We start from the raw sequence: 57,671 nt of genomic DNA, 5'->3' as shown, positions 1-57,671 counted from the left end.
CACTCTTCGGCCGGCTGCTCTTCACCTTCGGCAGCCGCCTGCTCTTTCGGCAACTGGATAGGCAAGGCGATATGGTCGGAGTACTTCTTGACCACGTTTCGCAGGCGCCAGCCATCGGCGAACTCCTGCTCGTCCTTCTTCAGGTGCAGGACGATGCGGGTGCCGCGCTGGGGCTTGTCGACAGTGGCGACTTCGAACTCACCCTCGCCACGGGACGACCAATGTACGCCTTCGGCAGCCGGCTGGCCGGCGCGACGGCTGTACACGTCAACCTTGTCGGCAACGATGAACGCGGAATAGAAGCCCACGCCGAACTGGCCGATCAGGTGCGAGTCCTTCTTCTGGTCACCGGTGAGGTTCTTCATGAAGTCGGCAGTGCCGGACTTGGCGATGGTGCCCAGGTGGGTGATGACGTCTTCGCGGCTCATGCCGATACCGTTGTCCTCGAGGGTCACGGTACCCGCCTCCTTGTCGAAGCTCAGGCGAATCTTCAGGTCGGCGTCGCCTTCCAGCAACTCTGGCTTGGCCAGCGCCTCGAAGCGCAGCTTGTCGGCGGCGTCGGAGGCGTTGGAGATCAGTTCACGCAGGAAGATCTCCTTGTTCGAATACAAGGAATGGATCATGAGGTGCAGCAGTTGCTTTACCTCGGTCTGGAAGCCAAGCGTTTCTTTTTGAGTCTCCACACTCATGGTCTTCAAAACTCCGATCTGATTGCAATGGCGCCTGGCGGGCGGTACAGCCTGCGTTAACGGCGGATGTCATGCAGATGGGGGCTGCCCGGATGATTTCAAGGGCTTTTGCGGTTCGATCTTGAAATGCGCGCGGGCCGTGGCAATCGGCGACTGGCGGTCGCTCTGCCAGGCGGTAATGGCCACATTGGTCACCCGTCGCCCCTGGCGCCACAATTGGCACTGCGCGTAGGTATCGCGCAACAGCCCGGCGCGCAGGTAGTCGATGGAGAAATCGATGATCTTCGGAATGCTGGCGCTGTCGCTATAGATCAGCAGGTACAGCGCTGCAGAGAGCTCCATGAAGCCGGCAATCACCCCGCCATGGATAGCGGGCAAGAGCGGGTTGCCGACAGTGTCCGGATTGGCTGGCAGGCGGAACAGCAGGTCATCCCCCTCGCGCTCGCATTCGATGCCGATCAACCCGGCGTAGGGAATCAATGCCAGCAAGGGGCGATAGTCACCTTGCGCGTGTGCTGCATTGAGTTGCTGGCGAATGGCCGGCGGAATCATGACCCGCCCTCCTTCAGGCTGCTGCCAAAGCGGATGCCGCCCTTGACCTGCGTGCCCAACCGCATGAACGTACCCACCACTTGGCAGATCGGCCGCTCGGGGTCGTCCTGGTAGGCGCTGCCACGGGTGAAGATCACGTCGCGGGTCACCCGGTAACACTGGGCATGCCCATGGATGTCCTTGCCCGGTACCGACGGGTGCATGTAGTCGATGCGCAGATCCAGGGTCGGGCATACCTCGAAGTGCGGCAGTACGCATAGCGTGGCCATGCCGCAGGTGGTGTCCATCAGCGTTGTCAGCGCCCCACCGTGTACGGCACCGGTTTGCGGGTTGCCGACAATGGCCGGCGACCAGGGCAGGACCAGCGTCATGCCAGTTTCATCAGCCTGGGCCACACGCATCTGCAACAACTGGCAGTGTTTCAATGCCGAAAGAAAACGCTCGGCCATGGACATCAAGGTCGCATCACTCATAGGCTGTTACCACGTCCCTTCCAAACGGCATAGGTGGGTTCAAAAGTCCATGTAGAACGGGGCGTTATATATCTGAAACCTTCGTTGAACTTATTCCAAGTGGCTGCACTCGAAGGAACAAGTCACTTATCACACCAAGGAGAAACACCCCCATGCGTAAACCATTTGCTTTTGCTCTGATGCTGGCTGCTGCCATGGGCCTGGCTGCTTGCGATAAAGCGAGCGAAGACAAAGCCCAAGATGCGCAGGAACATGCCGAGCAAGCCCAGGAAAAGATGGGCGAAGCTCAGGATAAAATGAACGACGCCGCCAAGGAAAACGCCGAAGCTGCCAAAGATCAGGCTGAAGCCGAGCAAAAGGCTGCCGAAGAAGCCGCCCCGGCTACTCCGGCGCCGGCAGAACCTGCCAAGCAGTAATCAGCCCGATAAAAAAACCCGACGTTGTCGGGTTTTTTTTTGCGTTGAATTAACGGTTAATCGTTTCAGTTCACTGCTACACCACCCTCTTTCAATGGCTCGCTGTTGACACTATCCGTGGGGGTAAAGACCATCACCTCCAGCACATCGGAATGGAACTCCCGACGGTACAAGATCAATACAACGCCCACACTCATGCCCATGAACAACCACGGGCTGATGAACCAGCTCAACATGGCCATGCCGAAGTAATAGGAACGTAAACCAAGGTTGAACTGGTTGGCCGCCAGCGACAACACCCGTGCTGCCCGCGAGGCGAACGCCTTGCGCTCCAGTTCGTTGACCTGCCGTTCGCCAATCATCGGTGCCGAGCCAACCAGTACGGCAGCAAAGTTGTATTGGCGCATGCACCAGCTGAAGGTGAAGAAGGCATACACGAAGACCATGGCCAGGCACAACAACTTGATCTCCGACATGCCCTGTGAAGTCTGCTGCACCAGCGGCAGGTCGGCCAGCAGCGACAGCGCCCTGTCGGAGGCCCCCAGCACGGTGAGGATACCGGCCAGGATGATCAAGGTGCTGGAGGCGAAGAACGACGCGTTGCGCTCCAGGTTGCCGATCACGCTGGCATCGGCAATACGGTTATCGCGCAGCAACATGCGCCGCATCCAGTCTTCACGGTACAGGTGCAGCACGCTGGCCAGGCACGCGGTGTCGCGCCCTTTCCAGATCGCATACCGGGTATAGCCACCCCAGCACAGGGCGAACCAGGCGACAGCCAGCAGGTTGTTGAGGTTGCTTTGGATGAAATTCATGCAGGATTCCCGAAAAGGCCAGGTGCCTGAAGGATAGGGACCGGGTTTCGACGCTGGCAAGCGGCAAAAGGCACACATTCCTGCTGAAATTCGTACTGCCGGTTTGGGGCAGAAAAAAGCCCCGCATCGTTGCCGATACGGGGCTCTGCAGCTTGCACCTTGGGCGGGCACCCTTCGGCTTGTGGCCGGTGCCGCCCCCAAGGCTTGGCCCGGCGCGTCAGGCCAGCGCTTCGCGCGGCTTGCCCAGCATGCGGTCGCAGGCGACGGCGCCCATCAGGGTCACCACCGATGGCACCAGCCAGGCCATGCCGGCATCGCTCAACGGCAGGTGCGCCATGAAGTCCGGGAGCATGTGGGCAAGGCTGCTGCCCTTGATCGCATCGACCATGCCGAACACCAGCGACACCAGCATGACCGGCGCCAGGATACGGGTCGGCGAATGCCACAGCTCTTTCACGAAACTCAGGCCGACTACCACGATGCAGGGCGGGTAGATGGCGGTAAGTACCGGGATCGAGAACATGATCAACTTGGTCAGGCCAAGGTTGGAAATCAACAGCGAGAAGCCAGCCAGGATCACCACCAGGGCGCGGTACGACAGCGGCAGGATCTGGCTGAAGTACTCGGCGCATGCGCAGGTCAGGCCCACCGCAGTCACCAGGCAGGCCAGCGCGATCAGCACCGCAAGGAAGCCGCTGCCCAACGAACCGAAGGTGTGCTGTACGTAGGCATGCAGAACGGCCGCGCCATTGGTGGCATCCGCCGCGATATCGTGGCTGGTGGCGCCCAGACGGAACAGGCTGATGTAGACCAGGGCCAGCCCGACACCGGCGATCAGGCCGGCGATGATGGCATAACGGGTAATCAGCTTCGGCGACTCGACACCGCGCGAGCGGATGGCGTTGACGATGACGATACCGAACACCAGGGCCCCCAGGGTATCCATGGTCAGGTAGCCATCGGAGAAGCCTTTGGAGAAGGCCGCTGCCGCATAAGCCGGCTGCGCGTCACCCATGCCCCCTGCCGGCAGGGCAAAGGCGGCAATGCCCAGTATGGCCAGGGCGATGATCTTCAACGGCGCCAGGAAGCGGCCCACGGTATCGAGCAACTTGCCGGGGTACATCGACACGGCCAGCACCACAGCGAAATACACCAGGCTGTAGATGAACAGCGCCAGCGGGCTTTCCCCGGTCAGCGGAGCAACACCCACTTCGAACGAAACGGTCGCCGTACGCGGGGTAGCGAACAGTGGGCCGACCGACAGGTAGCAGACGGCCGCCAGCAAGCCGCCGAAGAATTTGCCGATCGGGCTGCTCAGGGCATCCATGCCACCACCGACCTTGGCCAGGGCGACCACGGTGATGACCGGCAGGCCTACGGCCGTAACCAGGAAGCCCAGCGCCGCCATCCACACATGGGGGCCGGACTGCAGGCCGACGATAGGCGGGAAGATGATGTTGCCTGCACCCACAAAAAGCGCAAACGTCATAAAGCCAAGCGCCAGGATATCCTGGCCTTTGAGAACTTTCATTTTAAGGTAGTACCACACTGCTGAAATCGGGATTCGAGAGGGGATTTCCCTTTGGATGAGGGGAAATGCTGCCCGGCTTGATAGGCCAGACCCGTTTAGCGTGTCGTTCCCTTTTGGGGTACGGGCACAGAGTGAGCGCGTAATGTAACCGTTTTGTCAGTCAAACGCACTGGAACAGTGCTGCTTGTCCGATGTGCGTACATGTTTGTCGTCTGTGCGACCGAAGACAGAGGGAATTATCCTCGGTTTAAACGCCGTGTCTGTGTGAAAATTCCTATCAAACCCATCGAAAAATCTACAGTGCCTGATCTGGCCTCTTCGCGGGCTTGCCCGCGAAGAGTGCGGCACAGGAATTCAGAACCCCACAAACGACAAAGGCCACCCGAAGGTGGCCTCTGTGCGCGTGGGGGGGTAGCGGTATTACTTCTTGGCTTCCCAACCGGTCAGCTCGGCCAGGGCCTTGCCGATGTCGGCCAGGGAACGCACGGTTTTCACACCCGCGTCCTGCAGGGCTGCAAACTTCTCGTCTGCAGTGCCTTTGCCGCCAGAAATGATGGCGCCAGCGTGGCCCATGCGCTTGCCCGCAGGTGCGGTAACACCAGCGATGTAGGAAACGACAGGCTTGGTCACGTGGGCCTTGATGTAGGCCGCTGCTTCTTCTTCAGCCGAACCGCCGATCTCGCCGATCATGACGATCGCTTCGGTCTTCGGGTCTTCCTGGAACAGCTTCAGGATATCGATGAAGTTGGAGCCCGGGATCGGGTCACCACCGATACCGACACAGGTCGACTGGCCGAAGCCGGCGTCGGTGGTCTGCTTCACAGCTTCGTAGGTCAGGGTGCCGGAGCGCGACACGATACCGACCTTGCCTGGCAGGTGGATGTGGCCAGGCATGATGCCGATCTTGCACTCGCCCGGGGTGATGACACCTGGGCAGTTAGGGCCGATCAGGGTCACGCCCAGCTCGTCGCACTTGACCTTGGCATCCAGCATGTCCAGGGTAGGAATGCCTTCGGTGATGCAGACGATCAGCTTGATGCCGCCGAAGGCTGCTTCCAGGATCGAGTCCTTGCAGAAAGGAGCCGGTACGTAGATGACCGAAGCATCAGCGCCGGTAGCTTCCACGGCTTCCTTGACGGTGTTGAACACCGGCAGGCCCAGGTGGGTGGTGCCACCCTTGCCTGGGGTTACGCCGCCGACCATCTTGGTGCCGTAGGCGATGGCCTGTTCGGAGTGGAAAGTACCCTGCGAGCCGGTGAAGCCCTGGCAGATGACTTTGGTGTCTTTATTGATCAGGACGCTCATTACTTGCCCTCCGCAGCTTTGACAACTTGTTGAGCAGCGTCGGTCAGGCTGGTTGCCGCAATGATGTTCAAACCGCTTTCTGCCAGTACTTTAGCGCCCAGTTCGGCGTTGTTGCCCTCAAGGCGAACGACGACCGGAACCTTGACGCCGACTTCTTTCACTGCACCGATGATGCCTTCGGCAATCATGTCGCAGCGAACGATGCCGCCGAAGATGTTGACCAGAACGGCCGCGACATTGCTGTCGGACAGAATGATCTTGAACGCTTCGGTAACGCGCTCTTTGGTAGCACCGCCGCCAACGTCGAGGAAGTTGGCCGGCTTGCCGCCGTGCAGGTTGACGATGTCCATGGTACCCATGGCCAGGCCGGCACCGTTGACCATGCAGCCGATGTTGCCTTCGAGGGCAACGTAGTTCAGTTCGAACTTGGCAGCGTGGGCTTCACGGGCGTCGTCCTGCGACGGGTCGTGGAAGGTTTTCAGCTTGGGCTGACGGTACATGGCGTTGGCGTCGATGTTGATCTTGGCATCGAGGCAGTGCAGGTCGCCATCGGCCTTGATCACCAGCGGGTTCACTTCCAGCAGCGCCAGGTCGTGATCCTTGAACAGCTTGGCCAGGCCTACGAAGATCTTGGCGAACTGTTGAACTTGCTTGCCTTCCAGGCCCAGCTGGAATGCCAGCTCGCGACCCTGGAACGGCTGTGCGCCGACCAGTGGGTCGATGGTGGCCTTGAGGATTTTCTCAGGCGTTTCGTGAGCGACTTTCTCGATGTCCACGCCACCTTCGGTGGAGGCCATGAACACGATGCGGCGGCTCGAACGATCGACTACAGCGCCCAGGTACAGCTCTTTGGCGATGTCAGTGCAGGATTCGACCAGAATCTTGGAGACGGGTTGACCGTTGGCATCGGTCTGGTAGGTAACCAGATTCTTGCCCAACCACTGTGCAGCGAACGCCTTGGCGTCTTCCTTGCTGCGAACCAGCTTGACGCCGCCCGCTTTACCGCGACCACCCGCGTGAACCTGGGCTTTGACTACCCACTCGTTCCCGCCGATCTTGTCGCAGGCTTCTGCAGCTTGCTCAGGGGTATCGACTGCGAAACCCTTGGAAACTGGCAGGCCGTACTCAGCGAACAGCTGCTTACCCTGATACTCGTGAAGATTCATGCTTTTTACCGTCTTCGTTAGGTACTGCGCTTCGGCGCTGCGCCATTACTGGCGCCGCGCCACCTGTGACCGTTGACCCCGGGTTATCCCATGTGATCCGGTCCGGCGGACGTTCCGCGGTGAGTCATGCACGCAAGACTCACGACGGGCTGCCCGCCGTGGTTTCTTATGATTAACGCTTCTTACGGTTGGCCACGTGAATGGCGCCGCCATTCACAGCCAGCGCTGCTTCATGCAGCGCTTCGGACAAGGTTGGATGGCTGAAGACCATCATGCCCAGGTCCTCGGCACTGGTGCCGAATTCCATTGCGATTGCGCCCTGCTGCACCAGTTCGGCAGCCGATGGGCCAATCACGTGTACACCCAGCACGCGGTCGGTCTTGGCGTCGGCGATGACCTTGACGAAACCACCGGTGTCGTTGGCCGCCATCGCACGGCCGCTGGCCGCGAACGGGAAGGTGCCTACGTTAACCTCAACACCCTCGGCCTTCAAGGATTGTTCGGTCTTGCCGACCCACGCGATTTCCGGGTGGGTGTAGATCACCGAAGGGATCAGGTCGTAGTTCATCTGGGCCTTGTGGCCCTTGATGCGCTCAACCACCATGATGCCCTCTTCCGAGGCCTTGTGCGCCAGCATCAGGCCACGCACCACGTCACCGATGGCATAGACGCCCGGCACGCTGGTCGCGCAGTGGTCGTCGACGTAGATGTAGCCACGCTCGTCGATGGTCACGCCGCTGTCGGAAGCCAGCAGGTCGGTGGTCACCGGACGGCGGCCGACCGCAACGATCAGCTTGTCGAAGGTGATCTTCTGCTCGCCTTCGGCGTTGGTGTAGGTGACCTCGACTTCGTCGCCGTTGACTTTCGAGCCGGTCACGCGCGCGCCCAGCTTGATGTCCAGGCCTTGTTTGGTCAGGGTCTTCTGGGCTTCTTTCGACACGGCAGTGTCGGCAGCCATCAGGAAGGTGTCCAGGGCTTCCAGCACGGTGACTTCAGCACCCAGGCGAGCCCATACCGAGCCCAGCTCCAGGCCGATGACGCCAGCACCGATCACGCCCAGGCGCTTGGGTACGGCCTGGAATTCCAGGGCGCCGGTGGAGTCGACGATGACGTTCTGGTCGACAGGCGCTGGCGGAATGTCGATCGGACGCGAGCCGGAGGCCAGGATCACGTTCTCGGCTTCGATCACTTCGGTGGTGCCGTCAGCCTTGGTGACTTCGACCTTTTTGCCCGCCAGCAGCTTGCCGTGGCCCTGGATCGAAGTAACACCGTTGGCCTTGAACAGGGTGGCCACGCCACCGGTCAGGTTCTTGACGATGCCAGCCTTGCGGCCAACCATCGCGGCAACGTCCATCTTCACTTCACCGGTGGAGATGCCATGCACGTTGAAGCTTTCTTTGGCTTCCTTGTACTTCCAGGAGCTGTCCAGCAGGGCCTTGGAAGGAATGCAACCGACGTTCAGGCAGGTGCCGCCCAGGGCCAGCTTGCCCTCGGCGTCGGTGTACTTCTCGATACAGGCAGTCTTCAGACCGAGTTGTGCGGCCTTGATGGCAGCGACATAACCGCCAGGACCTGCACCGATTACCACTACGTCGAATTTCTGGGTCATAAAAGATTCCTTTTGAGCTTCAAGCAGCAAGCTGCAAGCTGCGAGACAGGCAGGCTTCGACTTGAAGCTTGCCGCTCGCAGCTTACAGCCGCGCGATTAGATGTCCAGCAGCAGGCGAGACGGATCTTCCAGCAGGTTCTTGATGGTGACCAGGAAGGTTACCGCTTCCTTGCCATCGATCAGGCGGTGATCGTAGGACAGCGCCAGGTACATCATCGGGCGAATCACCACTTGGCCGTTAACGGCCATCGGGCGCTGGATGATGTTGTGCATGCCGAGGATCGCGGCCTGCGGCGGGTTGACGATCGGGGTCGACATCATCGAACCGAAAGTACCGCCATTGGTGATGGTGAAGGTGCCACCGGTCATCTCTTCGATCGACAGCTTGCCGTCACGGGCCTTCTTGCCGAAGGTGGCGATGCCGTTTTCGATTTCGGCCAGGCTCATCGATTCGGCGTTACGCAGTACCGGTACCACCAGGCCACGGTCGCTGGACACCGCAACGCCGACGTCGGCATAGCCGTGGTAGACGATGTCGTTGCCGTCGATCGAGGCGTTGACCGCCGGGAAACGCTTCAGCGCCTCGGTGGCAGCCTTGACGAAGAACGACATGAAGCCCAGGCGCACGCCGTTGTGGGTCTTCTCGAACAGGTCCTTGTACTTCGAGCGCAGGGCCATGACTTCGGTCATGTCCACTTCGTTGAAGGTGGTCAGCATGGCCATGCTCGACTGGGCTTCTACCAGGCGCTCGGCGATCTTGGCACGCAGGCGGGTCATCGGGACGCGCTTCTCGGTGCGGTCGCCAGCAGCGGTGACCACCGGGGCAGCAGCAGCGGCAGCAGGCTTGGCAGCCGGCGCAGCGGCAGGTGCCGACTTCTTGTTGGCAACCGCTGCAACCACGTCTTCCTTGGTGACGCGACCGCCTTTGCCGGTACCGGCAACGCTGGCCAGGTCGATGCCGTTTTCTTCGGCCAGCTTGCGCGCAGCCGGGGCGGCGACCGGGTCGTCTTCACCAGCATCGGCAGCTGCCGCAGCGGGTGCAGCGGCAGGTGCAGCGGCGGCAGCAGGTGCGGCAGCAGCGCCGCCTTCAACGATCGAACCCAGCACCTCGTCGGACAGGACGGTGTCGCCCTCGCCCTTGACGATGTCGCCCAGCACGCCGTCAGCGGTAGCCAGCACTTCCAGGACGACCTTGTCGGTCTCGATGTCGACGATCAGCTCGTCACGCTTGACGGCTTCGCCCGGCTTCTTGTGCCAGGTGGCAACGGTGCCATCGGCAACCGATTCCGGGAAGGTTGGGGCTTTGATCTCGATAGCCATTATCTGTATTTCCTTAAATTCGGTTTCAGGTGCGCGAAGGCGTTAGACAGTGAAGGCGTCTTGCAGCAGTTTTTCCTGCTGTTCGGCGTGCTTCGAAGCGTAACCACAAGCTGGCGCGGCGGAAGCGTCGCGGCCGGCGTATTCCAGGACCAGCGCCTTGTTGTGGCGGCCCAGGATACGGCGCATGTGGTGCTGGCTGCTGTACCAGGCACCCTGGTTCATCGGCTCTTCCTGACACCACACGGCATGCTTGAGGTTGGTGTACGGCGCCAGGATTTCGACCAGGTCGTCCTCCGGGAACGGATACAGCTGCTCGATACGCACGATGGCGATGTCTTCGCGGCCCTCGGCACGGCGTTTCTCCAGCAGGTCGTAGTAGACCTTGCCGCCGCACAGGACCAGGCGTTCGACCTTGGCCGGATCGAGGTTGTCGATTTCCGGGATCACGGTCTGGAACGAGCCTTCTGCCAGGTCTTCCAGGGTCGAAACGGCCAGTTTGTGACGCAGCAGCGACTTCGGTGTCAGCACGATCAGCGGCTTGCGCAGCGGGCGAATGACCTGACGACGCAGCAGGTGGTAGATCTGCGCCGGCGTGGTTGGCACGCAGACCTGGATGTTGTGCTCGGCACACAGCTGCAGGTAACGCTCCAGGCGCGCGGAGGAGTGCTCCGGGCCCTGCCCTTCATAGCCGTGCGGCAGCAGCATGGTCAGGCCGCACAGGCGACCCCACTTGTGCTCGCCGCTGGTGATGAACTGGTCGATGACCACTTGCGCACCGTTGGCGAAGTCGCCGAACTGGGCTTCCCAGATCACCAGCGCGTTCGGCGTGGTGGTCGAGTAGCCATACTCGAAGGCCAGCACGGCTTCTTCCGACAGGAAGGAGTCGTACAGCTCGAACATCGGCTGGCCCGGGAACAGGTTCTTCAGCGGTACGTAGGTGCCGGCATCCTTCTGGTTGTGCAGCACTGCATGGCGGTGCGAGAAGGTGCCACGGCCGATGTCCTGGCCGGTCATGCGGATCGGGTGACCTTCGAACTGCAGGGTGGCGTAGGCCATGGTCTCTGCATAACCCCAGTTGATCGGCAAGCCACCGGCCTGCATCTTCTGGCGGTCTTCGTAGATCTTCGCCACCTGGCGCTGGACGACGAAGCCTTCCGGGATTTCCAGCAGCTTGGCCGACAGGTCCTGCAAGGTCTTGAGGTCGAAGCGGGTGTCGTGACGCGCAGTCCAGGCATGGCCCAGGTAGGGGCGCCAGTCGACGAACAGCTCGCGGTTCGGCTCCTTGACCAGGCTTTTCACCACGTGCAGGCCGTTGTCCAGCGCGTTGCGGTACTCGTCGATCTTCGCCTGGGCACGCTCGGCATCGATACGGCCAGCCTGGATCAGCGACTCGGCGTACAGCTCGCGGGTGGTACGCTGCTTGGTGATCTGCTGGTACATCAGCGGCTGGGTGCCGCTCGGCTCGTCGGCCTCGTTGTGGCCGCGACGGCGGTAGCAGACCAGGTCGATGACCACGTCACGCTTGAACTGCATGCGGTAGTCGATGGCCAGCTGGGTGACGAACAGCACTGCTTCCGGGTCATCGCCGTTCACGTGCAGGATCGGCGCCTGGATCATCTTGGCCACGTCGGTGGCGTACTCGGTGGAGCGCGCGTCCAGCGGGTTGCTGATGGTGAAACCAACCTGGTTGTTGATCACGATGTGCACGGTGCCGCCGGTCTTGAAACCGCGGGTCTGCGACATCTGGAAGGTTTCCATGACCACACCCTGGCCGGCGAATGCAGCGTCGCCGTGGATCGAGATCGGCAGCACCTTGTCGCCAACGGTGTCGTTGCGGCGGTCCTGACGGGCGCGCACCGAACCCTCGACCACCGGCGAAACGATTTCCAGGTGGGACGGGTTGAACGCCATGGCCAGGTGCACTTCGCCACCAGAGGTCATCACGTTCGAGGAGAAGCCCTGGTGATACTTCACGTCACCGGAGCCCAGCTCGTTCATCTTCTTGCCTTCGAACTCGTCGAACAGCTCGCGCGGGCTCTTGCCGAAGGTGTTCACCAGCACGTTCAGACGGCCACGGTGGGCCATGCCGATGACCACTTCCTTGGTGCCGTAGGAGCCGGAACGCTGGATCATTTCGTCCAGCATCGGGATCAGGCTCTCGCCACCTTCCAGGCCGAAGCGCTTGGTGCCTGGGTACTTGGTGCCCAGGTATTTTTCCAGGCCTTCACCGGCGGTAACGCGCTCGAGCAGGTGGGCCTGCACGTCAGCGGAGTATTCCGGACGGCCGCGCACGCTTTCCAGGCGCTGCTGGAACCAGCTGCGCTGCTCGGAATCGACGATGTGGGTGAACTCGGCGCCAATGGTGCGACAATATGTCTTCTGGAGTGCATCCAGGATGTCGCGTAGGCTCGCCTCCTCTTTGCCGATGAACAGGTCGCCGGCACGGAAGGTCGTATCAAGATCGGCATTGGTCAAGCCGTAGTGATTGATCGACAGGTCTACGGGCGCAGGGCGCTGCCACAACCCCAACGGGTCGAGCTTGGCAGCCTGATGGCCGCGCATACGATAGGCCTGGATCAGTCGCAGAACTTCAACCTGCTTCTTCTCGTGTTCACTGCTCACGCTCCCGGCAGATACCGGTTGGGCGCGGCGCTGGTTCTTTGCCAGCAGTACGAAATGGTCGCGGATTGTCGAGTGCGATACATCAGTAGCGGTGCTGCCGTCGGCTGGCAACTTCTGGAAGTAAGTGCGCCACTCTTCTGGCACAGCGTTAGGGTCGTGCAGGTAGAGCTCGTAGAGCTCTTCCACATATGCAGCGTTACCACCTGAAAGGTGGGCGCTATCCCACATGCGCTGCATCACGCTTTCTTGCATGCTTGGTCACCCTCGATTAGGGGACTGATCGGCGAGAGCCGAAGCAAACCTGGAAAAGTCCGAAAACAGCGACTGAACCACGCCACCTGGATCCTGCTGATTTTCCGGGTACCAGCCCGGAAAGCCCCTGCTGGTCTCATATCTTCATAGGTAATGAGCGCGGGCTTTTTGGGCCCTTGCTCGGGTTTTACCTCAGTGCGGGCTCACCGCCCGCACCTCGGCTTACTGCAGGTACAACACGGTGTATCAGGTGCCGCTTTGCAGCAGCATGTTACGTACGTGGCCGATTGCCTTGGTCGGGTTGAGACCTTTCGGGCAAACGTTCACGCAGTTCATGATCCCGCGGCAGCGGAATACGCTGAACGGGTCATCCAGGGACGCCAGGCGCTCCTGAGTCTTGGTGTCGCGGCTGTCGGCCAGGAAACGGTAGGCCTGCAGCAGCGCGGCCGGGCCCAGGAACTTGTCCGGGTTCCACCAGAACGACGGGCAGGAAGTCGAGCAGCAAGCGCACAGGATGCACTCGTACAGGCCGTCCAGCTTTTCGCGGTCTTCCGGCGACTGCAGGCGCTCGATGGCCGGGGCCGGCGTGTCATTCTGCAGGAACGGCTTCACCTTCTCGTACTGCTTGTAGAAGATGCTCATGTCGACCACCAGGTCACGAATGACCGGCAGGCCTGGCAGAGGGCGCAGAACCAGCTTGTTGCCCTTGACCACCGCCGACAGCGGGGTGATGCAGGCCAGGCCGTTCTTGCCGTTCATGTTCATGCCGTCGGAACCGCACACGCCTTCACGGCAGGAACGACGGTACGAGAAACCTTCGTCCTTTTCCTTGATCAGGGCCAGTACGTCCAGCACCATCAAGTCCTTGCCGCCGGTATCGACGTCGAACGACTCCATTTTTGGCGCCGAATCGGTATCCGGGTTGTAACGATAAACTTCGACTTTCAACATAGCAGCCACCCTTAGTAAGTCCGGACTTTTGGTTCGAAGGCTGGAACAGTCTTCGGCGCAAAGTTGACGCCACGCTTGGCAACGCGCTTCTCACCCGGGTAGTACAGGGTGTGGCACAGCCAGTTTTCGTCGTCACGGTCTTCGAAGTCTTCACGGGCGTGAGCGCCACGGGACTCTTTACGGGCTTCGGCCGCGATGGCGGTAGCTTCGGCGACTTCCAGCAGGTTCTGCAGCTCCAGCGCTTCGATACGCGCGGTGTTGAAGGCCTGGGACTTGTCGTTGATCTTGACGTTGGCGATGCGCTCACGCAGGCCGGCCAGTTGTTCGATACCCTTCTGCATGTATTCGCCGGTACGGAACACACCGAAGTAGTTCTGCATGCAGCTCTGCAGCTCGCGCTTCAGGCTGGCTACATCTTCACCGGAAGTACGCTCGTTGAGCTTGTTCAGGCGGTTCAGGGCAACATCGATATCGGTGTCGCTGGCGTCGAGGTGCTCGATACCGTCGCTCAGTGCCTTCTCCAGGTGCAGGCCGGCAGCACGGCCGAATACCACCAGGTCGAGCAGCGAGTTGCCGCCCAGGCGGTTGGCACCGTGTACCGATACGCACGCAACTTCGCCTACGGCGAACAGGCCAGGGATGATGTGATCCTTGCCTTCTTCGTCCATGGTGATGGCCTGGCCATGAATGTTGGTGGCAACACCACCCATCATGTAGTGGCAGGTCGGAACAACCGGCACCGGCGCGACAACCGGGTCGACGTGGGCGAAGGTCTTGGACAGCTCGCAGATACCTGGCAGGCGGCTGTGCAGCACTTCTTCGCCCAGGTGGTCCAGCTTCAGCAGCACGTGGTCCTTGTTCGGGCCCACGCCGTTGCCGGCGATGATTTCCTTGACCATGGAACGGGCGACCACGTCGCGGCCGGCCAGGTCTTTGGCGTTCGGCGCGTAACGCTCCATGAAGCGCTCGCCGTGGGCGTTGATCAGGTAGCCACCTTCACCACGGCAACCTTCGGTGACCAGTACACCGGCGCCGGCGATGCCGGTCGGGTGGAACTGCCACATTTCGATGTCCTGCACCGGAACGCCTGCACGCAGGGCCATGCCGATACCGTCACCGGTGTTGATCAGGGCGTTGGTGGTGGAGGCGTAGATACGACCGGCACCGCCAGTGGCCAACACGGTAGCCTTGGACTTGATGTACATGGTTTCGCCGGTTTCGATGCAGATCGCGATCACACCAACGAAAGCGCCTTCCTTGTTTTTCACCAAATCAACGGCGTAGTACTCGTTGAGGAAGGTGGTGCCGGCCTTCAGGTTACCCTGGTACAGGGTGTGCAGCAGCGCATGACCGGTACGGTCGGACGCCGCGCAGGTACGGGCGGCCTGGCCACCTTTACCGAAGTCCTTGGACTGGCCACCGAACGGGCGCTGGTAGATACGGCCGGTTTCGGTACGCGAGAACGGCAGGCCCATGTGGTCCAGCTCGAACACGGCAGCCGGGCCTTCCTGACACATGTATTCGATAGCGTCCTGGTCACCGATGTAGTCGGAACCCTTGACGGTATCGTACATGTGCCAGCGCCAGTCGTCGTTCGGGTCGGCCGAAGCGATGGCGCAGGTGATGCCACCCTGGGCGGATACAGTGTGCGAACGGGTCGGGAAGACCTTGGTGACTACGGCAGTCTTGTGGCCGCCTTGAGCCAGTTGCAGCGCAGCGCGCATGCCTGCGCCGCCGCCACCGATGATGATGGCGTCGAAAGAAATGGTTGGAATGCTAGCCATGAATCAGATACCCCAGAGAATCTGCACACCCCAGACGAAGTAAGCGAACATCGCAACGCCGCATACCGCCTGGAACAGGAAACGAATCGCAGTTGCCGACTTGCCGAACGACATAGGCGTCAGGTAGTCGGTAGCAATGGTCCACATGCCGACCCAGGCGTGAGCGCCGAGGGCAACGAGGGCCAGCAAGCTGAAGATTCGCATCGCGTTGTTGGAGAACAGACCATGCCACTGGGTGTAGTCGATGCCTGGGTGGGCGACCACGTAGCCGATCAGGAAGATGAAATAAGCCGCGAGAACGACCGCAGATACGCGCTGCGCCATCCAGTCATAGAGGCCCGAACGCGACAGGTTCGTGACATTGGTTACCATACCCAAACTCCCACCAGAACGATCAGCACCACGGAGATGACGATCACGATTTTCGAGCCCAGCTTGCCGCCTTCCAGCGTCTCGCCGATGCCCATGTCCATGATCAGGTGACGAACACCTGCCACGAGGTGATAAAGCAGGGCAGACAACAGCCCCCAGGTCACGAACTTGGCCAGCGGGCTGGTCAGACACGCCTTCACCTCGCCGAAGCCTTCCTCGGAACCCAGCGATTTGCCCAGTGCATAAAGCATGATGGCAAGGCCGATGAACAGGATGACGCCGGAGATACGGTGCAGGATGGACGTGTACGCAGTGACAGGGAGCTTGATGGTCCTTAGGTCTAGGTTTACAGGTCGTTGGCTTTTCACGGCTTTTTTCACACTGAAGAGCCCCTAGCGAATCAGGGCAAAGTTGTTGGTAAGTGTACTGGTCAGGTACCCACCACCCAGGGAACGGCGACCCCCAGCAGTTCGGGCTTGCAAGCCCCTGGCGGTCGGGTGCCGAGTATAGACAGTTAGGCTGCTTATGACAACGTGACGGGGTAGCCCAAATAGCGCATTGCCTTTAATGAACAAAAGGCGTAAATGGGCGAGAATTTCGGGAAAAATCAGGCTTGAATGCCTGATTCAACAAGCCTTTAGGCAAATTGACATCTGAATTTATCCCTCTATAGTGGTGCGGGCCCTGCGTGGGGGGTCTGTCTGATGATTTCAAGCATTAATAGGAGGCCACATGGCTGACAAAAAAGCGCAGTTGGTCATCGAGGGCGCTGCCCCCGTCGAGCTGCCCATTTTAACCGGCACCGTTGGTCCTGATGTAATCGACGTCCGCGGGTTAGGGGCCACTGGTCACTTCACCTTCGACCCTGGTTTCATGGCGACCGCCTCGTGCGAGTCGAAGATCACCTACATTGACGGCGACAAAGGGATCCTGCTGCACCGCGGCTACCCGATCGAACAGCTCGCCGAGCAATCCGACTACCTCGAAACCTGCTACCTGCTGCTCAACGGCGAACTGCCGAATGCCGAGCAGAAGGCGCAGTTCGTCAGCACCGTGAAAAACCACACCATGGTTCACGAGCAGCTGAAGTCGTTCTTCAACGGTTTCCGCCGCGACGCCCACCCGATGGCGGTCATGTGCGGTGTGGTCGGCGCCCTGTCGGCGTTCTACCACGACTCCCTGGACATCAATAACCCGCAACACCGCGAAATCTCCGCGGTGCGCCTGGTCGCCAAGATGCCGACCCTGGCGGCGATGGTTTACAAGTACTCCATGGGCCAGCCGATGATGTACCCGCGCAACGACCTGTCGTACGCGGAAAACTTCCTGCACATGATGTTCAACACCCCGTGCGAGATCAAACCGATCAGCCCGGTACTGGCCAAGGCAATGGACCGGATCTTCATCCTCCATGCCGACCATGAGCAGAACGCCTCCACCTCCACCGTGCGCTTGGCCGGCTCGTCGGGTGCCAACCCGTTCGCCTGTATCGCCGCGGGCATCGCTGCCCTGTGGGGTCCGGCGCACGGCGGTGCGAACGAAGCCGTACTGACTATGCTCGATGAAATCGGCGATGTCTCGAACATCGACACCTTCATCGCCAAGGCCAAGGACAAGAACGACCCGTTCAAGCTGATGGGCTTCGGTCACCGCGTCTACAAGAACCGTGACCCGCGCGCCACCGTGATGAAACAGACCTGCGATGAAGTACTGCGCGAGCTGGGCATCAAGAACGACCCGCAGCTGGAACTGGCCATGCGCCTGGAAGAGATCGCACTGACCGATCCGTACTTCATCGAGCGCTCGCTGTACCCGAACGTCGACTTCTACTCGGGGATCATCCTCAAGGCGATCGGCATTCCAACCAGCATGTTCACCGTGATCTTCGCCCTGGCACGTACCGTGGGCTGGATTTCGCACTGGAAGGAAATGCTCTCCAGCCCGTACAAGATCGGCCGTCCGCGCCAGCTGTACACCGGCGAGCAGAAGCGCGACATCGTTGCCCTCGGCGACCGCAAGTAAGACTTGATCGGGTAACGCTCCAGCCCCCGACCAGCCCCCTGGGCCGCGCGCACGCCTGGTGCCGCGCGGCCCAGAGGCATGACTCATCCCCTCCCCCGGCGACCCGCATCAGCCACCCTGGCCAACTACCGTGCGACTTGCGCAGCACTGCCCACGATTGCCGTCGGCCCCGGTGACCAGCCACCCCCGAGCGCCTTGAACAGGTTCACCTGGTTGATCTCGCGCGCCAGCTCCAGCTCCAGCCAACGCTGCTGCGCACCGAACAGCGAGCGCTGGGCGTCCATGGTCGAGAAGTAGCTGTCCAGACCCGCCTCGAAACGAAGCCGCGACTGCCGGTAGGCTTGTTCATAGTCCTCGACCAGCTGCCGCTGGGCCGCGACCTGCGGCAGCATCTCCTGCCGCGCATTCAACGCATTGGCCGCTTCACGGAAGGCGTTGAGCACGGTCTGCTCGTAAGCAGCCACACGCTGGTCGTATTGGGCCCAAGTGGCATCCACCCCTGCCCTGCGCTGGCCGGCATCGAGCAATGTCAGCGAACCGAGCGCCGCCAGGTTCCAGAACTGTGCCGGGCTTGTCAGCAGCCGCGAAAAGTCCCCACTCAGGCTACCCAGCGCGCCTGTCAACGAAAAGCTGGGGAAATAGGCGGCCCGCGCACTGCCGATTTCTGCATTGGCAGCGCGCAGCTGAGCCTGCGCCGCCCGAATGTCGGGTCGCCGCTCAAGCAGGCTTGAAGGCACCCCGGCGGGTACATCGACTGTCGCCATCTGCGCCCCAAGCTGGCCCTCCGGCAACAGCCCGGCCGGTACCGTTTGCCCTACCAGAACCCGCAACGCATTGAGGTTCTGCGCCACTTGCATCCGGTAGGTACTGACTTGCACGGCAGCAGTGTTGGTGATGGCATCGGCTTGATGGACATCGATGCGTGCGGTCGAACCCAGGTTGAAACTGGAACGCAGCAATTGCCCGTAATGCTGCTGGGATTCGAATGTGCGCTCTGCCAGCCCAAGCAAGCTCTGATTGGCCTTGAGCGTCAGCCAGGTCCCAGCCACTTCGCCGATCAAGGCCATGCGTGCAGCCTGGTAGTCGGCCAGCGTGGCATGAAAGCGCGCCTCGGCCGCATGGGCCTGGCTTCGCGCCCGGCCGAAGAAGTCCAGCTCATAGGCCGTAAACCCCACGGTGGCCTGGAAGGTGTTGGCCACACTGCCGGCGCTGGAGCCGCCCCCAGGGGTTTGCTCCAGCGCCGGCAACTTTGCGCGCCCGGCATAGGTGTCGACGCCCAGGCTGGGGTACAGCGCTGCCGCGGCGCCCTGATAGCCTGCCCTGGCCTGCGCCACGCTGGCTGCAGCTTGCTGCAAGTCACGGTTGTCGACCAGGGCCAACTCGATCAACCGGCGCAAGCGGCTGTCACTGACGAACGCTCGCCAATCCGGGTCGAAAGCGTTTCGCGGATCACAGCAGCCCGCCTCGACGCTATCCGGCCAGCCGGTGTCCATGGGGGACGCCGGTGTCTCGTAGACAGGCTCGAGCGAACAGCCGGCCAAAGACAGTTGAGCGGCCAACATCACACAGTGCAGGGGTCTAGTCATGGGCCCTTCCCTCACCAAACGCTGTTCATCAAGGCACGCAGTTGAGTCAGCACGCCGAGAGGGCCGCTGGAAGCCTGCAGGGCGGCCGGCTGGGCGCTGCGGCGCTTCACAGCCACCCGCGCGCCGGCGATGGGCGCCTGCCGCGGCTGGCGCACCAGCCGCAGGCGCCAGTCGCCTTCGCCCAGCAGCGCCCGGCGCAGCAGGGTGAAGAACGCAGTGGCGGGTTGCGCCGTGCTGGCCACATTGGGATTGGCCTGGCTGAACAGCCTGGTGATCAGCGCGCGCCGCTGCGCCTCATGCACCGCCACGAAGCGCAGCCCCAGCCGTTGGCTGCCATCCCGGCGTACCACCTCTGCCCCCAGCCAGCCGACCTTGTCCACCCATACCTGGCCACGCCTGCCGCACGGCACCTCGCCGGCCATGGCGCCCTCGAAAGCCGCCCCGCTGATCGAGATATCGACCAGTTGCCCACCCAGCGTACCGGTGCCCAGGCGCAGCTGGGTGGGCCGAGCAAACGGAAAGCGCTCCTCGCCGTGTAGCCGCGGCCGATCAACGCAGGCCACCAGTGTCGCCAGGTTGTACAGCAGCACCAGCACCGTCCAGCTCAGGTTGAACACCATATTGCCGTCCAGTCGGCTGGCAGTGCTGATCGCCGTGATTGCGCCGACCTGCGCCAACGCACTCAAGGCCAGGAAAAACCCGAACAGCTTCCAGTGCACCTGGGTCTGGGAGCGGTCCAGGCCTTTGGCCGTCACCTTGAAAGGCCGCCCGAACGGGCGAATCGCAGCACTGATCAGGGTCGCGGTCACCGCCAATGCGCAAACGATCTGCGTCACCTCGGTGAAGATCGGCAGTGAGCGCCGCCCGGTCACCCAGGTGCTGTAACCCCAATAGGCGATCAGCGCCGGCATGCCGAAGGCCAGAAACGCTGCCGGCGTTGCATAGAAACCGGCAATGCCGAAATACCAATACAGCACCGGCGACACCAGCATCATCAGGATGAAAGGCTTGGAGCACCAATGCAGCAGGCCGTGCAGGTAATGCAGGCGATCGTTCAGGCCATAGCCGCGACCGAACAGCGGCCCCTGGCGCAGCAAGGCCACCTGGATCGTCCCCAGGCACCAGCGGCCGCGCTGGTTGATGTACTCGGTCAGGCCCTCGGCAGACAGCCCGATGGACAAACGCTCGTTCAGCCAGCGGGTGATGTAGCCCATCTGCATCAGGCGGTAGGACGTGTAGATGTCCTCACAGACCGACCCCGTGGGAAAACCACCCATGCGCTCGACCAGATCACGCCGCACCACGAACGACGTGCCCACGCAGAACGCTGCATTCCAGGCATCCTTGGCAGGCTGGAACACATCGAAAAATACCCGTTGCTCATCCACCCAGCTGTTTGCCGACCCCAGGTTATGCTGGATAGGGTCCGGGTTGTAGTAGAACTGCGGGGTCTGCACCAATCCGACCTCAGGGTCCTGGAACAGCCCCAAGGTCCGCAGCAGAATCGGCCGCTGCGGGGCGAAGTCTGCATCCAGCACCAGTATGTACGGCGCGTTGGTACTGGCTGCCGACTGGCGCAGGCCGTTGTTCAGGTTGCCCGCCTTGGCGTGCAGGTTGTCATCGCGCCGCGTGTAACGCACCCCCATGCTCGCGCAGTAGTCGCGCAGCCAGTCCCGCCGCGTGTCATCCAGCACCCAGAGGGTGAAGTTGGGGTAGTCCATGGCCTGCGCGGCAATGATGGTCTTCTCCAGAACCTCGAGCCCTTCGTTGTAGGTGCAGATGAACACATCGACCGCCGGCGCCTCGGCCCCCATCGCGCGCAAGCGCTGCTCGCCAGCGTCCGCGGCGTGGCGGTGATCGCTGCGCCGGCACATCACCACGATCGAAAACAAGGTGTAGGCAATGCCCAACAACTCGAAGAACAGGAAGCCATAAGTCCATACCGTGGCGAACCCCGCGCGGCTGTCAGGCAAGGTGTCGGCGAAGCGCCAGGCCACGTACCTGACCAGCAGTGCCGCGGTCAGCGCGCCGAACAGCAGGCGCGCCAGCCATTGCTCGCGGTGGGCCATGCAACTCAGCAGAACCACGATGGCCAGCGTCCACAGGTTGATTTGCAGCAGTTGTGTCGAGTCCAGTGCTTGCATGTCAGTGGGCCTTGTAATCGCCAGTGAAAGGGTTGACGCCGGTGGCAGCGATCGCCGCCCATGCCGTGGCGCCCAAATGGGGCAGGTGGAAGTACAGGAAATCGTCATGGGTCGAGTCCGGCCCCACGCTCAGCCCCGTGCTGACCTGTGCCTGCGGGGTGGCGTACAGCCAGCCATCGCCAGCCTGTTGCGCCAGCAACAACGGCCACAATGGCTGCGCCAGGGGCCCCAGGCCGCGAAGGCTGGCAACGGCCGCCACCTGCGCCGTGCCTTCGGTCCAGATACCGTCAGGGTCCTGCTTGAAGCCATAGCCCTGAGCGAAACCATGGGCCCGCTCCACGAACGTCAGTGCCTGCAGCCACTGCTGCGGTGCGTCGGCAATGGCAATCAGCGGCCAGATCTGCGCATCCAGGCCCGACTGCTGCGTCTGCGGTGTTCGGCCATCGGGCAAGGTACCGATCAGGAACCGGCCTTGGCCGGCATCCCAGTGGGCCTCGACGAAGCCGCGGGCGATACGCGCCTGCCGGCCAGCTTCGCTATCGTTGCCCAGCCGGGCCAACGAGGCCCAGGCTGCCGCCAGATCGACGTTATGCTCAGTGGACTTCCAGGTTTGCACCTGCGGGGCAGCGGCGAACCCGTAAATGCCCCCATTGAAGCCTGCCGGTGGCCCCTTGTCGAAGGTGGTGCGCCGGGCCCAGTCGAGCACCTTTCTGCTCGCCTGCAAATAACGCGCTTCACCGCTGTGCCGATAAGCCTCCAGCAACGCCAGCGCTGCCCACGCCTGATTACCGGTCGCACTGCCCACCTGGTACGCATCCTGGCTCCATGCAGCACGCTCATCGCTCCAGTAGCCCGGCAGCCGCACAGGTGCGGCCTGCAGCGGGCCAGCGGCGTAGGCATTGCGCACCCGGCCATCGCGGTACTCAGGGTCGTGATCGATGGCATAGGCCAAAGCGTCGGCAATTTGTCGGGCAGCTGGCGCATTGCCGCAGGCAAACAAGGCGATGCTGGCCAACGCGTTGTCGTAGGTGAATGCCACGCCTTGCAGCACGCCAGGCACGGCAGGCTGACCCGGTTGCTGCGGATAGCTGGCCAGCAGCAACGGCCCTTGGCCTTGAGCCGCCACCGCCTGCCCGATGCCTGCGCAGGTCATGTGCTGCAGGCGGGCCCGAGGCTCCAGGGCCATGGCCTGGTTGCCCAGCACCAACCCGAGCACCCCCGCAAAAAGCACCCAGCCGTTCATCGCGATACCGTCGCGGTCACCCAGTTGCCAGGGTTGCAGGTCAACAGGCGCTCATCGGCCGGCAAGTTGTTGTCGAACGTACCGACCACATAGACCGAGTTCTGCTCGGCATAAGGAAACGGCACACTGTAATTGCTGCTTTGTACATCGGTCGGGCTGGACAGCAACTGCACGACTTTGGCTTTCAGCGGTTGCGCGACACCGCGGATCGATACTTGCAGTTCGCTATCCCGGTCGATCCGGCTGGCCATTCGCTCCGGGAATACCGCAATAACATAACTTTGACTGCAATTGGTAGCGCGCAATAGCGTTGCGCCCGCCCGTACTTGCGTGCCTTGCGGGGCGATCAACTCCTGCACGGTGCCGGATGCATACGCCACCACATTATAAGCCGCCATCATCTGCACCCGGTTTTGCTCACTTTCTATCAACTGGTCGAGGTGGGAAAGTTCTTCTTCGAGGGTTACCCGGTTGCGTTCCAGATTATCCAGGCTAAGTTTCAGCGTGGTCATCTGCGACTTGAGGTCGAACATGCGCAATTGCTCGGGGTCCAGGTACACCTGGTCCTTGGCCGCATTAAGATCACCATCGTTGATGTGTACCCGCGAGCGAATGGTCTCGGCATCGGCCTGCAATGAGGCCAGTTGCGCCCGGGAACTGGCCACGACGGCCTCGCTCACCGCGCCCTGGCGAAACAGCTCAAGGTTACGTGCCAGTGTTTCCCGGGCATCGGCCAGGCGTGCGCCAGCCGCCCCGCTCTCAGCCTTCAGGGCCTTCTGCGCGTAGCGCTTGCGCACCTCATAGGCATCCTGGTACTGCTGGCTGGTGATCTCCAGTGCGTTGTAGTACTTGCGGTCGTGTTCGGCCTGGCTGGCCATGGCCGCCAATTGCTGCTGCAAGGTGAGCCGGCGTGTCTGCAAGCCCAGCAGCGTTTCCTGTTCCGCCCGGGGGTTCTCGATGGTTGCGATATCCTGGCCCGTGGTGAACGTGGTGCCTGGCTGAATATTCAAGGTCCGCACCACGCCATCGATGGGCGTGGTCAGCAGAATGACCGGTGCATTGAGAATGGCCCGGGTTGCCGATGACGACAATAACGGCATGAACAATGTCGAAAACAGCAACCAGCCCATGAAAGCCAATACACCGTACCCGGCGATCCGGGGCAATAACGAAAGTCGACTAGCATGCACGATGATATCTCCCACACACGCGGCGGATGAAAATCAATAGGCAAGTGCTCGCCCTTGCACAGACCGAGGACAAAACGGCCCGCAAGCGCAGAGGTACAAGTGGGTAAGGCGTAGGTCTTGAAGTTATAAAGCAGAAGAAAAACGCAGCACGTTTTTTATAGTTGGCGTGAGCACGAGAGGGGGCAGGAAATGGCTCACTGAGTTTGAATCTAAGCCCAAAAATTTATGCTGTCAAACTTCCAGCAACGCTCAAATAATGGCGTTCTTTTATTGACGCCGGTGCCACCTGTAGCGCCATCACCTGAAGGCGCTACAGGCAGTGCGAGCCTCAGTTTTTCTCAGCCCGCTCACGCAGCTGTTTGAGGGTATTGAACGGCGAATCCACCACGAACTTGTTGGCGACCATCGCCGGCACGCTGCCACCCGGCTCGGTATGCACCTGGTAGGTCACTTCGGTGGTGTCGCCCTTGGGCACCAGCTTCCAGAACCCTTCGACTTTAGCCACCCGCACGAAGCCCTTCTCTTCCGGCAGGTAGGTCGGCTCTTCTTTCAGGTTGCGGGTGACGCTGCCATCAGCCTCCTTGACAGTGGTGATATGCAGCACCGAATCGCGCGGCGTCACCGGCCATGGCGTATTGAACTGGGTGTAGGTCCAGCTCTGGTTACCTTCATGCTTGAGCAGCTTCTGCGATTTGCATTCGTGGATCCATGCACATGCCCCGGCCGCGTCTTCCTGCAGCGCCTCGACCTTGGCCAGCGGCGCCTTGATCACGGTCACCCCGCGATAGGCCTTGTACTTGGAACCAGGGACTTCGCTGAGGGACACCTTGATGCCCTCCTCGTCCTTGGCCACTTGCCAGTTTTCGGCCCAGGCCGCCGGCGAAAGCAGAACACCCACGCCACACAGCAGTGCAATACGCTTGAACGATCTCATCATGTTTATCCTTGTTGTCGAAGATCCAGCCTTTCACGCCGCCGTCATCTGCTCCCACCAGCCAAGAATCCTGATCGCTTCGTCACGGTCACTGCCACACACCTCGACATCTGCCTTGAACCCGCCACACACTGCTGGCCGCTCAGGCTTGCCGAACAGGTCGCAGAGGTTGGCCGCCGTCAGGTGCAGGCAGCGCTCGCCAGCTGGCTTGCCATTGGGCATGCGCGGCATGGCAGAGGTGATGGACGGGGCAATGCAGCAGGCACCGCAGCCCTCACGGCAGTTCATGGCGATTCACCAAACTCAGGACTCCCTGAAACAAGTAACGGGACGAACGCCCCTGGATAGTACCCGCCCAAACAGGTGTTTGAAATTGCTGGCACGATGAAAAATGACATGACCCGGCAGTCAGTTTGCCCCTTACTGCCGGAACTCGAAATCGATGGCCGCACCTTCCACTTCACGGCGGCTGTCATTGCGCAGTTGCAGCTGCATTTCATTGTTGATCAAGCGGCCATTGAGCTGGAACGGGCTGTCGTCGGCTTCCGGCTTGTCCCGGAACATAGGGGGCAGCAGCGGTTTGCGGCGCTGGATCGGCGAAGGTGTCCCTACGTCTGGCTCAAGGTTGTCGACCAGGTCGGTGGGCAGGCTCAAGTCCAACTTTGCTTTGGGCAAAGGCTTGGCAACTGCCTTGCTCCGCGGTTTTGCTTTCTTGGCAGGGGCTTTGCGGACTACGGGCTTCTGTGCAGGCTTGGCGGCGTTTTTTGTCTGTGCCTGCTGGGCCTGCGCCGGCTGCGCAGCGAAAGCCAGGCCCGCGGCGGTGCAGCACGGGGCCGCAAGGCACAGAATCAGAACAAAACGACGTAATGCATTCATGGCAAATGGACAGACCCGCTGTAAAGGCTCGTATGCTCCCTGTTCCGCGGGCTGCTGGCAACCCTCACAAAAGTGTGAGCGCAGGCTCGCGGCACAGCTGCTGTGCCAGCAAGCCCAAGGTCATGACCGCCCGCTCTGCCTCCTTGTTCCACGGAATACCGCAGTTGAGGCGGATGCAGTGGTTGAACTGTTCCGTGTTACTGAATATCAACCCCGGGGCAATACTGATGCCCTGCTCCAACGCACGTACATGCAGCTCTTGCGTGTTCACCCGCCCAGGCAGGCTTACCCAGAGGATGAACCCCCCGGTAGGCCGGGTCATCTGGGTACCTTCGGGGAAGTGCTGCTGCACCGCCAGCTGGTAGGCACTGAGGTTCTTGCGGTACTCCTGGCGGATATAGCGCAGCTGCCGGTCGTAGCCGCCATTTTCCAGGTACGCTGCCACGCCCATCTGGGTCACGCTGCAGGCTGAATGGGTGGTGAAAGTTTGCAGGCGCTGTATCTCGTCCTGGTAACGCCCGGCGATCATCCAGCCAACCCTCACCCCGGGAGACAAGGTTTTGGAGAAGCTCGAACAGTAGATCACCCGGTCCAGCCGATCGAAGGCTTTCAGTGCCTTGCTCTTGCCCTGCTCGAACATCAATTCGCCATAGATGTCGTCCTCGATGATCTGGATATCGAAGTCCGACGCCAGGCGCAGCAGCTGCTTTTGCCGCTCTTCCGGCACCGTACCGCCCAGCGGATTGCTCAGCCGCGCAGTCAACACCAAGGCCTTGATCGACCACTGGTTTGCCGCCAGTTGCAAGGCTTCGAGGCTGATCCCCGTGGACGGGTCGCTGGGGATCTCGATCACTTTCAAACCCAGCAGGTCCGCCAGTTGCAGCAAACCATAATAGGTCGGCGACTCGGCGGCGATCAGGTCCCCGGGGCGGGTCAGCACCCGTAACGACATCTGCAGGGCATCGACACAGCCGTGGGTCACGATCACCTCACGCGGGTCGACGATCACACCGGCATCGCGCATGCGAATGGCAATTTGCCGGCGCAGCGGCTCGAACCCTGGGCTGAACATGTAGCTGAAGGCGCGCGGGCTGTGGAAGCGTGTCACCTTGGCGATTTGCTGGTGCAGCGCGCGCACGGGCAGATAATCCACATGCGGCACGGCAGCACCGAACGGGAACACACCGTCGCGGCGGGCCTCGGTCAATACCTGCTGGATGATGCTGGCACGTGTGACCAGGCCTGGGCGCTCGACCCTGGCGATATCCGGGGTCGGGGCGGTCAGGGCCGGGGTCTGGTGCACATAGTAGCCGGACTGCGGCCGCGCCCGGATCAGGCCCTGGTCTTCGAGGTTGGCGTAGGCCTGCAGCACCGTGGCATGGCTGACGTTGAGCTGCGCGCTCATCTTGCGTACGGAGGGTACCCGCTCGCCTGGCTGGTAGACGCCGCGACGAATGTCATCGGCCAGTTGCTGGGCGATACGCTGGTAAAGCAGCAGGTTGGTCATGGCGGGATCTCGACGCGCGGACGGGCTCGTTGTTCTTGTGCGACTCACTGACAGTAGAGGATACCGTAACAGTCAAGAAGTGTACCGGGACAGATGGTGGGGCCGCCACTGCATCTTCAGCGCCTGTGAGATCCAGCGCCGCGCGGGCGGCGCGCGATCTGACCGGCGCCGACCGCACCGAGCCGAACACTCACGCTCAACGCGCCGGCGCGAGCCTGCCCTTGTCGTCGGAAAACACAATCTCTACCCGGCGGTTCTGCGCCCTACCCCGCTCCGAGGCATTGGCCTCGATCGGGTACTGGTCGCCGTAGCCTTCGACCTGCAGGCGCTTTTCGTCGACACCAAGGTCCACCAGCATGTCGGCAACGGACTGAGCCCGGTCGTGCGACAGCTTGAGGTTTTCTTCAGGCGTACCCGTGCTGTCGGTATAGCCCTCGATGCGGACCACCCGGTGTGGGTTGAGCTGCAGGAACTGCACCAGCTTGAGCACGGTTCGGCTGGCGGTGTTTTTCAGGTTGGCACTGCCGGTGTCGAACAGCACGTCACCCAAGGTCATTACCAGGCCGCGGTCGGCTTGCTCCGAGGCCAGCGCGGCAATTTGCGCCTCGACCCATTTGCCTTGCTGCTGCACGCTGGCCAGCTTGGCCTCGCGCAAAGCCAGCTGCAAACGCTGGCGCTCCAGGTCCAGCTTGGCCTGGCGCTCCTGGTTCAGCGCCAGCTTGGCATGCTCACCGGCAATCTCGCTGTAACGCTGGCTGAGGTAAGCGTAATGGCGCACATCGGAGCCGGTGCCGATGTAGCTGGACAAGCGCTCGGCGCGCGCCAGCGACTCGCCTGCGCGAATCACGTCACGCGGCGCGCTGCGCAACACGTCGGAATCGTCCTTGACCTTCTGGAAGGCGGCGCTGGCTTGCTCAAGCGCCGCGCTGCTGCGCTGGCTGGCGCAACCCTGCAGGCCTGCCGCCAGGGCCAGCAGTGCCAGTACGGCGAAGGGTGCGTGACGGTTCATGGCTGCACCTCCAGCTGCTTGCGCAGGCGCTGCACCCGCGACTGCAACAACTGCAACTGCTCTTCACTCTTCTGGTTCAGCACCTGGGCCTCGGCAAAACGCGCGTCCAGTTCCGCCTGCTCGGCGCGCATGCGCGCATCGCGGTAGTCTTCGGTCAGCATGTTGGTCCTGGCCCGCGCCAGCTTGTCTTCGGCCAGTTTCAGCGATTCGACCTGGTCGGTTGCACCGACGGCCCTGGCCTGCTCCAGCGCCTGTTCGGAAATACGCATCTGCTCGTTAGGGGCCGGGTCATTGGCGCAGCCCGCCAGGCCAAGCACGGCCAGGGCAAGGATCAGTGGTTGGGTTCTCACGCAATCTTCCTAGTGTTTGGGGGCGTCCGCCGGCACCTGCAACTGCGCTTTCCAGCGCTCGACATTACGCTGCAGTACCGCTTCGGATGCACCGGAGATCGGCAATTCTGTCAGTTTTTTCGCCAATTGCCCACGCAACCAACTGTCATTGCACGCGGAATTGTGCGACAGCGCCAAGTACAAGCCTGGGCGGTCGACCGGCAAACCCCGCGCAATCAGGTCATTGCTCATGCCCAGGCTCTGGGCCATGGCCATACCGGCATAACGGCCGGCCAGCACGTAATCCACTTGGCCGAGCACCAGTTTCTGGAACGCTTGAGTAAGGTTCTGCGCAGGCACCAGCTTCAGTTGCGCCTTGGCGAACGCAGTAAAGGCCGGCGTCAGGCGCGCACGCTCGGACAGACTACCCTGGTAGCGGGCCAGGTCGGCCGGGCCATCGATGGTCAGTTGCGCATCGTGCCGCGTCCACACCAGGTACTCGTTCAGCTGCAACGGGGGGTGGATATAGTCCAGCGCAGTCAGTTGCTCCACCTGCATCGGCGTGTCGATCAGCAGGTCCATACGGCCGCTGCGAACCTCTTGCAGTGCCTGTTCGCGACGCCCGGAACTGAGCACCTCCACCTTCACCCCCAGCTCGCCAGCCACCTGACGCAGCAGGTCGACGTTGGCACCGATCAGGTGCTGCGGGTCTTTCGGGTCCTGCCACGAATAGGGCGGCGCATCAGGGCTGCCGGTTGCTACCAGGCGTTCGCACTTGCCTGCCGCCATGGCCGGTGGCGCAACCAAGACCGCCATGCATGCCAGCACCCTGCCTGCTTTACGCAGCACCATTGCTCACTCCTTGTATTGCGATTGGCCCGTAACCGGCCATAAAAAAACCCGGCCCCTGTAACGGGGCCGGGTTCTTTATAAGTGAAGCAGGCGGATCAGACCAGCTTTTCCAGCTCTGGCACGGCTTCGAACAGGTCCGCGACCAGCCCGTAGTCAGCCACCTGGAAGATCGGCGCTTCTTCGTCCTTGTTGATCGCAACGATCACCTTGGAGTCCTTCATGCCGGCCAGGTGCTGGATCGCACCGGAAATGCCCACGGCGATGTACAGCTGCGGCGCGACGATCTTGCCGGTCTGGCCGACCTGCATGTCGTTGGGCACGAAGCCGGCGTCGACGGCGGCGCGCGAGGCACCCACGGCAGCACCGAGCTTGTCGGCCAGGCTGTACAGGTGGCTGAAGTTGTCACCGTTACCCATGCCACGGCCGCCGGAAACGACGATTTTGGCGGCGGTCAACTCTGGGCGGTCGGACTTGGCCAACTCTTCGCCAACGAACGCCGAGATACCGGCATCGTGCGCGGCACCGACCGCCTCGATGGCAGCCGAACCGCCTTCGGCGGCCACGGCGTCAAAGCCGGTGGTACGCACGGTGATCACCTTGATGGCCGCGCTCGATTGCACGGTGGCAATGGCGTTACCGGCGTAGATCGGGCGCTTGAAGGTGTCGGCGGACTCGACCGAGATGATCTCGGAGATCTGGTCGACGTCCAGCAGCGCAGCAACCCGCGGCAGGACGTTCTTGCCATTGGTGGTGGCCGGGGCCAGCACGTGGCTGTAACCCTTGGCCAGCTCGACGATCAGCGGCGCCACGTTCTCAGGCAGCACGTGGGCATAAGCTGCGTTATCGGCAACCAGGACCTTGGCCACGCCAGCGATCTTGGCAGCGGATTCGGCAACGCCGCCAATGTTCTGGCCAGCGACCAGCACATGCACATCGCCACCGATCTTGGCGGCAGCGGCAACGGTGTTCAGGGTGGCCGGGGCTACGGCACCGTTTTCGTATTCAGCGACAACCAGGATAGTCATTTAGATTACCTTCGCTTCGTTCTTCAGCTTCTCGACAAGTTCGGCCACCGACTTGACCTTGATACCCGCGCTGCGGGCAGCCGGGGCTTCAACTTTCACGGTTTTGTTGGTGGAGGCGAGGGAAACGCCCAGCGCGTCTGGCGCAAGGGTTTCCAGCGGCTTTTTCTTGGCCTTCATGATGTTCGGCAGCGACGCGTAGCGTGGCTCGTTCAGGCGCAGGTCGGTGGTGACGATCGCAGGCAGGTTCAGGGCAACCGTCTGCAGGCCACCGTCGATTTCACGGGTGACATTCAGCTTGTCGCCGGCCACTTCCACCTTTGAGGCGAAGGTGCCCTGGGCGTAGCCGGTCAGCGCAGCCAGCATCTGGCCGGTCTGGTTGTTGTCGCTGTCGATGGCTTGCTTGCCGAGGATGATCAGCTGTGGCTGCTCCTTGTCGACAACGGCCTTGAGCGCCTTGGCCACGGCCAGGGAGTTCAGTTCATCGGCGGCTTCGACCAGGATGGCGCGGTCGGCGCCAAGGGCCAGGGCGGTGCGCAGTTGTTCCTGGGCAGTGGTTGGGCCGACCGAAACGACCACGATCTCGCTGGCAACGCCCTTCTCTTTCAGGCGTACGGCTTCTTCCACGGCGATTTCGCAGAAGGGGTTCATGGACATCTTGACGTTAGCAAGGTCGACGCCGGAGTTGTCCGCTTTGACGCGAACCTTGACGTTGTAGTCGACCACTCGTTTGACAGCTACAAGAACCTTCATGGATTCCTCGTTACTCTCCGGTGAATAGATAGTCGCCTGGGGCAAAGCCCTGCGATGCGCGTGGGTACAAGGGCACCTCTAAAAACGTACCGGGAAGCGGCATCTTCACAGTGACCGAACAGTCTTGTTCGGACCATTGCGACAAATACTCACGGGTCATTTCCTGTCGTGGCGTGTAAACTCCACTACAAACCGGCCTAAGCCCGCAAAACCCTGCTCCACACCTGGTCTTTAGAGGTGTACCTGCGCCCGGCTGCAAGCCTACGGCGAACGTAAAACCGCTCGTATCTTGACCGTAACACCCAATCCGGTCAATACGGCAAATCGGTCACCCTCCAGCCGCACGCCTGTGATTTTACTGGCCTGCGGCAAATTCAAACAAACGTTTGTATTGGACCCGCCAAGTGGTGTAGATATAATGCGCGGCCATGACAAAACGGTGTAGTCCGTCAGTTGCGCAGCTACAGTTTCGCTCCCGTGACGAGCCACTGCGCGCATGCACCCATAAGACCCAGCAACAGCACGAGCCTTGATGAGTAGGAGAGAACCTGTGGAACGCGAATACATGGAATTCGACGTGGTCATCGTCGGCGCCGGCCCGGCGGGCCTGTCCGCCGCCTGCCGCCTGAAGCAGAAGGCCGCCGAAACCGGTAGCGAAATCAGCGTCTGCGTGGTGGAAAAAGGCTCCGAAGTCGGTGCTCACATCCTCTCCGGTGCGGTGTTCGAGCCCCGCGCGCTGAACGAGCTGTTCCCCGACTGGAAGGCACTGGGCGCGCCGCTGAACACCGAAGTGAAGCGCGACGATATCTACGTGCTCAAAGACGCCGGCAGCTCGACCAAAGTGCCCGACCTGTTCGTGCCCAAAACCATGCACAACCAGGGCAACTACATCATTTCGCTGGGCAACCTGTGCCGCTGGCTGGCCCAGCAGGCCGAGAACCTGGGCGTGGAAATCTACCCCGGCTTCGCCGCCCAGGAAGCCTTGTTCGATGAAAACGGCGTGGTCCGCGGCATTGTCACCGGCGACCTGGGTGTCGACCGCGAAGGCAAGCCAAAGGACGGCCTGTACACCCCCGGCATGGAACTGCGCGCCAAGTACACCCTGTTCGCCGAAGGCTGCCGTGGCCATATCGGCAAGCAACTGATCAAGCGCTTCAACCTCGACAGCGAAGCCGACGTGCAGCACTACGGCATCGGCCTGAAGGAAATCTGGGAAATCGACCCGGCCAAGCACGAGCAAGGCCTGGTGGTGCATACCGCTGGCTGGCCGCTGGATGTGATGGCCAAGGACAACACCGGTGGCTCGTTCCTTTACCACCTGGAAAACAACCAGGTGGTGGTCGGCCTGATCGTCGACCTGTCCTATGCCAACCCGTACCTGTCGCCCTTCGACGAATTCCAGCGCCTCAAGCACCACCCGGTGATGAGCCAATACCTCGAAGGTGGCAAGCGCATCAGCTACGGCGCCCGCGCCATCTGCAAGGGCGGCCTGAACTCGCTGCCGAAGATGGTCTTCAACGGCGGCGCGCTGATCGGTTGCGACCTCGGCACCCTGAACTTCTCGAAGATCAAGGGCAGCCATACCGCGATGAAGTCCGGCATGCTGGCCGCCGAAGCAGTGGCTGACGCCCTGGCTGCCGGGCGTGAAGGTGGCGACCTGCTCGACGGCTACGTCAGCGCGTTCAAGGCCAGCTGGCTGTACGAAGAGCTGTTCGCCAGCCGCAACTTCGGCCCGGCACTGCACAAGTTCGGCCCGCTGCTGGGGGGTGCTTTCAACTATGTCGACCAGAACTGGTTCGGCGGCAAGCTGCCGTTTACCCTGCACGACACCAAGCCAGACTACGCCTGCCTCAAGCTGGCGGCCGACTCGCAGAAGATCGACTACCCGAAACCGGACGGCAAGCTCAGCTTCGACAAGCTCAGCTCGGTATTCCTCTCCAGCACCAACCATGAAGAGGAACAACCCTGCCACCTGAAGCTGACCGACCCGAGCATCCCGATCGCCAGCAACCTGCCGCTGTACGACGAGCCCGCCCAGCGTTACTGCCCGGCCGGCGTCTACGAAGTGGTCACCCAGGAAGACGGCAACAAGCGCTTCCAGATCAACGCGCAGAACTGCGTGCACTGCAAGACCTGCGACATCAAGGACCCGGCCCAGAACATCACCTGGGTCACCCCTGAAGGCGCTGGCGGGCCGAACTACCCGAACATGTAAGCCCGCCCTTGCAGCAAGAAAAAGCCCCCTGGCCTCGCGGCCCGGGGGCTTTTTTCGTTCATTTGTCGACGCACATGATCGGCATCGGCTCCGCCGCGAACGCGGAAGGTTGCCGGCGGCCAAAGTAGCGGGCAGTGAGCAGCCCCACCGCGCCCATGACCAGACAGAAGCCAACGCACACCCATGGGCTCCACGGCATCAAGGCTATCAACGCCAGCGGCGTAGTGCTGGCCCACAAGGCGTAGGCCACGTTGTAGGTGAAGGAAATACCCGATACCCGGATCTGCGCCGGGAACAGCCCGACCATGACCGACGGCACCACACCCACCACCCCACAGCAGAGCCCGGCCAACGCATAAGCCAGCCACGTCATGCCCCACTGCCCCACCAGGCTTGCATACAACGTAGCGATGCCCAGCGGCAGCAGCGCGCTATAGATCATCAACGCCCGCCAGGCGCCCAGGCGGTCGACCAGCAGGCCGGCAAGCACACAACCGATGTTGAGAAAGACGATGCCTACGCTGCTCAGCGCGAACGTGTGCGCGGCAGACATGCCGAAGCGCTGCTGCATGACCGTCGGCGTAATCACCACCAGCACCACCACCGCCGAGGTCAGCACGCAGGTCAGTAGCGCAGCCGGAATCAACGCCCCACGATGCGCGCCCAGCACCTGGCGCAACGGGAATTTCACCGGCTGCTCCTTGCGCTCGCGCAGGGCCAGAAATACCGGCGTTTCACTCAGCCAACGGCGCAACCACACCCCGATCACGCCAAACACGCCACCGAGCAGGAACGGGTAACGCCAGGCGTAGTCGAGAATTTCCTCGGCGCTGAAAGCCTGGGCCAACAGTGTCGCGGTCAGTGCCCCCAGCAAATAGCCAAAGGTCAACCCGGCCTGCAGGAAACCCAGGGCATACCCGCGCCGCCCCGGCGGTGCGTGTTCGGCAACGAATGTCCAGGCACTGGGTACCTCGCCGCCGACCGCAGCCCCCTGCAATATGCGCAACGCCAGCAAGATCAGCGGCGCGGCGTAACCAATCTCGGCATAGGTCGGCATTACCCCGATCAGCAGGCACGGCAGCGCCATCATCAAAATGCTCAGGCTGAACACCCGCTTGCGGCCCAGGTGGTCGGCGAAGTGAGCCATGACGATGCCGCCCAGCGGCCGCGCCAGGTAACCGGTGACGAAAATCCCGAAGCTTTGCAGCAGGCGCAACCACTCCGGCATTTCCGGCGGGAAGAACAGCTGGCTCAGGGTCAGCGCGAAGAACACGAAAATGATGAAATCGTAGATTTCCAGCGCGCCGCCCAGCGCCGCCAGGCCCAGGGTCCGGTGATCGCCGCGGCTGAACCGGGGCGGGCGAGCGGTATCGATGGCAGTCATGGCAGGGTCCGCAGATCGGCAAAGGGCAAGAGCATAACAAATGCCTGCCCCGTTGCCCTGCGCTATGCGCCGTCAGCGGTTGAACACCGTGTGCGCAAAATTGGCCCGCAGCCGTGGCCTGGCTCTGTTGCCGGCCAGGGTATCCGGCAGCGGCAACTGGCCGACCAGCACCGGGGTGTCGATGATCGCCATGAATGTTTCCAGTGCCTCGATATCGGGGGCCTGGGGCAGGCTCAAGCTTACCGCCTGGCGCTCGGCCGGCGGCACTGCGGGCACTTTCAACTGGCTGGAGTGGTAGAGCAGCGCGTGCTGGATCTGCGTGCTGACGCGACAGAACCGCGCCAGGTCGACCCCAGCGTGGCTGGCCAGCTCGATATTGCCCAGCAACAGGTTGAAGGGCTGCAAGGCGCACTGCACCAGGCGCTGCAGCTCTTCAAAGCTCTCCACCGGGGCAATCCGGTAATAGCCCAGGCCGTTGAGCAACCGCTCCAACTGCAAGCGCTGGCACGGGTGGGCGTCGGCGATGAGGATGCGCAGGGTCTTGTTTGCCATGGTCGGACCTGGGCAGTAGGTAATGGGAGCGTTCCACGACCATACTGCGCCGCTAACGGCTATTGCCAGGGCCCTGCCTGGCAGTGGTCTTCTTTGAGAGAAGTCGGGAAAACCGCATAAATCAAGTGACTGGCTGACAGAATTTGCATTTTCCTTGAGCCCGGCAATCAGCACTCCCACTCGCGCATGCGCACCCGGCAATGCTTCATGGCGTTGACGATGTGCTTTTCCACCAGGCTGCGCGAGATGCCCAGGTGCTCGGCGATTTGCTGATGAGACAAGCCTTCGAGCTTGCGCAGCAGGAAGCACTCGCGGCAGACCTTGCTCAACTCATCCAGCGCACGTTGCATCAGCGCCAGGCGCTGGTCGTGCTGCATGTCGTGCGCCGGCGCCGGGGTATGCCAACGCTCGTCGCTGTCTAGCACCTCCAGCGGCTCCGCCTGGCGCACCCGGTGGCGGCGGTGGCGGTCGACCACCAGGTTGAGCGCGGTACGATAGAGGAAGGCACGCGGGTGCTCGATGCGCTCGGCGTGGGTGCGTTCCAGCACCCGCAGATAAGCATCGTGCGCCACGTCCTCGGCGGCCTGACGATTACCCAGGCGCGCGGAAAGGAAACCCACCAGTTCGCGATAGTAATGTTCCACGACGTTACCTGAGACCGCCCTGCCAGTTTTTGCCGGAACCCCTCCAGACACCAACGCGGGACCGAGTGATATCAAGTTGCGATCTTACAAATTATAATTATTCTCAGCAACAAAGGCTCCTGCCCGAGACAAAGGCTAAATCCGCCCGGCTGACCTTCGTCTATCTGGGACCTCAGTGCGCGCCGCAATCGGGCTGCGCGTGGCCATCACTCCTGGCTGGAAGCCTGCATGACACGTTCAACCAACACCCGCCGTCGCGCCCTGCTCGTAGTCCTGGGCCTGCTGGGCCTGGGCAGCCTGGTGGCCTGGAAAGCCCTGCCCTTCGGGGCTCAGCCAGTCAGCACGGTCGCGGTCACCCGTGCCGATATCGAAAGCAGCGTCACAGCACTGGGTACCCTGCAACCACGGCGTTATGTGGATGTTGGCGCACAGGCGTCCGGGCAGATCCACAAGCTGCACGTCGAGGTCGGCGACACTGTGCGCAAAGGTCAGCTGCTGGTCGAGATCGACCCCTCCACCCAGCAGGCCCGGCTGGATGCCGGGCGCTATTCGATCGACAACCTCAAGGCTCAGCTGGCAGAGCAGCGCGCGCAGTACCAACTGGCCCAGCAACAGCTCAAGCGCCAGCGCGACCTGGCCGCCGCCGGCGCCACCCGTGACGAAGACGTGCAAACGGCTGACGCCCAGCTGAAGGTCACCCAGGCCCGCATCGACATGTTTCAGGCGCAAATCCGCCAGGCCCAGGCCAACCTGCGCAGCGATGAAGCCGAGCTGGGCTACACCCGAATCTACGCACCGATGAACGGCACGGTGGTGGCAGTCGATGCCCGCGAAGGGCAAACCCTCAATGCCCAGCAACAAACCCCGTTGATCCTGCGCATAGCCAAGCTCTCGCCAATGACCGTGTGGGCGCAGGTGTCCGAAGCCGACATCGGCAAGGTCAAGCCCGGCATGACCGCCTACTTCACCACCCTGGCCGGCGGCAAGCGCCGCTGGACCAGCACCGTGCGGCAGATCCTGCCGATCCCGCCCAAGCCGCTGGACCAGGCCAGCCAGGGCGGTGGCAGCCCCGCCAGTGCCATCGCCGGCACCACCGGCGCCCAAGTGGTGCAATACACCGTGCTGCTCGATGTGGAAAACCCGGATGGCGCCCTGATGGCCGAGATGACCACCCAGGTGTTCTTCGTCGCCGGCCAGGCCAGCCAAGTGCTCACGGCGCCACTGGCAGCCCTGGATGGTGCCGGCGACGAAGGCGTGCGCCTGGCCCAGGTGGTCACCCGCGACGGCAAGATCGAACAGCGCAAGGTGCGCACCGGCCTGAGCGATCGCTTGCGCGTGCAGATACTCGACGGCCTTGCCGAAGGCGAGCAACTGGTCATCGGCGCCCCAGCCGCCAGCGGAGGTTGAATGACAGCGCCCTTGATCGAACTCACTGACATCCGCAAGCACTACGGCGGCATCGACTCGCCGAAGGTGGAAGTGCTACGCGGCATCAGCCTGAGCATCCACCCCGGCGAGTTCGTCGCCATCGTCGGTGCCTCCGGCTCGGGCAAGTCGACCCTGATGAACATACTTGGCTGCCTCGATCGCCCTACCACCGGCAGCTTCCGCTTCGCCGGCAAGGATGTTGCCGAGCTGGACAGTGACGAACTGGCCTGGCTGCGGCGCGAAGCCTTCGGCTTCGTATTCCAGGGCTACCACCTGATCCCCTCCGGCTCGGCCCAGGAAAACGTCGAGATGCCGGCCATCTATGCCGGCACCCCGGCCGCCGAGCGCCATGCCCGCGCTTCGGCCCTGCTCGAACGCCTCGGCCTGGCCAGCCGCACGGGCAACCGCCCGCACCAGTTGTCTGGCGGCCAGCAGCAGCGGGTATCGATCGCCCGCGCCTTGATGAACGGCGGCCACATCATCCTCGCCGACGAACCCACCGGTGCCCTGGACAGCCACAGCGGCGCCGAAGTCATGGCCCTGCTAGACGAACTGGCCAGCCAGGGCCATGTGATCATCCTCATCACCCACGACCGTGAAGTGGCGGCCCGGGCGCGACGGGTGATCGAAATTCGCGACGGCCTGGTGATCAGCGACTCGGCGGCCGACCGGCCCCTCCACGCGGCGCACCCAGGCCTGCAGGCCGACGACCTGCGCCAGCGCCTGGACCGCGGCGCCACCTTGCGCGGGGCCTGGAAGGGCGAGTTGCTCGAGGCCCTGCAAGCGGCCTGGCGGGTCATGTGGATCAACCGCTTCCGCACCGCCCTGACCCTGCTCGGCATCGTCATCGGCGTGGCCTCGGTGGTAGTGATGCTGGCTGTCGGCGAAGGCAGCAAGCGCCAGGTCATGGCCCAGATGGCGGCGTTCGGCTCGAACATCCTCTACCTCAGTGGCCGCCACGCCACGCTGCGCGAACCGGCCGGCATCGTCACGCTGGACGATGTCGCCGCCATCGCCCAGTTACCGCAGGTCCAACGCATCATGCCGGTGATCGGCGACCAGTTGACCGTGCGCCACGGCAACAACAACCAGCAGTTCTATGTCGGCGGCAATAACACCCAGTTTTCCGAGATCCTCAACTGGCCAGTGGTCGAAGGCAACTTCTTCACCGAAGCTGACGAACGGGCTGCCGCCGCCGTGGCCGTAATCGGCCAGAAGGTACGGGACAAGCTCATGGAGCCTGGCAGCGATCCGCTGGGCCAGTACCTGCTGATCGGCAACGTGCCCTTCCAGGTGGTCGGCCTGCTCGCCGGCAAAGGTGCCAGCTCCGGCGACCAGGACAGCGACGAGCGCATTGTGGTGCCCTACTCCGCCGCGTCCGTACGCCTGTTCGGCAAGCAAGACCCGGAATACGTGATCATCGCCGCAGCCGATTCGAGCCGGGTGAGCGAAACCGAGCGGGCAATCGCCCACCTGATGCGCCAGCGCCACCAGGACAAGCAGGACTTCGAACTGACCAACGACGCCGCGCTGATCCAGGCCGAGGCGCGCACGCAGAACAGCCTGTCGCTGATGCTCGGTGCCATCGCCGCCATTTCCCTGCTGGTCGGCGGTATCGGCGTGATGAACATCATGCTCATGACCGTGCGCGAACGTACCCGCGAGATTGGTATCCGCATGGCCACCGGCGCCCGCCAGCGCGATATCCTGCGTCAGTTCCTCAGCGAGGCGGTGATGCTCTCGATGGTCGGCGGGGTGACGGGTATCGTGCTGGCACTGTGCATCGGTGGCGGCCTGATGCTCGCCGACATCGCCGTGGCATTCGCCCTGCCCGCCATTCTCGGCGCCTTCACCTGCGCCGTCATCACCGGCGTGGTGTTCGGTTTCATGCCGGCCCGCAAGGCTGCGCGCCTTGATCCGGTCAAAGCCCTTACCAGCGTATAGCCCATGACATTGCCAAGCCGCATCAGCCTGTTGACCCTCAGCCTGGCCCTGGCCGCCTGCAGCACACCGCCCGCCCCCGAGGCCGGCATTACCGAGCCGCCAACCTGGCAATCCCGAGCCGACGCCTCCAGCCAGGCCCTGCCGGATGCTCACTGGTGGCAAGCCTTCTCCAGCGGCGAACTGGACCGCCTGGTCGAACGCGCCCGGCACAACAGCCACGACCTGGCCGCCGCCGCGGCACGGGTGCGCCAGGCCCAGGCGCAGGCTGTGATCGCCGGCGCTGCGCGGCTGCCGGAGCTGACGCTCGGAGTGGACGGCAGCCGCCAGCGCCTGTTGCGCGGCGACGGCAACGACCAACTCGACGCCAGCAGCAGCGAGCGCACCAGCACCTCATTCGGCACGCGCTTGAGCGCCAGCTACGAGGTCGATTTCTGGGGCGGCATCCGCGCCGCCCGCGACAGCGCCCTGCATGGCCTGGACGCCAGCCGCTTCGATCGCCAGACGGTGGAGCTGACGCTGACCAGCGCCGTCGCCGATAGCTACCTGCAGGGCCTGGCGCTGCAGGAGCAGCTGCGCATCGCCCGGCTGAACCTCAAAAACGCCCGGGACGTGCTGGGCCTGGTCGAGGCGCGCCAGCGCTCTGGCTCGACCACGCGACTGGAGCTGGCGCAGCAACGCAGCCTGGTGGCGGCCCAGGAGCGCCAGGTACCCCTGCTGGAGCAGCAATGGCAGAACAACCGGATAACCCTTGCCACCTTGCTCGGTGATCCGGTGCAGGCATTACCGAACACCAACGAATCGATCGCTACCCTGCGCTGGCCGGCGATCGGCAGCGGGGTGCCCAGCGACCTGCTCGGCCGACGCCCCGACATTGCCGCCGCCGAGGCCCGGCTGGCCGCCGCCAGCGCCAACGTACAAGTGGCCAGGGCCGCCATGCTGCCCAAGCTGACCCTGGGAGCAGACCTGGGTAGCGGGGCACGGACCTTCGCCGATATCCTCGGCAGCCCCTTCTATACCCTCACTGCCGGCATTGCCACACCCATCTTCAACAACGGCCGCCTGCGCGCCAAGCGCGAACTGGCCAGTGCCGAACAGGAAGAGCTGCTGCACGATTACCGCGCCGCAATCCTGGCAGGTTTCGCCGACGTGGAAAAAGCGCTGAATGCGATCCATGGCGTAGACCGCCAGCGGCAATGGCAGGACCAGGAGGTACAGGAAGCACGCACCGCCTTCGCCCTGGCACAACAGCGCTACAGCGCCGGCGCCGAAACGCTGCTGACGGTGCTGGAAACCCAGCGCACGCTGTATGTTGCCCAGGACCAGCAGGCGCAGCTGCACCTGGCTCGGCTGCAGGGCAGCGTGGCGTTGTACAAGGCTCTGGGAGGTGGCTGGCAGGTCGAGCGCTGATGCATTCCCTGTGGGGCGCGGTGTCAGCGCTTCGCCAGTTTCAGGTTGCGTGCGTACCAGGGCCGCTGCGGCACCTTCGGCCGCAAGCTGGCAAACAGGTCGTCATCGGCGAAGATGATACGCAGCGCCAGCTTCATGGTCTCTGGGTCCATCTCCACACTGCGCCCCGGCCGCAGCCCCGGCACAGTCGAACAGCCATGGGTATCCGGCCCCAGCCATGGGTCGGATACCTCTACCCAGCGCCCAGGCGCGAACCACGGCACACCGTTGACCTCGGCGCGCCGCACCTGGCCGGGATGCACACGCTCGTGGGCGCGGAACCAGTCCTCGATGCGGTCATCGATCCAGCCATGGAAGTGCCAGAACACCGGGTTTACATGGGATGAAAACGGGTCGCCAAGGAAGTCGTTTTCCGCCTCGAACCAGCGTCCGGCAAAGTCCTCCGGCTGGCGCGCGAACGGCACCGGCAAGCCGCTGGACGGGTCGCGCGGCACCGAGGCCCAGCGCATGTGCAACCAATCGTGCAGGCCCAGTTCCATCTCCGAACCGAACTGCGCAAGGGTGAGCGTACTCAGGTAATGCGGGTCGCTGTACCTCGACTCCCAGACCTGGAAGTTACCGTGGAAAGTATCCGGCGTCTTGATATCGCGCACCCACTGGGTATACGCCGCATCGTCCGCAGCCAGCCAGGTGGGTGGCAAGGCCGTACCGTCATGGTTGTCGAAATAGTTGGCAAAGCCGACCCGGTCGCGTTCGAGCTCTGGCTGCGGCAGCGGGAACCGCGCCCACGACGGCAGGTCCTGAATGACCCGGGCAGCACGCAGCATGTGCCGGTGCATGAAGAAAAAGTCCTCGCCCGAGCCATTGCGATCCTTGTGCCGGCCACGGGCGTCACGCTCACGGTCGCGCGGCCCGGGCTGCCAGCCCAAGCCGCGCAGGGCCGCCTGCTTGTCCTTGTCGAGGTTGTGCCACTTGTCACGCGAGGCATGCCACAATTGGTGGAACAGGCGGTGCTCCGGCGCAATCAGCCAGGCCAGCAAGGCCGGGGACAGAGGCGTGCGCTCGCGAGCCTCGGGGAAACTGCGCTTGAGCGCGACAAAAGTGTTGTCCTGCACGGGTAGGGTCAACGAACGCCCCAGCGCAGCGATGCGCCCGTTCAGGGTGGCCTGCCCGGCATTGCCGAACTCACCCCAGACTTCGTCGAGTACCACCGTGCATTGGTAGTCAGCCTGCCCTTCCCCCGGCGCGGTAGAAAACAGCCGCCAACGCAAGGTCCTGTTCGCATCGGTCAGCAGGTCACCGACTACCCGATAACGCGGCGCCTCGGCACCCCGCAGGCGCTCGGGCGTGTCCAGGTAACCACGCAGGCCGCGGCCACTTGGGGCAACATCGAGAAACATTTCCAGCTCACCCTCAGGCAGGCCGGGCAGCCCGGCATCTTTCCCTTGCAGTGTAAAACGCCAGATCCCGCGCAAGGTGTCGCCCAATTGCTGCAGCGCCGCATCGGCCAGTTCCACCACCGCCTCACCGGGGGTTTCCGGAAACTGCTCGTCGAACCGCTGGCGCTGCACATGCTGCGCATACATCGCGCCGGGCACCGCCACGCCTGCCAATGCCACACCGGCGATGAACCCGCGTCGAGAAATCGTCATTGCAACTACCTGAGCATTCATTGCGGCCGTGGAGCACGGCCCGTCCAAGGCTAAAACGTTGCATCTTCGGCGAAATTTAATGCCAGGCCTGGCTCGGCCTGGTTCGAAGCCGGCGATAAATTTGCCCGGCGGTCGCTCGTTCACCTGATACCCAAGCCCTGCCCAAGCAGCACGTTGTGCGTCGGCAGGCCGCCCCGATCAACCGTGCAACGAGATGGCAATGACCAAGACCCGTTCCCGCAAGGCCCTTTACATTGGCCTACCCCTGGCCCTGGTGGCCGCCCTGGGGGGTGTCGCCGGCTATTTCTTCTGGCAACAGCAGCACGCCGGCTATCCCCTGAAAATCGTGCAACAGGCCAACGACCTGCACGAGCACATGCTGTCGTTCGACAGCCATGTCACCGTGCCCCTCGAACTGGGCAGCGCCGGCCAGGAAATCGACAAGGACGGCCCGGGCCAGTTCGACCTGGTCAAGGCCAACCGGGGCCGCCTGTCCGGTGCGGCGCTGACCATCTTCGGCTGGCCGGAAATCTGGAACGGCCCAAACGCCCCGCACCGCCCTACCCCCGGTTTCGTCGATGCCGCCCGGCAGGAACAGGAAGCCCGCTACAAGATCATCAGCGGGATGGTCCGTGACTTCCCCAACCAGGTCGGCATCGCCTACACGCCCGACGACTTCCGCCGGCTCAATGGCGAAGGCAAGTTCGCCATCTTCATCAGCATGCTCAACGCCTACCCACTGGGCCACGACCTGTCGCAGCTGGACTTGTGGGCTGCGCGCGGCGTGCGCATGTTCGGCTTCAGCTACACGGGCAACAACGACTGGGCCGACTCCTCGCGCCCACTGCCGTTCTTCAACGACACCGCCGACGCCCTCGGTGGCCTGTCGCCGCTGGGTGAGCAGGCGGTCAAGCGCCTCAACGATCTGGGCGTGATCATCGACGTATCGCAGATGTCCACCCTGGCACTTGAAGATGTCGCCCGCCTTAGCCGCGCGCCCATGGTGGCCTCGCACTCCGCGCCCCGGGCGCTGGTAGACATCCCGCGCAACCTCTCCGACAAGGAGATGCAGTTGATCAAGGACAGCGGCGGTGTCATCCAGGTGGTCGGCTTCGGCCAATACCTCAAGCCCCTGAGCAAGCCGGTGATTGAAAAACTCGACGCCCTGCGCGCGCGCTTCGACCTGCAACCCCTGCAGGGCCTGGCCAACGCGCTGATGCCGGGCGATGCGGTGATCGCCATCTGGCCCGAAGCGCGTTTCGGCGAATACGCCAGCGCGCTGTACAGCACGCTGGAAGAAGAGCCCAAGGCTACCCTCGCGCAGTACGTCGACGCCATCGACTATACGGTGAAGAAAGTCGGCATCGACCATGTCGGCATCAGCTCTGACTTCAACGATGGCGGCGGCCTGGACGGCTGGAATGACGTCAGCGAAATCCGCAACGTCACCGCCGAACTGCTGACCCGAGGCTACAGCGAAACGGACATCGCGAAGCTCTGGGCAGGCAACTTCCTGCGCGTCTGGGAACAGGTGCAGAAAGCTGCCCGCCCCGTCGCCAATCGCTGAACAAGGCCGACACACATGAGTAACCGCCGCACTTTCCTCAAACAGGCCGGGCTGCTGGCTGCAAGCCTGCCACTGTTACCCCAGGCCCTGGCCCAGCCCGCCAAGCCGTTGGCCGGCCCCGACAAGTGGCGCAACCTGCGCGAGCTGTTTCCACTCGACCCGCAGATTGCGCATTTCGCCAACTTCCTGGTCACCGCCCATCCGCGCCCGGTACAGGAAGCCATCGACCGCCACCGCGCCGACCTGGATCGCAACCCAGCTGCGCTGATGGATTGGGAAAGCCAGTACGAATGGCAGCGCGAAGATGAAGTACGCGAGTGGGCCGCGCGCTACCTGGAGGTCGGCCCGCGCCAGATCGCCCTGACCGGCAGCACCACCGAAGGCCTGGCGATGATCTATGGCGGCCTCAAAGTCGGCGCCGGGCAGGAGGTGCTGATTACCGAGCACGAACACTATTGCGCGCAGAAGGCGCTGGAGTTCCGCAACCAGCGCCAGGGCACCGCGGTGCGCCAGATCCGCCTGTTCGACGACCCATGGACGGTCTCCACCGACCAGGTACTGAGCACCCTCGACAAGGCCATCAAGCCCAACACCCGGGTGCTGGGCATGACCTGGGTGCACTCTGGCAGCGGCGTCAAGCTGCCGGTGGGCGAGATCGGTGAACTGGTGCGCCGGCACAACCGCGAGCGCAGCGAAGCCGAGCGCATCCTGTACGTGGTCGACGGTGTGCATGGCTTCGGCGTGGAGAACGCCCGCTTCGCCGACTTCAACTGCGACTACTTCATCGCCGGTACGCACAAGTGGATGTTCGGCCCGCGCGGCACCGGGATCATCTGCGCTGCCTCCACCGGCATGCAGCACCTGGTGCCCAGCGTCGCCACCTTCTCCCGCGATGAGGACTTCGCCACCATCATGACCCCGGGCGGCTACCACGCCTTCGAGCACCGCTGGGCCACAAGCGAGGCCTTCAAGCTGCACCTGCAACTGGGCAAGGCCGAGGTGCAGCAGCGCATACACCAGCTCAACAGCCTGCTCAAACAGCGCCTGCTCGAGCACCGCCAGATCCAGCTGGTGACCCCGCGCAGCGAACAGTTCTCCGCCGGTTTCACCTTCTTGCGCATCAAGGACCGTGACGCCGACGCCGTGGCCGCGCACCTCACCACCAACAAGGTGATGTGCGACGCCGTAGACCGCGACGTCGGCCCGGTGATCCGCCTGGCCCCAAGCCTGCTCAACGACGAGCAGCAGATAGACCGGGTCATGTCCCTCATTACCCAGCAACTTTGAACAAGGCATCTTCCATGAGCGCACCCCTGCAACGCCTCACCCTGGCCGCCGTGCTGGCCGCCTGCAGCCTGCCGGCCCTGGCCGCGCAGCCGTCGGACAAGCCCGGCACAGTGTTCCGCGACTGCGACAAGGCCTGCCCGGAAATGGTCGTGCTGCCCGCCGGTACCTTTACCATGGGCACCCCGCCCGACGAGATGGGCCGCCAGGACGACGAAGGTCCGCAGCACCCGGTCACCTTCGCCAAGCCGTTCGCCATCAGCCGCTTCCAGATCACTGCCGCTGAATGGGCCGCCTACCAGAAGGCCACCGGCATCGTCATCGCCGACGGCGACGATCGCCCCGGGCGGCGCTGCACCAATAGCAAGCCCAGCTACCAGCAAGGCCCTCGCCAGCCGGCGGTGTGCATGAGCTACCAAGACATCGAGCACTATGTGGCCTGGCTGTCGAAGAAAACCGGCAAGCACTACGCCATGGTCAGCGAAGCGCAGCGCGAATACGCCGCACGCGGCGGCAGTACCGGCATGTTCCCGTTCGAGCCGGACGCCAATCTCGAGATCAGCAAGAACGCCAACGTCTACGGCCCCAAGGACGGCTTCAGCTACAGCTCACCGGTGGGCAGTTTCCCGGCCAATGCCTTCGGTGTGTACGACATGCACGGCAACGTCTACGAGTGGGTCGCCGACTGTTACCACGACAGCTATGTCGGCGCGCCGGCCGACGGCAGCGCCTGGAAGGAAGCCGGCTGCCGGCAGATCTCGATCCGCGGCAACGACTGGGGCGAGGCACCGATCTTCTCGCGCTCGGGCAACCGCAACACCACCGTGCGCGACGACCGTGGCGACTGGATCGGATTCCGCGTGGCCCGCGAGCTGTAAAGCGCCAGGCGGCGGTAAATTCTCCGCCAGCAGGCTCGTTCCTATCGGTGTACTTGCGCAGGACACGGGGCGCCCTTCAGCGGCGCCCCCACTCGACCATCCAAGGAACCGCAACCATGAGCCAGACCTCTTCCCCCGAAAAAATCCACGACCTGATCGGCGTCGGCTTCGGCCCTTCCAACCTGGCCCTGGCCATCGCCCTGGAAGAGCTCGCCGAGACCAACGGCCATGCTCTCGACGCCCTGTTCATCGACAAGCAGACCGACTACCGCTGGCACGGCAACACCCTGGCCACCCAGAGTGAGTTGCAGATCTCCTTCCTCAAGGACCTGGTTTCGCTGCGCAACCCTACCAGCCCCTACAGCTTCGTGAACTACCTGCACCAGAAGCAGCGCCTGGCCGATTTCATCAACCTGGGCACCTTTTACCCCTGCCGCCTGGAGTACAACGACTACCTGCGCTGGGCCGCCGAGCACTTTGCCACCCAGGCGGTGTACGGCGAGGAAGTGCTGCGCATCGAACCTGAGCTGCGCGAGGGCAAGGTCGACCACCTGCGCATCGTCTCCCGCGACCCGCAGGGCCGTGAAACCCAACGCCGTGCCCGCTCGGTGGTGGTCGGCAGCGGCGGCACGCCGAAGATCCCCGACGCCTTCCGCGCCTTCAGGAACGACCCGCGGGTATTCCACCACTCCCAGTACCTGAGCGCACTGCAGCAGCTGCCTTGCAACGAAGGCAAGCCGATGCGCATCGCCGTGGTCGGCTCCGGGCAGAGCGCCGCCGAGGCCTTCATCGATCTCAATGACAGCTATCCATCGGTCAAGGTCGACATGATCCTGCGCGCCTCGGCTCTCAAGCCGGCCGACGACAGCCCGTTCGTCAACGAGATCTTCGCCCCCGAGTACACCGACCTGGTGTTCAACCAGCCCCACGCCGAGCGCGAGAAGCTGGTCAGCGAATACCACAACACCAACTACTCGGTAGTCGACGTTGACCTGCTCGAGCGCATCTACGGCATCCTTTACCGCCAGAAGGTCGCGCACCTGCACCGCCACGCCGTGCTGTGCCGCCGCACCATCGAAGATGTGGTGGAAACCGCCGCAGGCATCGAGCTGACCTTGCGCGACCTGGCCACCGATGTGCGCCAGACCCACCGCTACGACGCGGTGATCCTCGCCACCGGCTACGAACGCCGCTCGCACCGCGAATTGCTGGCCCCCCTGCAGCAGCACCTGAAGGACTTCGAGGTAGACCGCGACTACCGCGCGCTGGCCCACTCCGAGTTCGGCGCCAACGTCTACCTGCAAGGGTTCTGCGAAGCCTCCCACGGCCTCAGCGACACGCTGCTGTCGGTATTGCCGGCACGTGCGGCGGAGATCGGCCAGTCGCTCTACCAGCATCTGGGCAAGCAGGCCAGCAACGCGCCAGCCAGCCTGCGCCAGACCTGCGCCTGAGGACGGGAACCAGCCGATGAGCACTTCCAACCGCGGGGCCCTGCGTGAATTGCTGGCCCTGCTCAAGCCATTCTGGCCGATCGTCACCCTGTCCATCTTCCTCGGCATGATCGGGGGCCTGAGCGTGACCACGCTGTTGGCCACCATCAACGGCGCGCTGCACGCCGAGGGCGACCTGGGGCACAGCCTGATCCTGGGCTTTGCCGGGTTGTGCCTGCTGGCACTGGTGAGCACGATCCTGTCGGATATCGGTACCAACTACGTTGGCCAGCACATCATCGCCCGCCTGCGCAAGACCCTGGGGGAGAAGGTGCTCGCCGCGCCGATCGAGCAGATCGAGCGCTTTCGCAGCCACCGTCTGATTCCGGTACTGACCCATGATGTCGACACCATCAGCGACTTCGCCTTCGCCTTCGCGCCGCTGGCGATTTCGCTGACGGTGACCTTGGGCTGCCTGGGCTACCTGGCCATGCTGTCGTGGCCGATGTTCCTGCTGATGCTGGCGGCCATCGCCGTGGGCACGAGCGCCCAGTACCTCGCGCAATCGGTAGGCGTGCGTGGCTTCATGGCCGCCCGCGACGCCGAGGACGACCTGCAACGCCAGTACAACGCCGTGGCCGGCGGCGCCAAGGAACTGCGCATCCACCGCCCACGTCGCCACCGCATGTTCGTGCATGGCATCCAGGCCACCGCGGATTTCATCTGCAAGACCCAGATCCGCGCAATCAACACCTTCGTGATCGCCAAGACCTTCGGCTCCATGCTGTTCTTCGTGGTCATTGGCATCGCACTGCTGATGCACGGTGCCGGCCTAGGGCAGGACAAAGCGGTCATCAGTGGCTTCGTCCTGGTGCTGCTGTACATGAAAGGCCCGCTGGAGCACCTGATCGGTACGCTGCCCATCGTCGGCCGCGCCGGCATCGCCTTCCAGCGCATCGCCGAGCTTTCCCGGCAGTTCTCCTCACCCGAGCCGCACCTGCTGCTGACCGACGCACCGGCTGCCAAGGCCAAGGTGCGCAGCCTGGAACTGGTCGAGGTGAGCTACGCCTTCCCTGCGGTGGGCGATGCCGCGCCCTTCCGGCTGGGGCCGGTCAACCTGCGGATCGAACAGGGCGAAATCGTCTTCATTGTCGGCGAGAACGGCTGTGGCAAGACCACGCTGATCAAGCTGTTGCTGGGACTCTACGCACCACAACAGGGGCATATCGCGCTGGATGACAAGATCATCGATGCCAGCGACAGGGACCCGTATCGCCAGCTGTTCACCACGATCTTCGCCGACTACTACCTGTTCGACGATGTGATCCAGGGTGAACAGAGCATTCCCGAAGATGCCAACCAGTATCTGGAACGCCTGGAAATCTCACACAAGGTGAGCATCCAGGACGGCAAGTTCACCACCACCGACCTGTCCACCGGGCAACGCAAGCGCCTGGCGCTGATCAATGCCTGGCTGGAGCATCGCCCGGTGCTGGTGTTCGACGAGTGGGCGGCCGACCAGGACCCGACTTTCCGCCGGATCTTCTACACCGAGCTGCTGCCCGACCTCAAGCGCCTGGGCAAGACCATCATCGTGATCTCCCACGATGATCGCTACTTCGATATCGCCGACCAGCTGGTACGCATGGAGGCCGGTCGCGTGGTCACCCAGCACGTCGCGGCCTGACCCTTGCGACGCGCGTGGCGCACGGCCTGGCCAGTCCGGAGCACGGCGCCGCGATCCGCCCGCAAGGAAGGGGGAGCAGCCGACGCCATGGCATTCCCCCTGCGGGGTTTTCATCAGATAAATCGCCAAGCACAGATTGCTGATTCTTTTTTCCGGTTTCCAATCCGTGATGCGTCTAATTATCAGTTACTGAACATTCCAAAAGAAAAACTGCCCACGTCCCTCAGGAGTTCCTTTCACCCATGCACCGCCCGAACCTGTCCCCGACCCTTCTGGCACGCGCCGTACGTCCACCGCAGTCGAACCGTATGGTACTGCCGGGTGCCCTGCTGGCCCTGATGCTGCTGGGGAGCAGCGCAGCCCACGCCGAGCAGGTCTCCGTCAACATCGCCGCCCAGCCGCTGTCCAGCGCCCTGCAGCAACTGGGTCAGCAGACGCAGATGCAGATCCTCTACAGCCCGGAATTGGTGCAAGGTCTGAAGTCCAGCCCGGTATCCGGCTCGCTGTCGACCGACGAGGTGCTGCAGCGCATGCTCCAGGGCAGCGGCCTGTCCTACCGCGTGGACGGCCACACCATCCTGCTGGTACCGCCACCCAGTGCCGGCGAGGCCGCACTGGAGCTGAGCCCAACCTCGATTTCGGGCATGGCGCCAGGTTCGGTCACCGAAGGCTCCGGCCTGTACACCACCTACATGTCCAGTAGCTCGACGCGCCTGAACCTGACCCAGAAGGAAACGCCGCAATCGGTCACCGTGGTCACCCGCCAGCGCCTGGACGACCAGAAGCTGACCAACCTGACCGAAGTGCTCGAGGCCACCCCGGGCATCACCGTGCTGCGCACCGGCATCGGCGCCGAGAACGACACCTACTGGTCGCGCGGCTTCCAGATCAACAACTTCGAGATCGACGGTGTTCCCACCTCCCCGCGCCTGGACAATACCACCCAGAGCACGGCGATGTACGACCGTGTCGAAATCGTGCGTGGCGCCACCGGCCTGATCAGCGGCACCGGCACCCCGTCGGCGACCATCAACATGATCCGCAAGCGCCCGACCGCGACCTTCCAGGGCAGCGTGACCGCCGAAGCTGGCAGCTGGGACCGTTACGGCACCGGATTCGACGTTTCCGGCCCACTGACCGACAGCGGCAACGTCCGCGGGCGTCTGGTGGTCGACTACAAGACCCAGAACTCCTTCGTCGACCGCCTCGAGCAGGATACGCAGCTGATCTACGGTATCTCCGAGTTCGACCTCAGCGATGCAACCATGCTGACCTTCGGTTTCAGTTACCTCAATACCCAGGTCGACGACCCGCTGCGCACCGGCTTCCAGGTCCGCTACGCCGACGGCAGCAAGACCGACTTCAGCCGCTCGAAGAACAGTTCGCCAACCTGGTCGTACAACGACCGCAAACAGACCAATGTCTTCACCTCCCTCGAGCATCAGTTCGACAACGGCTGGAGCGGCAAGGTCGAGCTCAGCCACAGCGTCATGGACTTCGACGAGCTGATCAACTACATGAACGGCGAGATCAGTCCGGTGGACGGCTCGGGCGCCTACATGTACCCCAACCGCTGGTCGGGCAAGCCTCGCCAGAACAACCTCGACGCCTACCTGACCGGCCCGTTCACCCTGTTCGGTCGCGAGCATGAACTGATCACCGGGGTCACCCTGTCCCGCTACACCGAAAACACCCCGGATCACGGTGGCTGGTTCGGTCCCTGGACCGGCTATGACGGCACCATCGACAATATCTGGGACTGGAAAGGCCAGGGCCCGCGCCCGGACACCACCACCATCGGCAAAACCTACATCCAGGAAAACCAGTACGCCGCCTACATGACCGGTCGCTTCCACGTGACCGACGACCTGGCCGTGATTCTCGGCGGTCGCGTCACCGACTGGCGACGCACCAGCGACTACCAGAACTGGAGTGATCCGACGCTCGACAACAAGAGTGACGAGAACCGCCACGGCGTGTTCCTGCCCTATGCCGGCGTGGTCTACGACCTCAACGACACCTGGTCGGTCTACGGCAGCTACACCAAGATCTTCAACCCGCAGCCCTATGGCGTGCACGATGAGAATTACAAGGCCCTCGACCCACAGGAAGGCACCGGTTACGAGCTGGGCGTGAAAGGCAGCTTCAACGAGGAAAAACTCAACGCCAGCCTGGCGCTGTTCCGCATCGACCAGGACAACCTGGCCGTCTATGTGCGTGCGCCGGACATCTACCGCGCCGAGCAGGGCACCACCACCAAGGGCGTGGAGCTGGAGCTCAACGGCGAGCTGGCCGAGGGCTGGCAGGCGTTCGCCGGCTACGCCTACAGCGTCAGCACCGACTCCGACGACAACCGCATCGTCACCAACACCCCCCGTCACAGCGCCAAGACCTTCACTACCTATCGCCTGCCCGGCATTCTGGACAACAAGCTGACCATCGGCGGTGGCGTGAACTGGCAGAGCAAGACCGGCCAGGACCTGCACACCTTCACCCAGGGCAGCTATGCCGTGACCAACCTCATGGCGCGCTACGACATCACCCGGAACCTGAGCGCAACGCTCAACCTCAACAACGTCTTCGACCGCAAATACTTCTCCTACGTCGACAGCTGGGGCGTGTACGGCGCGCCCCGCAACTTCATGACCAGCGTGCAGTACAAGTTCTGACCGCAACCACGACCGAGGGCGCAAGGCCCTGGGTCGTATGCAACGCAAAAGGGCCGCATCGCGGCCCTCCCTATCCAGTGCAAACCATCAGTTCAAGGCGTCACGCAGTACCTGCGCCAACCTCTCATACACCGTGTCGATCTCGGCCGTGACCAAGCGCATGCGCAGAAAGTCGTGCACCAACCCCTCGAACACCTCGCAGCTGACCGCTACCCCCTGCTCGCGCAGGTGACGTGCATAGGCCTGGCCTTCATCCAGCAATGGATCGAAACCTGCCAGGCCGATGTAGGCCGGCGCCACGCCCTGCAAGCCGGTGGCCAGCAGCGGCGAGAAACGCCAGTTCGAGCGGTCCTCGGCCTGGCGCGCATAATGGTCGTAGAACCACTCCAGGGTGGCGCTCTCCAGCAGGTAGCCTTCGGCGAACAGCGTACGCGACTCCCAGCGCTTCGAGGCATCGGCCACTGGATAGCAAAGCAATTGCAGCCGCGGCTGTACAGGCCCACCCAGGTGTGCGGCGTCGATCGCCAGCACGCTGGCCAGGGTCGCGCCGACACTGTCGCCGCCCAGGGCGACCCGGCTGGCATCCAGCCCCCACTCGCGCCCGTTGTGTGCCAGCCACGCCAAGGCATCGGCGCAGTCGTTGAGCGCCACCGGAAAGCGTTGCTCGGGCGCGCGTCGGTAATCGACGGTCAGCACCGCGCAGGGGGTGCGCGCGCAGAACTCGCGACAGACGCCATCGTGCGAGGCGATGCTGCCCACCACGAATCCACCACCGTGCAGGTACAGCAGCACCGGCAGTGGTTGCTCGGCAGGCGCGCAGGGCCGGTAAAGACGCAGCGCCAGGGTGGCGCCATCACGAGCCTGGCAATGCAGGTCCTCGCTATGGACCTGCGGCGCTTCCCAACGCATGCGCACGGAGGCTTGCTCGAAGGCGTCGCGCGCCTGGGCGGGGGTCGAGCGGTGGAAGGCCATGGACTGGCCATCGCCAGGGCTGGCGTCGACCAGGTCGAGGAATTCGGCAATTTCAGGGTTCAGTGGCATGACTCGGTTCCTGGGCCGGACGCACCCGCATCCGGCCTGTCAGAAGAAGGAAAATTCAGTTGGCCTGGACCTGCAGGCAGTGCTCGATCAGCAGCGTCAACTCGGCCTGGAACTGGTCCATGAAGGCCGTGATGGTGCCCTGGCGGAAGCGTCGGTTGCTGTAGATGCAGCGGAACGACAGCTTGCCGTCGAACACCTGGCCCACCACTTCGAGCCAGTTGGCCAGGCTCGCCTGCTGCGAGAAACTGTCGCCCACGCTCTCCGGCGCGGGCAGGAACAGCGCCTGCTCGGCATCGAAGCTCTGGTCGAGCTGCCCCAGGTAGTTGAAGGTGACCTGCGCCTGCGGCAGCTCGGCCAGGCGCGCGCGCACCCACGGTTCGTCCATGTGGCGCAGCACCCCGTAGCCGATGCCCTTGTCGGGTACCTGGGCCAACTGCTCGCGAACCGCCACGATCGACGCCCCGGGGTCGGCCACCGGGCTCAGGCGTACCGGATACATGCTGGTGAACCAGCCCAGGGTACGGCTCAGGTCCAGTTGCTCGAAAAGATCCTCGCGGCCATGGCCTTCCAGCAGCACCAGCGCCGACGCACTGTCGTCCCATTGGCACAGGGCCCGGCTCAGCGCAGTCAGCAGCAGGTCGTTGATCTGCGTCTGGTAGGCTGCAGGCGCCTCCTTGAGCAACTGTGCGGTCCGTTGCGCATCCAGGCTGAACGCGGCCTCTTCGCGGTGGCACATGAGGTTGCCGCCACGTGGGTTGTCACAGCGCAGCGGCCCGTCCTGGCGGTCGAGCTGCGCCACCCAGTAGTCGAGCTCACGTTCGCGCAGGGTCACCGCATGGCCGGCCAGGCCAGCGGCCCATTCACCGAAGCTGCTGGTGCGCTGCGGCAAACGCGGCTCCCGGTCGGCGAGCAAGGCCTGGTAGGCCTCCTGCAAGTCCTGCAGCAGCACACGCCAGGACACACCGTCGATCACCAGGTGGTGGATCACCAGCAGCAGGCGTACCTGGCCATTACCCAGGGTCGCCAGCAAGCCGCGCATCAGTGGCCCCTGGGCCAGGTCCAGGCTGCGTTGCAGTTCATTGGCCAGGTCCTCCAGCGCTTCTTCGTCGGCCACCTCGCGCACCCACAGCAGCGGGTCATCACCAAGGCGCTGCAGGCACTCCTGCAACGGCTGGTAACGCTGGATCCAGCGCCCCTGCTCGTGGCTGAAACGCAGGCGCAAGGCATCGTGCTGGCCGAGCATGCAGGTCAGCGTGCGCTCCAGCGCCTGCGCATCCAGTGGCTGGTTGGCACGCAGGATCAAGGCCTGGTTGAAGTGTTCCGGCGCATGGGTTTGCGCGGTGAAGAACCACTCCTGGATCGGGATCAGCGGGAAGTCGCCCTCCACCACCACGGCCTGCTGCTCGCCGCTGACCCGCGACACGCCCTGCTGGTCGAACAGGTTGGCGATGGTCTGGCAACGCATCAGGTCGCGCAGCTTGAGCTCCAGTTTCAGTTGCGCATGGTTGCGCACCCGCGAAATCACCTGCAGGCTGAGAATCGAATCGCCGCCCAGCTCGAAGAAGTTATCGGTGATCCCCACCTGCTCCACCTGCAGCACCTCGGCCCAGATCTGCGCCATCCATTGTTCCTCCTCGCAGCGCGGGGGCACATGGCTGGCCAGGTCGAAGGTGGGCTCCGGCAGGGCCTTGCGGTCGAGCTTGCCATTGGGCGAGACCGGCAGGCGCTCCAGGCAGATCACCTGCAACGGCACCATGTAGGCCGGCAGCGTTTCGGCCAGGGCGGCCTTGAGCTGATCGCCGCGAACCTCGGCGGTGGCCGCCACGTAGCCGATCAACTGCTTGCCGGAAACACCGTCGCGAGCGATCACCACGGCATCGCCGACACCCGGTTGCTGGCGCAGGCTGGCTTCGATCTCGCCCAGCTCGATGCGGAAGCCCCGCACCTTCACCTGGTGATCCAGACGCCCGACGTAGTCCAGTATTCCGCTTTGACGCAGGCGCACCAGGTCACCGGAACGGTAGAAACGTGCCCCGGGCTCACCGAACGGGTCGGGCACGAACCGCTCGGCAGTGATCGATGGCCGCTGGTGATAGCCGCGAGCCACGCCATGGCCACCGATGAACAGCTGCCCGGCAAAACCGACCGGCAATGGGTTGAGGTCATCGTCCAGCACCCGTAGCGAGCGCTGCCCCACGACTCGGCCGATGGGTGCGTAGGCCGCGCCGCAGGGCTCTTCGGCCGAGGCCTTCCAGAGCATCGGCGTGACTACCGTTTCAGTCGGCCCATAGCCATTGGTGATGTAGCGTGGCCGCAGCACCTCGCGCACCTCGGCCAAGGTCTGCTCCGGCACGGCGTCGCCGCCCAGGCAGTAGATACGCACCGGGGGCGGCTCGACACCGCTGCGCTGCACATATTCGGCCACCTGCTTCAGGTAGGCGGGCGGGAAGCAGGCGATGTCGACCCGGCCCCGGCTCAGCGCCTCGCAAGTCTGCTGGGGCGTCCACAGTTCGTTGTCGCGCAAGATCAGCGTACCGCCCACCGCCAGCGTGGTTAGCCAGCGCTCGTGGGCACCGTCGAAGGCGAACGACATGAAGTGCAGCTCTCGGGTGCCGGCCTGCATCTCGTAGAGCTCGGCGATGGCCTGGCAATGCATGCTCAAAGGTCCGTGGCTGACCGCCACGCCCTTGGGCACACCGGTCGAGCCAGAGGTGTAGATCAAGTAGGCCAGGCTGTGCTCGCCCGGCACCGGGAACACGCTGGCCGGCGTACCGGCTTCGCACGCCAGGGTCGCCGGGTCGAGCGGTTCCAGGCCCACGGGCAGGGGCAAGCGCTGCCCCAGGTCGGCACGACCGATCAGCTGGCGCATGCCGGAGTCCTGGATCATGAAGGCCAGGCGTTCGGCCGGGTAGTTCAGGTCCAGCGGCACATAAGCCGCGCCGCTCTTGAACACCGCCAACAGGGCCACCAGCATGTCCACCGAGCGTTCCAGGGCTACGCCCACCAGTACCTCCGGGCCGGCACCACGGGCGAGCAGTTGCCGCGCCAGCACGTCGGAACGGGCCTCCAGCGCCGCGTAGCTGAGGCTCTGGCCGGCACACTCGGCGGCGATGGCCTCGGGCCGCGCAGCCGCCTGGCGAGCGATCAGCTGGGCCAGCATCACCGGCTCGCCGGTCTGCGCCGGCACCGCGCCCCAGGCGTCGAGCGCCTGAGACTGCGCCGGGCTGAGCCGTTGCAGGTTGCCGATGCATTCGGCAGGGCTGTCGATCATCGACTGCAGCAGGGTCTCCATCAGTGCGCGAATGCCCTGTACGGCCTCGGCCGTGAAGTGGCTACGCAGGAACAGGTACTCGATGGCCAGGGTCTCGCCGAGGGTTACCGCCAGGTCCATGGGAAAGTTGGTGACGTCGTGGCTGCTCGAGGCGCCGAAGCGCAGGCCGCCCTGGGCCTGCTCCAGGCGTTGGTCGATGGGGTAGTTCTCGAACACGATGATACTGTCGAACAGGGCCTGGCCACCCTGCCCCGACCAACGCTGGATGTCAGCCAGCGGCGCATGGGCGTGCTCGCGCAGGTCCAGGTTGTCGGCCTGCAACTGCTGCAGCCACTGATCCAGGCGTTGTGTCGGCTCGAGGGTCTGGATCACCGGCAAGGTGTTGATGAACAGGCCAAGCATGTGCTGCGCGTTGGCCAGGCTCTCGGGGCGACCGGCCACCGTAGCGCCGAAGGCCACGCTGCGCTGGCCGGTGTAACGCTGCAGCAGCAACAGCCAGGCGCCCTGGATCAGGGTGTTGGCGGTAATGCCCTGGGCCCGGCAGTGCTGCTGCAAGGCGGCGGTGCGCTGGGCGTCCCAACGGGTGTACAGCGCCTCGTGCCCCGGCAGGTCGGCAGTGTGCCGCGGGTGAATCGACTGGCTCAGTTGGGTCGGCGCATCGAGCAGGCGCAGACGGCCCTGCCAGTAGTCCTGCAGGCGCCCCTGATCCTGCGCCTGCAACCAGGCGATGAAGTCACGGTAGCGGCCGCTGTCGCCGGTCACTTCACCGCTGGCGTAGTGCTGCAGCACCTCGCCGAACAACTGCGAGCTGCTCCAGCCGTCCATGAGGATATGGTGGCTGGTCCACACCAACTGGTGCTCGGCGTCGCCCGTGCGCACCAGCAACAGGCGCTGCAGCGGCACCTGGCCGAGGTCGAAGCCACGCTGCGCGCGGGCGACCGCCTCAAGGTCGGCGGCGGTAAAGGTTCGTGCCCGCCAGTCGAGCACGGTCATCGCCACGTCGACGTGACGGTGCACCACCTGCAACGGCGCGCTCTGGCCGCCTTCCCAGTGGAAGGACGTACGCAGGATCTCGTGACGGCCGATCACATGCTGCCAGGCGGCGCGGAAGCGCTCTTGCTCGAGCCCCGCGACCGGCAGGCTGAGCTGGTTGACGTACAGGTCGTCGCCTGCGTCGGACAGGCTGTGGAACAGCATGCCCTGCTGCATCGGCGACAGTGGGTAGATGTCTTCGATTTCGGCCACCGCCACCGGCAGTGCGTCGAGTTGCGCCTGGCTCAGGCCCGCCAGCGGG

45 protein-coding genes (1 of these 45 running past the window's edge) are annotated in these 57,671 nt (G+C 63.3%); 12 read left to right on the top strand and 33 right to left on the bottom strand.

Translation table 11 applies throughout. From position 1 onward, the window contains the following. From htpG to B3361_RS12890, 3 genes are all read right to left on the bottom strand, one after another. Window positions 1–689 carry the 5' portion of a molecular chaperone HtpG gene (htpG, locus tag B3361_RS12900; protein WP_029887686.1) on the bottom strand. Its footprint begins 1,216 nt before the window's first position, so the window shows 689 of its 1,905 coding nt (coding positions 1–689); the start codon lies at window positions 687–689; the stop codon falls past the left edge of the window. Between the two features lie 69 nt (window positions 690–758). Next, a complete protein-coding gene (locus B3361_RS12895) occupies window positions 759–1,241 on the bottom strand; it encodes a PaaI family thioesterase (protein WP_054904883.1) in 483 nt (160 codons plus the stop codon). Beyond that, complete coding sequence (locus tag B3361_RS12890; RefSeq protein WP_054904882.1) at window positions 1,238–1,714, bottom strand: PaaI family thioesterase; 477 nt, start codon at window positions 1,712–1,714, stop codon at window positions 1,238–1,240. The genes B3361_RS12895 and B3361_RS12890 overlap by 4 nt, the downstream gene beginning before the upstream one ends. A 152-nt stretch (window positions 1,715–1,866) precedes the next feature. On the opposite strand from B3361_RS12890, the gene B3361_RS12885 reads away from it, so the two are divergent. Next, window positions 1,867–2,130 (top strand): hypothetical protein, encoded by a 264-nt coding sequence (locus tag B3361_RS12885; RefSeq protein WP_009684700.1) that lies wholly within the window; start codon window positions 1,867–1,869, stop codon window positions 2,128–2,130. A gap of 65 nt (window positions 2,131–2,195) precedes the next feature. Here the strand turns inward: B3361_RS12885 and B3361_RS12880 are convergent, their stop codons facing one another. The 11 genes from B3361_RS12880 to sdhC form a co-directional block, all read right to left on the bottom strand. After that, entirely contained in the window at window positions 2,196–2,945 is a 750-nt protein-coding gene (locus B3361_RS12880) for a DUF599 domain-containing protein (RefSeq protein WP_054904881.1), read from the bottom strand. 217 nt (window positions 2,946–3,162) lie between these two features. After that, a complete protein-coding gene (gene brnQ, locus B3361_RS12875; RefSeq protein WP_286920238.1) occupies window positions 3,163–4,476 on the bottom strand; it encodes a branched-chain amino acid transport system II carrier protein in 1,314 nt (437 codons plus the stop codon). 420 nt (window positions 4,477–4,896) lie between these two features. Continuing rightward, window positions 4,897–5,781, bottom strand: coding sequence for a succinate--CoA ligase subunit alpha (gene sucD, locus B3361_RS12870; RefSeq protein WP_003254203.1), 885 nt, complete (start codon window positions 5,779–5,781; stop codon window positions 4,897–4,899). After that, window positions 5,781–6,947: an ADP-forming succinate--CoA ligase subunit beta gene (gene sucC / locus B3361_RS12865; protein WP_003254205.1), complete on the bottom strand. Its 1,167-nt coding sequence runs from the start codon at window positions 6,945–6,947 to the stop codon at window positions 5,781–5,783. Before sucC ends, sucD begins: the two co-directional genes overlap by 1 nt. Before the next feature lie 172 nt (window positions 6,948–7,119). Then, window positions 7,120–8,556, bottom strand: coding sequence for a dihydrolipoyl dehydrogenase (gene lpdA, locus B3361_RS12860; RefSeq protein WP_009684703.1), 1,437 nt, complete (start codon window positions 8,554–8,556; stop codon window positions 7,120–7,122). A gap of 96 nt (window positions 8,557–8,652) precedes the next feature. Beyond that, window positions 8,653–9,876 (bottom strand): 2-oxoglutarate dehydrogenase complex dihydrolipoyllysine-residue succinyltransferase, encoded by a 1,224-nt coding sequence (gene odhB, locus B3361_RS12855; RefSeq protein WP_054881175.1) that lies wholly within the window; start codon window positions 9,874–9,876, stop codon window positions 8,653–8,655. 42 nt (window positions 9,877–9,918) lie between these two features. Further along, entirely contained in the window at window positions 9,919–12,750 is a 2,832-nt protein-coding gene (locus B3361_RS12850; RefSeq protein WP_029886713.1) for a 2-oxoglutarate dehydrogenase E1 component, read from the bottom strand. A 246-nt stretch (window positions 12,751–12,996) separates the two neighbouring features. Continuing rightward, the gene (locus B3361_RS12845) at window positions 12,997–13,701 is read right to left on the bottom strand and encodes a succinate dehydrogenase iron-sulfur subunit (protein ID WP_009684708.1); all 705 of its coding nucleotides are present in this window, start codon (window positions 13,699–13,701) and stop codon (window positions 12,997–12,999) included. Between the two features lie 11 nt (window positions 13,702–13,712). After that, window positions 13,713–15,485 (bottom strand): succinate dehydrogenase flavoprotein subunit, encoded by a 1,773-nt coding sequence (gene sdhA, locus B3361_RS12840; protein WP_009684709.1) that lies wholly within the window; start codon window positions 15,483–15,485, stop codon window positions 13,713–13,715. A gap of 3 nt (window positions 15,486–15,488) precedes the next feature. Continuing rightward, entirely contained in the window at window positions 15,489–15,857 is a 369-nt protein-coding gene (gene sdhD, locus B3361_RS12835) for a succinate dehydrogenase, hydrophobic membrane anchor protein (RefSeq protein ID WP_008091903.1), read from the bottom strand. Next, a complete protein-coding gene (gene sdhC / locus B3361_RS12830) occupies window positions 15,851–16,237 on the bottom strand; it encodes a succinate dehydrogenase, cytochrome b556 subunit (RefSeq protein ID WP_008091902.1) in 387 nt (128 codons plus the stop codon). Before sdhC ends, sdhD begins: the two co-directional genes overlap by 7 nt. Window positions 16,238–16,589: 352 nt before the next feature. Here sdhC and gltA point away from each other — a divergent pair, with 352 nt between their 5' ends. Beyond that, window positions 16,590–17,879 carry a citrate synthase gene (gene gltA, locus B3361_RS12825; RefSeq protein WP_029886714.1) on the top strand — a complete coding sequence of 430 codons (1,290 nt, stop codon included), beginning with the start codon at window positions 16,590–16,592 and terminating at the stop codon, window positions 17,877–17,879. 125 nt (window positions 17,880–18,004) lie between these two features. Here the strand turns inward: gltA and B3361_RS12820 are convergent, their stop codons facing one another. The 13 genes from B3361_RS12820 to B3361_RS12760 form a co-directional block, all read right to left on the bottom strand. Continuing rightward, on the bottom strand, window positions 18,005–19,465 hold the full coding sequence (locus tag B3361_RS12820) for an efflux transporter outer membrane subunit (protein WP_154211388.1): 1,461 nt from the start codon (window positions 19,463–19,465) through the stop codon (window positions 18,005–18,007). An 11-nt stretch (window positions 19,466–19,476) separates the two neighbouring features. Continuing rightward, window positions 19,477–21,609, bottom strand: coding sequence for a glycosyltransferase family 2 protein (locus B3361_RS12815; protein ID WP_054904878.1), 2,133 nt, complete (start codon window positions 21,607–21,609; stop codon window positions 19,477–19,479). 1 nt (window position 21,610) lies between these two features. Next, the gene (locus tag B3361_RS12810) at window positions 21,611–22,852 is read right to left on the bottom strand and encodes a hypothetical protein (protein ID WP_054904877.1); all 1,242 of its coding nucleotides are present in this window, start codon (window positions 22,850–22,852) and stop codon (window positions 21,611–21,613) included. Then, on the bottom strand, window positions 22,849–23,952 hold the full coding sequence (locus B3361_RS12805) for an HlyD family efflux transporter periplasmic adaptor subunit (RefSeq protein WP_232892689.1): 1,104 nt from the start codon (window positions 23,950–23,952) through the stop codon (window positions 22,849–22,851). The genes B3361_RS12810 and B3361_RS12805 overlap by 4 nt, the downstream gene beginning before the upstream one ends. A gap of 418 nt (window positions 23,953–24,370) precedes the next feature. Beyond that, window positions 24,371–24,976 (bottom strand): START domain-containing protein, encoded by a 606-nt coding sequence (locus B3361_RS12800; protein WP_054904876.1) that lies wholly within the window; start codon window positions 24,974–24,976, stop codon window positions 24,371–24,373. A gap of 33 nt (window positions 24,977–25,009) precedes the next feature. Further along, on the bottom strand, window positions 25,010–25,264 hold the full coding sequence (locus tag B3361_RS12795) for a YkgJ family cysteine cluster protein (RefSeq protein WP_009684718.1): 255 nt from the start codon (window positions 25,262–25,264) through the stop codon (window positions 25,010–25,012). Between the two features lie 132 nt (window positions 25,265–25,396). Further along, the gene (locus B3361_RS12790) at window positions 25,397–25,852 is read right to left on the bottom strand and encodes a hypothetical protein (protein WP_054904875.1); all 456 of its coding nucleotides are present in this window, start codon (window positions 25,850–25,852) and stop codon (window positions 25,397–25,399) included. A gap of 64 nt (window positions 25,853–25,916) precedes the next feature. Next, window positions 25,917–27,359, bottom strand: a complete 1,443-nt coding sequence (locus tag B3361_RS12785; RefSeq protein WP_009684720.1) for a PLP-dependent aminotransferase family protein — start codon at window positions 27,357–27,359, stop codon at window positions 25,917–25,919. Between the two features lie 196 nt (window positions 27,360–27,555). Then, window positions 27,556–28,368 (bottom strand): OmpA family protein, encoded by an 813-nt coding sequence (locus B3361_RS12780; protein ID WP_054904874.1) that lies wholly within the window; start codon window positions 28,366–28,368, stop codon window positions 27,556–27,558. Next, a complete protein-coding gene (locus tag B3361_RS12775; RefSeq protein WP_029886528.1) occupies window positions 28,365–28,718 on the bottom strand; it encodes a DUF4398 domain-containing protein in 354 nt (117 codons plus the stop codon). Before B3361_RS12775 ends, B3361_RS12780 begins: the two co-directional genes overlap by 4 nt. Before the next feature lie 9 nt (window positions 28,719–28,727). Further along, entirely contained in the window at window positions 28,728–29,549 is an 822-nt protein-coding gene (locus tag B3361_RS12770) for a substrate-binding periplasmic protein (protein WP_154211387.1), read from the bottom strand. A 95-nt stretch (window positions 29,550–29,644) separates the two neighbouring features. Then, on the bottom strand, window positions 29,645–30,574 hold the full coding sequence (locus B3361_RS12765) for an electron transfer flavoprotein subunit alpha/FixB family protein (protein WP_054904872.1): 930 nt from the start codon (window positions 30,572–30,574) through the stop codon (window positions 29,645–29,647). Further along, window positions 30,575–31,324 (bottom strand): electron transfer flavoprotein subunit beta/FixA family protein, encoded by a 750-nt coding sequence (locus B3361_RS12760; RefSeq protein WP_029886526.1) that lies wholly within the window; start codon window positions 31,322–31,324, stop codon window positions 30,575–30,577. 532 nt (window positions 31,325–31,856) lie between these two features. On the opposite strand from B3361_RS12760, the gene B3361_RS12755 reads away from it, so the two are divergent. After that, window positions 31,857–33,539 carry an electron transfer flavoprotein-ubiquinone oxidoreductase gene (locus B3361_RS12755; protein ID WP_080709229.1) on the top strand — a complete coding sequence of 561 codons (1,683 nt, stop codon included), beginning with the start codon at window positions 31,857–31,859 and terminating at the stop codon, window positions 33,537–33,539. Between the two features lie 58 nt (window positions 33,540–33,597). Here the strand turns inward: B3361_RS12755 and B3361_RS12750 are convergent, their stop codons facing one another. The 3 genes from B3361_RS12750 to B3361_RS12740 form a co-directional block, all read right to left on the bottom strand. Continuing rightward, window positions 33,598–34,923, bottom strand: a complete 1,326-nt coding sequence (locus tag B3361_RS12750; protein ID WP_054904871.1) for an MFS transporter — start codon at window positions 34,921–34,923, stop codon at window positions 33,598–33,600. Window positions 34,924–34,995: 72 nt separating this feature from the next. Continuing rightward, the gene (locus B3361_RS12745; RefSeq protein WP_054904870.1) at window positions 34,996–35,475 is read right to left on the bottom strand and encodes a response regulator; all 480 of its coding nucleotides are present in this window, start codon (window positions 35,473–35,475) and stop codon (window positions 34,996–34,998) included. Between the two features lie 167 nt (window positions 35,476–35,642). Further along, window positions 35,643–36,119, bottom strand: a complete 477-nt coding sequence (locus B3361_RS12740) for a sigma-70 family RNA polymerase sigma factor (RefSeq protein WP_054904869.1) — start codon at window positions 36,117–36,119, stop codon at window positions 35,643–35,645. A 228-nt stretch (window positions 36,120–36,347) separates the two neighbouring features. Here B3361_RS12740 and B3361_RS12735 point away from each other — a divergent pair, with 228 nt between their 5' ends. From B3361_RS12735 to B3361_RS12725, 3 genes are read left to right on the top strand one after another with little or no spacing between them, the layout of a single operon-like run. Next, window positions 36,348–37,526 carry an efflux RND transporter periplasmic adaptor subunit gene (locus B3361_RS12735; protein WP_054904868.1) on the top strand — a complete coding sequence of 393 codons (1,179 nt, stop codon included), beginning with the start codon at window positions 36,348–36,350 and terminating at the stop codon, window positions 37,524–37,526. Then, a complete protein-coding gene (locus B3361_RS12730) occupies window positions 37,527–39,491 on the top strand; it encodes a MacB family efflux pump subunit (RefSeq protein WP_054904867.1) in 1,965 nt (654 codons plus the stop codon). It begins immediately after the preceding gene. A 3-nt stretch (window positions 39,492–39,494) separates the two neighbouring features. Beyond that, entirely contained in the window at window positions 39,495–40,898 is a 1,404-nt protein-coding gene (locus B3361_RS12725; RefSeq protein WP_054904866.1) for an efflux transporter outer membrane subunit, read from the top strand. A gap of 23 nt (window positions 40,899–40,921) precedes the next feature. Here B3361_RS12725 and B3361_RS12720 read toward each other — a convergent pair whose 3' ends face one another. Beyond that, complete coding sequence (locus tag B3361_RS12720; protein WP_054904865.1) at window positions 40,922–42,550, bottom strand: twin-arginine translocation signal domain-containing protein; 1,629 nt, start codon at window positions 42,548–42,550, stop codon at window positions 40,922–40,924. Window positions 42,551–42,770: 220 nt separating this feature from the next. Here B3361_RS12720 and pvdM point away from each other — a divergent pair, with 220 nt between their 5' ends. The 6 genes from pvdM (at window position 42,771) to B3361_RS12690 (ending at window position 52,065) form a co-directional block, all read left to right on the top strand. Continuing rightward, the gene (gene pvdM / locus B3361_RS12715) at window positions 42,771–44,117 is read left to right on the top strand and encodes a pyoverdine-tailoring dipeptidase-like protein PvdM (protein WP_054904864.1); all 1,347 of its coding nucleotides are present in this window, start codon (window positions 42,771–42,773) and stop codon (window positions 44,115–44,117) included. 15 nt (window positions 44,118–44,132) lie between these two features. Then, a complete protein-coding gene (locus B3361_RS12710) occupies window positions 44,133–45,404 on the top strand; it encodes an aminotransferase class V-fold PLP-dependent enzyme (RefSeq protein ID WP_054904863.1) in 1,272 nt (423 codons plus the stop codon). 14 nt (window positions 45,405–45,418) lie between these two features. Beyond that, a complete protein-coding gene (locus B3361_RS12705; RefSeq protein ID WP_054904862.1) occupies window positions 45,419–46,279 on the top strand; it encodes a formylglycine-generating enzyme family protein in 861 nt (286 codons plus the stop codon). Between the two features lie 116 nt (window positions 46,280–46,395). Continuing rightward, a complete protein-coding gene (locus B3361_RS12700) occupies window positions 46,396–47,730 on the top strand; it encodes a lysine N(6)-hydroxylase/L-ornithine N(5)-oxygenase family protein (protein WP_054904861.1) in 1,335 nt (444 codons plus the stop codon). A 16-nt stretch (window positions 47,731–47,746) separates the two neighbouring features. Beyond that, complete coding sequence (locus tag B3361_RS12695; RefSeq protein WP_054904860.1) at window positions 47,747–49,396, top strand: cyclic peptide export ABC transporter; 1,650 nt, start codon at window positions 47,747–47,749, stop codon at window positions 49,394–49,396. A 242-nt stretch (window positions 49,397–49,638) separates the two neighbouring features. Next, window positions 49,639–52,065 (top strand): TonB-dependent siderophore receptor, encoded by a 2,427-nt coding sequence (locus B3361_RS12690; protein ID WP_054904859.1) that lies wholly within the window; start codon window positions 49,639–49,641, stop codon window positions 52,063–52,065. 87 nt (window positions 52,066–52,152) lie between these two features. On the opposite strand, the gene B3361_RS12685 is transcribed toward B3361_RS12690, so the two are convergent. Together B3361_RS12685 and B3361_RS12680 are read right to left on the bottom strand one after the other, a co-directional pair. Beyond that, window positions 52,153–53,106 (bottom strand): alpha/beta hydrolase, encoded by a 954-nt coding sequence (locus B3361_RS12685; RefSeq protein ID WP_054904858.1) that lies wholly within the window; start codon window positions 53,104–53,106, stop codon window positions 52,153–52,155. Between the two features lie 55 nt (window positions 53,107–53,161). Next, a partial coding sequence (locus B3361_RS12680) for a non-ribosomal peptide synthetase (protein WP_286777904.1) occupies window positions 53,162–57,671 on the bottom strand: 4,510 nt, incomplete at its 5' end.

The organism is Pseudomonas sp. UBA6699, from assembly GCF_002454615.1.
Taxonomy (GTDB): Bacteria; Pseudomonadota; Gammaproteobacteria; order Pseudomonadales; family Pseudomonadaceae; genus Aquipseudomonas; species Aquipseudomonas juntendi.
Note: the sequence above shows the minus strand (reverse complement) of the source record. Positions and strands in the feature narration are given on the sequence as shown.

Coding starts and splice junctions, on each gene's coding strand:
- B3361_RS12795 (WP_009684718.1), bottom strand. CDS start 25,264: ATGAACTGCCGTGAGGGCTGCGGTGCCTGCTGCATTGCCCCGTCCATC.
- B3361_RS12890 (WP_054904882.1), bottom strand. CDS start 1,714: ATGAGTGATGCGACCTTGATGTCCATGGCCGAGCGTTTTCTTTCGGCA.
- B3361_RS12745 (WP_054904870.1), bottom strand. CDS start 35,475: ATGGCAAACAAGACCCTGCGCATCCTCATCGCCGACGCCCACCCGTGC.
- B3361_RS12790 (WP_054904875.1), bottom strand. CDS start 25,852: ATGAATGCATTACGTCGTTTTGTTCTGATTCTGTGCCTTGCGGCCCCG.
- gltA (WP_029886714.1), top strand. CDS start 16,590: ATGGCTGACAAAAAAGCGCAGTTGGTCATCGAGGGCGCTGCCCCCGTC.
- B3361_RS12760 (WP_029886526.1), bottom strand. CDS start 31,324: ATGAAGGTTCTTGTAGCTGTCAAACGAGTGGTCGACTACAACGTCAAG.
- B3361_RS12845 (WP_009684708.1), bottom strand. CDS start 13,701: ATGTTGAAAGTCGAAGTTTATCGTTACAACCCGGATACCGATTCGGCG.
- B3361_RS12755 (WP_080709229.1), top strand. CDS start 31,857: ATGAGTAGGAGAGAACCTGTGGAACGCGAATACATGGAATTCGACGTG.
- B3361_RS12735 (WP_054904868.1), top strand. CDS start 36,348: ATGACACGTTCAACCAACACCCGCCGTCGCGCCCTGCTCGTAGTCCTG.
- B3361_RS12705 (WP_054904862.1), top strand. CDS start 45,419: ATGAGCGCACCCCTGCAACGCCTCACCCTGGCCGCCGTGCTGGCCGCC.
- pvdM (WP_054904864.1), top strand. CDS start 42,771: ATGACCAAGACCCGTTCCCGCAAGGCCCTTTACATTGGCCTACCCCTG.
- B3361_RS12700 (WP_054904861.1), top strand. CDS start 46,396: ATGAGCCAGACCTCTTCCCCCGAAAAAATCCACGACCTGATCGGCGTC.
- brnQ (WP_286920238.1), bottom strand. CDS start 4,476: ATGAAAGTTCTCAAAGGCCAGGATATCCTGGCGCTTGGCTTTATGACG.
- B3361_RS12805 (WP_232892689.1), bottom strand. CDS start 23,952: ATGCCGTTATTGTCGTCATCGGCAACCCGGGCCATTCTCAATGCACCG.
- B3361_RS12710 (WP_054904863.1), top strand. CDS start 44,133: ATGAGTAACCGCCGCACTTTCCTCAAACAGGCCGGGCTGCTGGCTGCA.
- sucC (WP_003254205.1), bottom strand. CDS start 6,947: ATGAATCTTCACGAGTATCAGGGTAAGCAGCTGTTCGCTGAGTACGGC.
- B3361_RS12695 (WP_054904860.1), top strand. CDS start 47,747: ATGAGCACTTCCAACCGCGGGGCCCTGCGTGAATTGCTGGCCCTGCTC.
- odhB (WP_054881175.1), bottom strand. CDS start 9,876: ATGGCTATCGAGATCAAAGCCCCAACCTTCCCGGAATCGGTTGCCGAT.
- B3361_RS12895 (WP_054904883.1), bottom strand. CDS start 1,241: ATGATTCCGCCGGCCATTCGCCAGCAACTCAATGCAGCACACGCGCAA.
- sdhD (WP_008091903.1), bottom strand. CDS start 15,857: ATGGTAACCAATGTCACGAACCTGTCGCGTTCGGGCCTCTATGACTGG.
- B3361_RS12730 (WP_054904867.1), top strand. CDS start 37,527: ATGACAGCGCCCTTGATCGAACTCACTGACATCCGCAAGCACTACGGC.
- B3361_RS12820 (WP_154211388.1), bottom strand. CDS start 19,465: ATGACTAGACCCCTGCACTGTGTGATGTTGGCCGCTCAACTGTCTTTG.
- B3361_RS12725 (WP_054904866.1), top strand. CDS start 39,495: ATGACATTGCCAAGCCGCATCAGCCTGTTGACCCTCAGCCTGGCCCTG.
- B3361_RS12785 (WP_009684720.1), bottom strand. CDS start 27,359: ATGACCAACCTGCTGCTTTACCAGCGTATCGCCCAGCAACTGGCCGAT.
- lpdA (WP_009684703.1), bottom strand. CDS start 8,556: ATGACCCAGAAATTCGACGTAGTGGTAATCGGTGCAGGTCCTGGCGGT.
- B3361_RS12720 (WP_054904865.1), bottom strand. CDS start 42,550: ATGACGATTTCTCGACGCGGGTTCATCGCCGGTGTGGCATTGGCAGGC.
- B3361_RS12810 (WP_054904877.1), bottom strand. CDS start 22,852: ATGAACGGCTGGGTGCTTTTTGCGGGGGTGCTCGGGTTGGTGCTGGGC.
- B3361_RS12885 (WP_009684700.1), top strand. CDS start 1,867: ATGCGTAAACCATTTGCTTTTGCTCTGATGCTGGCTGCTGCCATGGGC.
- B3361_RS12690 (WP_054904859.1), top strand. CDS start 49,639: ATGCACCGCCCGAACCTGTCCCCGACCCTTCTGGCACGCGCCGTACGT.
- B3361_RS12815 (WP_054904878.1), bottom strand. CDS start 21,609: ATGCAAGCACTGGACTCGACACAACTGCTGCAAATCAACCTGTGGACG.
- B3361_RS12850 (WP_029886713.1), bottom strand. CDS start 12,750: ATGCAAGAAAGCGTGATGCAGCGCATGTGGGATAGCGCCCACCTTTCA.
- B3361_RS12685 (WP_054904858.1), bottom strand. CDS start 53,106: ATGCCACTGAACCCTGAAATTGCCGAATTCCTCGACCTGGTCGACGCC.
- B3361_RS12770 (WP_154211387.1), bottom strand. CDS start 29,549: ATGGTGCTGCGTAAAGCAGGCAGGGTGCTGGCATGCATGGCGGTCTTG.
- B3361_RS12765 (WP_054904872.1), bottom strand. CDS start 30,574: ATGACTATCCTGGTTGTCGCTGAATACGAAAACGGTGCCGTAGCCCCG.
- B3361_RS12800 (WP_054904876.1), bottom strand. CDS start 24,976: ATGAGATCGTTCAAGCGTATTGCACTGCTGTGTGGCGTGGGTGTTCTG.
- B3361_RS12750 (WP_054904871.1), bottom strand. CDS start 34,923: ATGACTGCCATCGATACCGCTCGCCCGCCCCGGTTCAGCCGCGGCGAT.
- sdhA (WP_009684709.1), bottom strand. CDS start 15,485: ATGGCTAGCATTCCAACCATTTCTTTCGACGCCATCATCATCGGTGGC.
- B3361_RS12780 (WP_054904874.1), bottom strand. CDS start 28,368: ATGAACCGTCACGCACCCTTCGCCGTACTGGCACTGCTGGCCCTGGCG.
- sucD (WP_003254203.1), bottom strand. CDS start 5,781: ATGAGCGTCCTGATCAATAAAGACACCAAAGTCATCTGCCAGGGCTTC.
- B3361_RS12880 (WP_054904881.1), bottom strand. CDS start 2,945: ATGAATTTCATCCAAAGCAACCTCAACAACCTGCTGGCTGTCGCCTGG.